The 57,671-nt window shown below is 61.6% G+C and carries 48 protein-coding genes (2 of these 48 only partly in view); 34 read left to right on the top strand and 14 right to left on the bottom strand.

The window, feature by feature from the left end:
* The 7 genes from L6418_RS09235 to grpE all read right to left on the bottom strand — a co-directional run.
* Positions 1-581: the start of an EAL domain-containing protein gene (locus tag L6418_RS09235; RefSeq protein ID WP_237246635.1), read on the bottom strand. 1,690 nt of this gene lie to the left of the window's left edge; 581 of the gene's 2,271 nt are visible here — the first part of the coding sequence; its start codon is at positions 579-581; the stop codon falls past the left edge of the window.
* A gap of 122 nt (positions 582-703) precedes the next feature.
* Positions 704-1,606, bottom strand: coding sequence for an E3 ubiquitin ligase family protein (locus tag L6418_RS09230; RefSeq protein ID WP_237246634.1), 903 nt, complete (start codon positions 1,604-1,606; stop codon positions 704-706).
* 39 nt (positions 1,607-1,645) lie between these two features.
* Complete coding sequence (locus L6418_RS09225; protein ID WP_237246633.1) at positions 1,646-2,371, bottom strand: DUF6588 family protein; 726 nt, start codon at positions 2,369-2,371, stop codon at positions 1,646-1,648.
* A 117-nt stretch (positions 2,372-2,488) separates the two neighbouring features.
* The gene (locus tag L6418_RS09220) at positions 2,489-3,058 is read right to left on the bottom strand and encodes a LemA family protein (RefSeq protein WP_237246632.1); all 570 of its coding nucleotides are present in this window, start codon (positions 3,056-3,058) and stop codon (positions 2,489-2,491) included.
* 194 nt (positions 3,059-3,252) lie between these two features.
* Complete coding sequence (gene dnaJ, locus L6418_RS09215; RefSeq protein WP_237246631.1) at positions 3,253-4,377, bottom strand: molecular chaperone DnaJ; 1,125 nt, start codon at positions 4,375-4,377, stop codon at positions 3,253-3,255.
* Positions 4,378-4,441: 64 nt separating this feature from the next.
* Entirely contained in the window at positions 4,442-6,370 is a 1,929-nt protein-coding gene (gene dnaK, locus L6418_RS09210) for a molecular chaperone DnaK (protein WP_237246630.1), read from the bottom strand.
* 286 nt (positions 6,371-6,656) lie between these two features.
* The gene (grpE, locus tag L6418_RS09205) at positions 6,657-7,253 is read right to left on the bottom strand and encodes a nucleotide exchange factor GrpE (RefSeq protein ID WP_269807804.1); all 597 of its coding nucleotides are present in this window, start codon (positions 7,251-7,253) and stop codon (positions 6,657-6,659) included.
* A gap of 53 nt (positions 7,254-7,306) precedes the next feature.
* On the opposite strand from grpE, the gene L6418_RS09200 reads away from it, so the two are divergent.
* On the top strand, positions 7,307-8,476 hold the full coding sequence (locus tag L6418_RS09200; protein WP_237246628.1) for an MFS transporter: 1,170 nt from the start codon (positions 7,307-7,309) through the stop codon (positions 8,474-8,476).
* A gap of 2 nt (positions 8,477-8,478) precedes the next feature.
* Here the strand turns inward: L6418_RS09200 and L6418_RS09195 are convergent, their stop codons facing one another.
* Positions 8,479-8,940: an Lrp/AsnC family transcriptional regulator gene (locus tag L6418_RS09195; protein ID WP_237246627.1), complete on the bottom strand. Its 462-nt coding sequence runs from the start codon at positions 8,938-8,940 to the stop codon at positions 8,479-8,481.
* Positions 8,941-9,115: 175 nt separating this feature from the next.
* Between L6418_RS09195 and leuA the strand changes: the two genes are divergently transcribed.
* The 25 genes from leuA (at position 9,116) to L6418_RS09070 (ending at position 35,184) form a co-directional block, all read left to right on the top strand.
* Positions 9,116-10,825, top strand: coding sequence for a 2-isopropylmalate synthase (leuA, locus tag L6418_RS09190; RefSeq protein ID WP_237246626.1), 1,710 nt, complete (start codon positions 9,116-9,118; stop codon positions 10,823-10,825).
* Between the two features lie 142 nt (positions 10,826-10,967).
* On the top strand, positions 10,968-12,371 hold the full coding sequence (leuC, locus tag L6418_RS09185) for a 3-isopropylmalate dehydratase large subunit (RefSeq protein ID WP_237246625.1): 1,404 nt from the start codon (positions 10,968-10,970) through the stop codon (positions 12,369-12,371).
* Between the two features lie 3 nt (positions 12,372-12,374).
* Entirely contained in the window at positions 12,375-12,611 is a 237-nt protein-coding gene (locus L6418_RS09180; RefSeq protein WP_237246624.1) for a hypothetical protein, read from the top strand.
* Positions 12,611-13,249 (top strand): 3-isopropylmalate dehydratase small subunit, encoded by a 639-nt coding sequence (gene leuD / locus L6418_RS09175; protein WP_237248719.1) that lies wholly within the window; start codon positions 12,611-12,613, stop codon positions 13,247-13,249. The genes L6418_RS09180 and leuD overlap by 1 nt, the downstream gene beginning before the upstream one ends.
* 25 nt (positions 13,250-13,274) lie before the next feature.
* A complete protein-coding gene (gene leuB, locus L6418_RS09170) occupies positions 13,275-14,339 on the top strand; it encodes a 3-isopropylmalate dehydrogenase (protein ID WP_237246623.1) in 1,065 nt (354 codons plus the stop codon).
* A 22-nt stretch (positions 14,340-14,361) separates the two neighbouring features.
* A complete protein-coding gene (asd, locus tag L6418_RS09165; protein ID WP_237246622.1) occupies positions 14,362-15,465 on the top strand; it encodes an aspartate-semialdehyde dehydrogenase in 1,104 nt (367 codons plus the stop codon).
* 167 nt (positions 15,466-15,632) lie between these two features.
* Positions 15,633-18,275 carry a FimV/HubP family polar landmark protein gene (locus L6418_RS09160; protein ID WP_237246621.1) on the top strand — a complete coding sequence of 881 codons (2,643 nt, stop codon included), beginning with the start codon at positions 15,633-15,635 and terminating at the stop codon, positions 18,273-18,275.
* A gap of 56 nt (positions 18,276-18,331) precedes the next feature.
* Positions 18,332-18,958, top strand: a complete 627-nt coding sequence (locus L6418_RS09155) for an energy-coupling factor transporter transmembrane protein EcfT (RefSeq protein WP_237246620.1) — start codon at positions 18,332-18,334, stop codon at positions 18,956-18,958.
* Positions 18,955-19,722, top strand: a complete 768-nt coding sequence (truA, locus tag L6418_RS09150) for a tRNA pseudouridine(38-40) synthase TruA (RefSeq protein ID WP_237246619.1) — start codon at positions 18,955-18,957, stop codon at positions 19,720-19,722. Before L6418_RS09155 ends, truA begins: the two co-directional genes overlap by 4 nt.
* A 16-nt stretch (positions 19,723-19,738) precedes the next feature.
* The gene (locus L6418_RS09145) at positions 19,739-20,371 is read left to right on the top strand and encodes a phosphoribosylanthranilate isomerase (protein ID WP_237246618.1); all 633 of its coding nucleotides are present in this window, start codon (positions 19,739-19,741) and stop codon (positions 20,369-20,371) included.
* The gene (trpB, locus tag L6418_RS09140) at positions 20,349-21,548 is read left to right on the top strand and encodes a tryptophan synthase subunit beta (protein WP_269807803.1); all 1,200 of its coding nucleotides are present in this window, start codon (positions 20,349-20,351) and stop codon (positions 21,546-21,548) included. The genes L6418_RS09145 and trpB overlap by 23 nt, the downstream gene beginning before the upstream one ends.
* Positions 21,549-21,690: 142 nt before the next feature.
* Entirely contained in the window at positions 21,691-22,488 is a 798-nt protein-coding gene (gene trpA / locus L6418_RS09135) for a tryptophan synthase subunit alpha (RefSeq protein ID WP_237246617.1), read from the top strand.
* Positions 22,489-22,501: 13 nt separating this feature from the next.
* Positions 22,502-23,386 carry an acetyl-CoA carboxylase, carboxyltransferase subunit beta gene (gene accD, locus L6418_RS09130; RefSeq protein ID WP_237246616.1) on the top strand — a complete coding sequence of 295 codons (885 nt, stop codon included), beginning with the start codon at positions 22,502-22,504 and terminating at the stop codon, positions 23,384-23,386.
* A gap of 5 nt (positions 23,387-23,391) precedes the next feature.
* Positions 23,392-23,742 (top strand): hypothetical protein, encoded by a 351-nt coding sequence (locus tag L6418_RS09125; protein WP_237246615.1) that lies wholly within the window; start codon positions 23,392-23,394, stop codon positions 23,740-23,742.
* 16 nt (positions 23,743-23,758) lie between these two features.
* The gene (gene folC, locus L6418_RS09120; protein ID WP_237246614.1) at positions 23,759-25,024 is read left to right on the top strand and encodes a bifunctional tetrahydrofolate synthase/dihydrofolate synthase; all 1,266 of its coding nucleotides are present in this window, start codon (positions 23,759-23,761) and stop codon (positions 25,022-25,024) included.
* Between the two features lie 18 nt (positions 25,025-25,042).
* On the top strand, positions 25,043-25,729 hold the full coding sequence (locus L6418_RS09115) for an SPOR domain-containing protein (protein ID WP_237246613.1): 687 nt from the start codon (positions 25,043-25,045) through the stop codon (positions 25,727-25,729).
* 9 nt (positions 25,730-25,738) lie between these two features.
* On the top strand, positions 25,739-26,218 hold the full coding sequence (locus L6418_RS09110; RefSeq protein ID WP_237246612.1) for a CvpA family protein: 480 nt from the start codon (positions 25,739-25,741) through the stop codon (positions 26,216-26,218).
* Between the two features lie 34 nt (positions 26,219-26,252).
* Complete coding sequence (gene purF, locus L6418_RS09105) at positions 26,253-27,779, top strand: amidophosphoribosyltransferase (protein WP_237246611.1); 1,527 nt, start codon at positions 26,253-26,255, stop codon at positions 27,777-27,779.
* A gap of 236 nt (positions 27,780-28,015) precedes the next feature.
* Entirely contained in the window at positions 28,016-28,636 is a 621-nt protein-coding gene (locus L6418_RS09100) for an FMN-binding negative transcriptional regulator (RefSeq protein ID WP_237246610.1), read from the top strand.
* Between the two features lie 2 nt (positions 28,637-28,638).
* Positions 28,639-29,808 carry an O-succinylhomoserine sulfhydrylase gene (locus L6418_RS09095; RefSeq protein WP_237246609.1) on the top strand — a complete coding sequence of 390 codons (1,170 nt, stop codon included), beginning with the start codon at positions 28,639-28,641 and terminating at the stop codon, positions 29,806-29,808.
* Between the two features lie 2 nt (positions 29,809-29,810).
* Positions 29,811-30,302 carry a CinA family protein gene (locus L6418_RS09090; RefSeq protein WP_237246608.1) on the top strand — a complete coding sequence of 164 codons (492 nt, stop codon included), beginning with the start codon at positions 29,811-29,813 and terminating at the stop codon, positions 30,300-30,302.
* A gap of 84 nt (positions 30,303-30,386) precedes the next feature.
* Positions 30,387-31,412, top strand: a complete 1,026-nt coding sequence (gene recA / locus L6418_RS09085; protein ID WP_237246607.1) for a recombinase RecA — start codon at positions 30,387-30,389, stop codon at positions 31,410-31,412.
* Positions 31,390-31,863, top strand: coding sequence for a recombination regulator RecX (gene recX / locus L6418_RS09080; protein WP_237246606.1), 474 nt, complete (start codon positions 31,390-31,392; stop codon positions 31,861-31,863). The genes recA and recX overlap by 23 nt, the downstream gene beginning before the upstream one ends.
* Before the next feature lie 86 nt (positions 31,864-31,949).
* The gene (gene alaS / locus L6418_RS09075; RefSeq protein WP_237246605.1) at positions 31,950-34,571 is read left to right on the top strand and encodes an alanine--tRNA ligase; all 2,622 of its coding nucleotides are present in this window, start codon (positions 31,950-31,952) and stop codon (positions 34,569-34,571) included.
* Between the two features lie 154 nt (positions 34,572-34,725).
* Positions 34,726-35,184: a response regulator gene (locus L6418_RS09070; protein ID WP_237246604.1), complete on the top strand. Its 459-nt coding sequence runs from the start codon at positions 34,726-34,728 to the stop codon at positions 35,182-35,184.
* Positions 35,185-35,250: 66 nt separating this feature from the next.
* Here the strand turns inward: L6418_RS09070 and L6418_RS09065 are convergent, their stop codons facing one another.
* Genes L6418_RS09065 through L6418_RS09050 form a run of 4 tightly spaced genes read right to left on the bottom strand, consistent with a single transcriptional unit; the run spans position 35,251 to position 38,829 of the window.
* Complete coding sequence (locus L6418_RS09065) at positions 35,251-36,627, bottom strand: phosphomannomutase/phosphoglucomutase (RefSeq protein WP_237246603.1); 1,377 nt, start codon at positions 36,625-36,627, stop codon at positions 35,251-35,253.
* Positions 36,628-36,633: 6 nt separating this feature from the next.
* On the bottom strand, positions 36,634-37,647 hold the full coding sequence (gene waaF / locus L6418_RS09060) for a lipopolysaccharide heptosyltransferase II (RefSeq protein ID WP_237246602.1): 1,014 nt from the start codon (positions 37,645-37,647) through the stop codon (positions 36,634-36,636).
* 37 nt (positions 37,648-37,684) lie between these two features.
* Entirely contained in the window at positions 37,685-37,885 is a 201-nt protein-coding gene (locus L6418_RS09055) for a zinc-finger domain-containing protein (protein WP_237246601.1), read from the bottom strand.
* Between the two features lie 23 nt (positions 37,886-37,908).
* Complete coding sequence (locus L6418_RS09050) at positions 37,909-38,829, bottom strand: branched-chain amino acid transaminase (protein ID WP_237246600.1); 921 nt, start codon at positions 38,827-38,829, stop codon at positions 37,909-37,911.
* Positions 38,830-39,011: 182 nt separating this feature from the next.
* Between L6418_RS09050 and L6418_RS09045 the strand changes: the two genes are divergently transcribed.
* Positions 39,012-40,331 (top strand): adenylate/guanylate cyclase domain-containing protein, encoded by a 1,320-nt coding sequence (locus tag L6418_RS09045; RefSeq protein WP_237246599.1) that lies wholly within the window; start codon positions 39,012-39,014, stop codon positions 40,329-40,331.
* On the opposite strand, the gene glnE is transcribed toward L6418_RS09045, so the two are convergent.
* Positions 40,332-43,034: a bifunctional [glutamate--ammonia ligase]-adenylyl-L-tyrosine phosphorylase/[glutamate--ammonia-ligase] adenylyltransferase gene (glnE, locus tag L6418_RS09040; RefSeq protein ID WP_237246598.1), complete on the bottom strand. Its 2,703-nt coding sequence runs from the start codon at positions 43,032-43,034 to the stop codon at positions 40,332-40,334.
* 146 nt (positions 43,035-43,180) lie between these two features.
* Between glnE and L6418_RS09035 the strand changes: the two genes are divergently transcribed.
* From L6418_RS09035 to ispH, 7 genes are all read left to right on the top strand, one after another.
* Positions 43,181-47,026, top strand: coding sequence for a YhdP family protein (locus L6418_RS09035; protein WP_237246597.1), 3,846 nt, complete (start codon positions 43,181-43,183; stop codon positions 47,024-47,026).
* A gap of 61 nt (positions 47,027-47,087) precedes the next feature.
* Complete coding sequence (locus tag L6418_RS09030) at positions 47,088-47,957, top strand: carbon-nitrogen hydrolase family protein (protein WP_237246596.1); 870 nt, start codon at positions 47,088-47,090, stop codon at positions 47,955-47,957.
* Entirely contained in the window at positions 47,954-49,396 is a 1,443-nt protein-coding gene (gene tldD, locus L6418_RS09025) for a metalloprotease TldD (RefSeq protein ID WP_237246595.1), read from the top strand. Before L6418_RS09030 ends, tldD begins: the two co-directional genes overlap by 4 nt.
* A 162-nt stretch (positions 49,397-49,558) precedes the next feature.
* A complete protein-coding gene (locus L6418_RS09020; RefSeq protein ID WP_237246594.1) occupies positions 49,559-50,485 on the top strand; it encodes a bifunctional riboflavin kinase/FAD synthetase in 927 nt (308 codons plus the stop codon).
* Positions 50,478-53,285: an isoleucine--tRNA ligase gene (gene ileS, locus L6418_RS09015; RefSeq protein WP_237246593.1), complete on the top strand. Its 2,808-nt coding sequence runs from the start codon at positions 50,478-50,480 to the stop codon at positions 53,283-53,285. Before L6418_RS09020 ends, ileS begins: the two co-directional genes overlap by 8 nt.
* Positions 53,278-53,736, top strand: a complete 459-nt coding sequence (gene lspA, locus L6418_RS09010) for a signal peptidase II (protein ID WP_237246592.1) — start codon at positions 53,278-53,280, stop codon at positions 53,734-53,736. The genes ileS and lspA overlap by 8 nt, the downstream gene beginning before the upstream one ends.
* Before the next feature lie 74 nt (positions 53,737-53,810).
* Positions 53,811-54,746 carry a 4-hydroxy-3-methylbut-2-enyl diphosphate reductase gene (gene ispH / locus L6418_RS09005; protein ID WP_237246591.1) on the top strand — a complete coding sequence of 312 codons (936 nt, stop codon included), beginning with the start codon at positions 53,811-53,813 and terminating at the stop codon, positions 54,744-54,746.
* A gap of 112 nt (positions 54,747-54,858) precedes the next feature.
* Here ispH and L6418_RS09000 read toward each other — a convergent pair whose 3' ends face one another.
* Positions 54,859-57,671 carry the 3' portion of a pilus assembly protein gene (locus tag L6418_RS09000; protein WP_237246590.1) on the bottom strand. 1,042 nt of this gene lie beyond the right edge of the window, so 2,813 of the gene's 3,855 nt are visible here — the last part of the coding sequence; its start codon lies off the right edge, out of view; its stop codon occupies positions 54,859-54,861.

The raw sequence follows: 57,671 nt of genomic DNA, 5'->3' as shown, positions 1-57,671 counted from the left end.
TTGCTGCGCTCGAGAGCGATCCCGACGATGGAGGCACCGATCTCGAGCAGCTTGCGGTGGAAATCGCTGGGCAGCCGGTGCTCGAAGCTGGAGAGTGCAAAGGAGCCGATCACTGCGCCCTGCGCCGAAAAGATCGGCATCGACCAGCATGCGCAGAGATTGAAGTCGTAGGCGAGTTGGCGCAGGTTCTGCCAGCGCGGGTCGGTGAACGTGTTTTCGACGAACTGCGGCTCCTTGCGGAATACGGCATTGCCGCACGAGCCGCCGCCGGGTCCGGGGCGGAGGCCGTTCAGCTGGCTGATCCCTTCGGGCGGCACGCTCGGCGCAGCGTAGACGTTCAGCAGTTCGCGCGACTCGTCGAGCAGCATGACCGAAGCGACCGAGTTCGGCAGTAACTGTTCCACCAGTTTGCACAACTGGTTTATCAAGGCAGTGATTTCCCCGCCCCGCGCTATCGATTCGAGGATGGCCTGCTGCAGGTGCAGGATTTTTTCCTGCTCCGTGGCGGATAGCGTGCTGTATTCAACGGTCGTGAGGCCGGTTGAGCAACTTGGGGAGGGGATTTCGGTGGAGCTGTTCATAACTGGGGGCGATTCTTTCATGAATCCTCCGGAGTTACAACAAACTCTATGGGGTTATTCGCCCGGGGTAACCATTGGGGCACGGGCGCAGATGGGCGGCGTTCCGGACCGGCGCAGGGCATTCAGGATGAGGGCAGCTGCAACACCCAGGCCAGACCGCTCAGTGCGCCAAACAGGATGACGATATGTGCCCACGCCCAAAGCTTGTAACGGGCGGCCAGTTTGTCCTGATCGAGATTGCTGATGAGGAACAGCCTGCCGTCGCGCGGCTGCAGCATGAAATTGATGTCCGGAGCGGCAAGTGCTTCATCCAGGCGTTTTTCGGCCTCGCGTTTCGCGGCCGAGCGTGCCAGCATCCATTCCCGCATGTCGAGTACGCCGTTGTTGTCCAGATCGAAGCGCTTGAGCAGGTCGGCGTTGTCCATCTTCCATTCCGACAGGACCTGCTTCACCAGTTCATCCTGCGTGAGCGTGGTGCTGCTTCCGCCCACCGTCTTGAATTCGCCCAGGACGTAGATGTCGTCGATATCGAGGAGTCGCCATTCGGTATAGCGATAATCGCCCGAGGTCCAGCTGTCCTTGTGCCGGGTGACCACTTCCGCGCCTTGCGGGTCTATCACGCATTTGCCGCTGCCGTCGTCGATGAGGAACGGCGCGCTGTTTACGCCTTGTTCTTCGGTGTGCCAGCCCTTGTTGTCGCTGCGCTTGCGTTCCATCTTGTAGCGGCACCACAGGCAGGGCAGGTTGGAATACCTCGAAAGGATCGGCGTGCCGTGCACCGCGCCGCGCCCGGTCAGTTCGACGTAACCTTGCGCAGCCGAGCCGATGCGGGAGGTGGGTGTGCCGCTGATGGTGCGCAGCCGATACAGGGTGGAATACCAGGCGAGCAGGCTGACGACGGCCATGATGCCCAGGCACCACAGCCATCCGGTACGCGATTCCAGTTTGAGGCCGACGAGCAGGAGCAATAGTTGCCCGCCGGAGGTGATGAGCTGCGCGTACTCGCGGCGGAGGGTGGTCAGCATCGACGTCCTCTTGGTGTCACGCGCAGCGGGGGCGTCGGGTTAGAAACGGAAACCCAGTTTCATGCTGATCGACTGGATGCCGCCGGTCTTGTCCACTTCGGCTGCCAGGTTGCTGAAGCCGAGATTCAGGTTGGCGCCGACGAACACCTTGCCTTGGGTGAAGGATTGAGACAATGCTGCGCCGCCAGCACCTGTGACATTTGCTGAACTATTGACCCAGACCTGGCCGATGCCGGCATAGGGCGTGAACATGGCAAACCCCTTGGAGATGGAGAGATCGATGCCCTTGGTGTCCAGCGACAATTGGTCTACGCCGCTCAGCTTGGTGAAGGAACCGCGGATGGCCACTGCGGGCTGTGTGACTCCCCCCTCAAGGATGGCGTAACGCAGTTCGCCGCCATAGAGCGCGATGTTGGTGGTAGGCACTTTGGAGTAGAACGCGGCGACATCGATGCCGAAGGGCAGGCCCTTGTCGATGTGCAGCTTGGGTATGTACAGGTTGTTGATCGGGCTGCCGCCGGTGGCCTTGCTCCATATCTGCGAACTCTTGGACATGTCGGTCTGCGTGACTTCGACCCCCATGTCGAATCCGGTCGTGCCCAGCGGGGCTGCCGGCGTGACGGGTTTGTAGCTCAGGGCAGCACCGAGATCTTCGGAAAGCGTGCGGAATTCGGGTTGCGACAAGGCCCCCAAGTTCGAAATATTGGCTGCCGAGGCAGTCTGGGCGATTCCCAGGGTGCAGAGCAAAGCGAGCAGTTTCTTCATGATGCGTATTCCTTTCGGTTTTAAAGAGTGGCCCATTCAGGCTGCGCCCGAACAGGCTGAGTTGAGAGCAGCCTGTTCCATTTAAGTTTCCTTTGCCGCATAGGGGAATCCCTTAATTTAGCTGAACAGGGATTTCATATCCACATCCGCTTTCTCGGCAGTTGAGAACTCCAGCAATGGTTTTGCGCTATAAGCGAACATGTTGGCGATGAGCACGGCGGGGAATTGTTCGATACCCACGTTGTAGATGTTCACCGAGTCGTTATACAGCTCGCGACGATCGGCGATGCCGTTCTCCAGGCCGGTGATGCGGGTCTGCAGCTGCATGAAGTTCTGGTTGGTCTTCAGTTCGGGATAGGCCTCGGCCACCGCGAACAGTCCGCCGAGGCTGGCGCGCATGGCGCCTTCCGCCTTGCCCAGCGCCTCGATGTCCTGGCCCTCGCGGGCGGTCTGCACCTGCGAGCGCGCGGCGATCACCCGCCGCAGGGTCTCCTGTTCGAACTGCTTGTATTGCTTGCATACCTCGACCAGCTTGGGCAGTTCGTCGTGCCGCTGCTTCAGCAGTACATCGATGTTGGCCCACGCCTTGCTGACGCCGTGCTTGAGACTGACCAGATTGTTGTAAAGGCTGACGGCATAGATCAGCACGACGATGCAGATGCCGAGCAAGATAAGCGTGGTACCCATGGCGATGCTCCTTGTGCGAGTTGGGAGGCGGCGCGGCGCATCATAAACAATTCGCCGCATCGTTGCACAGGATTAGGATGCCGCAGCAAAGTCAGATTTGTCATTCCGGCGCAGGCCGGAATCCAGTATTTAAACCAACTGGGCACCGGCCTGCGCCGGTGCGACGAGTTATCGAGATTTATGCAGCTTTGCGATTACTGCCCGAAAAATTCCTTCACCTTGCCCATCCACGACTTGGCACGCGGGCTGTGGCGGGCGCTGTCCTGCTGGCTGATGGCGTCGAACTCGCGCAGCAGTTCCTTTTGCCGATCGGTCAGGTTGGACGGGGTTTCCACCACGACATGGCAATGCAGGTCGCCATGCGTGTGGGTACGCATGCCCTTGATGCCCTTGCCGCGCAGGCGGAACTGCTTGCCGCTCTGTGTCTCGGCCGGAATCTTGATGCGTGCCGCGCCGTCCAGCGTGGGGATCTCGATCTCGCCGCCGAGCGCTGCGGTGGCGAAGCTGATCGGCATTTCGCAATGCAGGTCGTCGCCGTCGCGCTGGAACACGCTGTGCGGTTTGATGTGGATTTCCACATACAGGTCTCCGTGCGGTGCGCCGTGCGAACCCGCTTCGCCGTGGCCGCTGTGACGCAGGCGCATGCCGCTGTCGATGCCGGCCGGTATCTTGATCTCCAGCGTCTTCTGCTTCTTCACGCGGCCGGTGCCGTGGCAATCCTTGCACGGCGAGCTGATCTGCTTGCCGCTGCCCTGGCAGCGCGGACAGGTCTGCTGGATGGAGAAGAAACCCTGCTGCATGCGCACCTGGCCGTGGCCGCCGCAGGTGGAACAGGTGGTTGCGCTGGTGCCGGGTTTGGCGCCCGAACCGTTGCAGGTCTCGCATTCTTCCATGACCGGGATGCGGATCTGCTTTTCCGCACCGCGCGCAGCTTCTTCCAGCGTGATCTCCATGTTGTAGCGCAGGTCGGCGCCGCGATGCGCCTGGCTGCGGCCGCCGCGGCCACCGCCGAAGATGTCGCCGAAGATGTCGCCGAAATCGAAGCCGGCTGCGCCGCCGGCGCCGAACGGATTGCCGCCGCCCATACCGCCGGCTTCGAAGGCGGAATGGCCGTACTGGTCGTAAGCCGCACGCTTCTGTCCGTCGGACAGGGTCTCGTAGGCTTCCTTCGCCTCCTTGAACTGTTCCTCCGCTTTCGGGTTATCCGGGTTGCGGTCGGGGTGGTGCTTCATCGCCAGCTTGCGATAAGCCTTCTTGATCTCTTCCTCGGAGGCGTCGCGATTGACGCCGAGGACTTCGTAATAGTCGCGCTTGCTCATGTTTTTTCCACGTGACGATGGGGCGCATGCGCCCCACCGGTTGCTCCATCAAGAAAGATACGACTTACTTCTTGTCTTTGACTTCGGTGAATTCGGCATCCACCACGTCAGCGTCATCGTGCTTGGCCTCGCTGCCGGGCGCTGCGCCGCCCTGGGCTGCCTGCGCCTTGGCCTGTTCGGCGGCATACATCTTCTCGCCCAGCTTCTGCGCGGCCGTGGCCAATGCTTCGGCCTTGGCGTCGATGGCAGCCTTGTCGTCGCCCTTCACCACGCTCTCGGCATCCTTCAAAGCGGCTTCGATGGCGGCTTTTTCGTCAGCCGACAGCTGCTCACCGTAATCCTTCATCGACTTGTTGGTGGAATGGATCAGCGCATCCAGCTGGTTGCGCGAGGTCACCAGCTCCATCGCTTTCTTGTCTTCATCGGCGTGTGCCTCGGCATCGGCCACCATGCGCTGGATCTCTTCTTCACTCAAGCCTGAGCTGGCCTTGATGGTGATGTTGGCTTCCTTGTTGGTGGCCTTGTCCTTGGCGCTGACGTGCAGGATGCCGTTGGCGTCGATGTTGAAGGTCACTTCAATCTGCGGCATGCCGCGCGGTGCCGGCGGGATGTCGGACAGGTTGAACTGGCCCAGGCTCTTGTTGCCGGAAGCCATCTCGCGCTCGCCCTGCAGCACGTGGATGGTCACCGCGTTCTGGTTGTCTTCGGCCGTGGAGAACACTTGCGACGCCTTGGTCGGGATGGTGGTGTTCTTCTTGATCAGCTTGGTCATCACGCCGCCCATGGTCTCGATGCCCAGGCTGAGCGGGGTAACGTCCAGCAGGAGAACATCTTTAACCTCGCCTTGCAGCACGCCGCCCTGGATGGCTGCGCCAACCGCCACGGCCTCGTCCGGGTTCACGTCCTTGCGCGCTTCCTTGCCGAAGAATTCCTTGACCTTCTCCTGTACCTTGGGCATACGGGTCTGGCCGCCAACCAGGATCACGTCGGCGATGTCGGCGTTGGTCACGCCTGCATCCTTCATCGCGATCTTGCACGGCTCGATGGTGCGGGCGATCAGGTCTTCCACCAGGCTTTCCAATTTCGCACGAGTAATCTTCACGGCCAGGTGTTTCGGACCGGTCGCATCGGCAGTGATGTAGGGCAGGTTCACTTCGGTCTGCTGCGCGGAAGACAGTTCGATCTTGGCCTTTTCTGCGGCATCCTTCAGGCGTTGCAGCGCCAGCATGTCCTTCTTCAGGTCGATGCCGTTCTCCTTCTTGAACTCTTCGATCAGGAAGTCGATCACGCGCATGTCGAAGTCTTCGCCGCCGAGGAAGGTGTCGCCGTTGGTGGACAGCACTTCGAACTGGTGTTCGCCGTCGATTTCGGCGATGTCGATGATGGAGATGTCGAAGGTGCCGCCGCCGAGGTCATATACCGCGATCTTGCGGTCGCCTTCCTGCTTGTCCAGGCCGAAGGCCAGCGCGGCCGCGGTCGGCTCGTTGATGATGCGCTTCACTTCCAGGCCGGCGATACGGCCCGCGTCCTTGGTGGCCTGGCGCTGCGAGTCGTTGAAGTAGGCCGGCACGGTGATGACGGCTTCGGTGACCGGTTCGCCCAGGTAGTCCTCGGCGGTCTTCTTCATCTTGGCCAGCACTTGCGCGGAGATCTCCGGTGCGGAGATCTCCTTGTCGCGTACCTTCACCCAGGCGTCGCCGTTCTTGGCCTTGACGATGGAGTAGGGCACCATGTTGATGTCCTTTTGCACCATCGGCTCTTCAAAACGACGGCCGATCAGGCGCTTCACGCCGTACAGGGTGTTCTTGGGATTGGTCACGGCCTGACGCTTGGCAGGCGCGCCCACCAGCACTTCGCCGTCTTCCATGTAGGCGATGATGGACGGGGTGGTACGAGCGCCTTCAGCGTTCTCGATCACCTTGGTCTTGCCGTTTTCCATGATGGCCACGCAGGAGTTCGTCGTGCCCAGGTCGATACCGATGATTTTTCCCATGATGCTTTCCTTTCAGTTGAATGCCTAATTGTTTGAATGCTGTTGTTGCCTTGCCGCCTAACATCAGGGCGACATTGGATATTTCAAGTGTGTTGCAAACTTTATTCCGTCATTCCGGCGCATAACCAGCGACTTTGCTGGCGCTGTGTGCCAGCTTAGTCGAATGGCTAGTAGTTCTATCAGGCCGGAATCCAGTTTTATTTAACACCCCGTGTAGCGGGACAAAACCAAAGGCATATTGATTAACAGCGCTGGATTCCGGCCTGCGCCGGAATGACGTGGCGGGTTATTCCTTGGCCTTCGCCACCATCACCAGTGCCGGGCGCAATACGCGGTCGTTCAGGGAGTAGCCCTTCTGCATCACGCTGACCACGGTGTTGGCCGGCTGGTCGCTCTCCATCATGCCGATGGCCTGGTGCTTGTGCGGATCCAGTTTTTCGCCGACGGGGTTGATCTCCTTGATGTTGAACTTGTCGAATACGCTGGAAAGCTGTTTCAGCGTCAGTTCCATCCCGCTCTTGAAGCTTTCGATATTTTCGGTCTGTACGGCAAGCCCGGCTTGCAAGCTGTCCATGACCGCCAGCATTTCGTTGGAGAAGCGCTCCACAGCAAATTTCTGCGCCTTGCTCACGTCTTCGGCAGCACGGCGGCGGATGTTCTCGCCCTCGGCCTTGGCATACATCCAGGCGTCGTAGTGCTCCTGTGCCTTGCGTTCGGCTTCCTTCAGCATGTCCGCCAGGCTCGGTGTGGTGTCGGTTGCTGCCGCATCCGGACTGGCTTGCGATTGCTCGTTTTGCTGGGTGTTCTCTTGCTGTTCCATGTGACCTCCTGATTTCGACTGCTGCCTAATTGGGGCGCCATTCCGGATTTCAAGAGCGATCATGAAAATAATTGTCGGCGTGAGATAATGCCCGCCGCTCCTGCTGCTTGATGGTTATGTCCGCTTCCAAGAACTACCGCTGGCGCATCGCCGGCTTCTATTTCTTCTATTACGCCTTCGTGGGGATGTTCTCGCCCTACTGGAGCCTGTACCTCAAGTCCATCCATTTCGACGCCATCGAGATATCCGTCCTGATGTCGATACAGCCGGTCATGCGCATGGTGGCGACCAATGTATGGGGCTGGCTGGCCGACCATACCGGAAAGAGATTGTTGGTGGTGCAGGTGGCGGCGAGTCTGAGTGCGCTGTTTTATCTGGGAATGTTCGTTGCGACCGGTTTCTGGGCGGTGTTTTTGGTGATGGCGCTGATGAATTTCTTCTGGAGTGCATCGATGCCCTTGGTCGAGGCGACCACGCTGACTTATCTCGGCAAGAACACGGCGCATTACGGGCGCATCCGCTCATGGGGGTCGATCGGTTTTATCGTTTCAGTCGTGGGGCTGGGCTATGCCTTCGATTACGTCGCTATTGCCTGGCTATTGTGGGCTGGGCTGGTGTGCGAAGTCGGCATCCTGATCTTTGCGCGCCAGATACCAAAGACCGAGGTGCTGGCGCATCACACCGATCATCAGCCGATCAAGCAGATCGTGTTGCAGCCGCGCGTGCTGGCCTTGTTCGGCGCGAGTTTCCTGATGGCGGTCGCACACGGCCCTTATTACACCTTTTATTCCATCTATCTGGTGGAACACGGCTACGCCAAAAGCGTAGTGGGAGCGCTATGGGCGCTGGGAGTGATCTGCGAGATCGGTGTGTTCTTCCTGATGCCTGCGCTGGTGCGGCGTTTTGGCTTCCCGCGCATCCTGCTGGCCAGCTTTGCGGCGGCGGTGCTGCGCTTCCTGCTCATAGGCTGGGCGGTGGACTGGATGGTGCTGGTATTGTTTGCGCAGATGCTGCATGCCATGACCTTCGGCTCTTTTCATGCCGCTTCTCTCGGCATGGTGCACGAGTTCTTCCAGGGGCGGCACCAATCCAGGGGGCAGGCATTGTTCGGCAGCCTCACCTACGGCGCGGGCGGCATGCTGGGCGGTCTGGCGAGCGGCCCGATCTGGAAGAACTGGGGGGCGTCGGCACTGTACTCTTTCAGTGCAGCAGCTGCGCTGCTGGGCCTTGTTTTGATGTGGTGGAAGTTGCGTCACATGGCGAGGGGGCAAGCGGCTGCAGCATGAGTTCAGAGCGGCAACGCCGTTTTGTCTATCACTCTGCGCAATACAAAACTGGAATGTACGCCGGTGACTCCCTCGATGCGGGTGATGCGGTTGAGCAGCAGTTCCTGGTAGGCATCCATGTCCTTCACCACCACCTTGAGCTGGTAGTCGGCATCCTGGCCCGTAATGAGCAGGCATTCCAGCACATCCGGGATCTCCAGAACCCTGGCCTCGAAGTTGCCCAGTCGTTCGGGCGTATGCTGGTCCAGCGAGATCAGGATCAGCGCCATCAATGACAAGCCCAGTTTTTTCGCATCCAGCATCGCGCGGTATCCGGTGATCAGTCCGGATTCTTCCAGTGCGTGCAATCGGCGCAGGCAAGGGGACGGCGTGAGGCTGATGCGGTCGGCCAGATCCTGGTTGCTGATGCGGCCATCCTGCTGCAGGATTTCCAGAATCTGCAGATCGTAGCGATCAAGTTGCATAAGATTCCTTAAAAATTCATATTGAAGGAATATTATTTTATACATATTCGTAAATTGCACAATAAAATTGCTTAAAACTATAAATTGTGGGTGAAATACGCAAGCGCCTGCCGCTGGTTTATCCCTAAGATTCGGTTCTGTGAATTCTTGATCGATTGCCAAAGGAGGCCCTGCCATGTTGCGACATCCCGAAACCAAATACCGGCCGTTTCCGCCCGTCGATCTTGCGGATCGTCAATGGCCAAACCGCACGATCACCCGGCCGCCGATCTGGATGAGTACCGATCTGCGCGACGGCAACCAGTCGCTGTTCGAGCCGATGAACGGCGAACGCAAGATGCGCATGTTCCGCATGCTCTGCGATATCGGCTTCAAGGAGATCGAAGTGGCGTTCCCATCGGCTTCAGCCACCGATTTCAATTTCGTGCGCGAACTGATCGAGGGCGGCCACATTCCCGATGATGTCACGATTGAAGTGCTGACCCAGGCGCGCGAGCACCTGATCCGGCGCACGATGGAGTCGCTCAAGGGCGCGCGGCGAGCCATTGTGCACGTCTATAACCCGGTCTCGAAAACCTTCCGCGACATCGTCTTCGGCATGAGCAAGGCGGAGGTCGTCGACATGGCCGTTTCAGCGGTGGAACTGGTCAGGCAGTTGGCCGCGGAACAGCCGGAAACGGAGTGGATATTGGAGTACAGCCCGGAAACGTTCACGGCCGCCGAACTCGATTTTTCGCTCGAGATCTGCGATGCCGTAACTGCGGCCTGGGGCGCGACGCCATCCAACAGGGTGATCATCAATCTTCCCACCACCGTCGAGGTGGCCACGCCCAACGTCTATGCAGACCAGATCGAATGGATGCACCGCCATCTTGCGCGGCGCGACAGCATCGTTCTCAGCCTGCACACACATAACGACCGGGGTACGGCCGTGGCGTCCGCCGAACTCGGCTTGATGGCAGGTGCCGACCGCGTCGAGGGCTGCCTTTTCGGCAACGGGGAACGCACCGGCAACGTGGATATCGTGACGCTGGCCTTGAACCTGTATACGCAGGGCGTCGCCCCCGGGCTGGATTTTTCGGATATCAACGCAGTCGCGCGCACGGTCGAGCATTGCAACCAGTTGCCCATCCATCCGCGCCATCCTTATGTCGGCGACCTGGTTTTCACCGCCTTCTCCGGCTCGCACCAGGACGCGATCAAGAAGGGCTTTGCCGTCCAGCAGCCGGGCGCGTTCTGGAATGTGCCTTATCTTCCCGTCGATCCGAAAGATGTCGGACGGAACTACGATTCGGTGATCCGGGTGAACAGCCAGTCCGGCAAGGGCGGCATCGCCTACTTGCTGGAAACGGAATATGGGGTCGTCATGCCGCGCCGGCTGCAGGTCGAGTTTTCCGGTGTTGTGCAAAAGCATGCCGACAGTTATGGCGGAGAGATCAGTGCCGCGGAGATATGGCAGCTGTTCTCGGCGACCTATCTGGAAATCTGTGCGCCTGTGCGCTACAGGCAACATCATCTTTTCGAGCATGGTGCGGCACAGGGCATACGGCTGAATGTGGAAATTGACGGGGTGCCACATGTACTTGTGGGTGCAGGCAATGGCCCCATCGACGCGGCGGTTCATGCCTTGCAGAACGCCGGGATCGGCGTCCAGGTGCGCAGTTACGAGGAACGGGCCATGAGCGAGAGCAGGGAGGCGGGCGATGCGCGCGCCTGTGCTTTCATCGAGATAGCGAACCCGGAGGGGGGCGCCGGGTGCTACGGCGTGGGGCTGGATTCCAACATCGTCACTGCTTCGATCAGGGCGCTGGTGAGCGGCATTAATCGGGCCGGGCCGTCAGTGCAGGGAAGCGGCAGAGAGCGGCTGGCATCGCTTGCTGGATGACGGTCCGACTTCAGGGGCGGCGAAGCCGTGATGCTGCAGGTTGGCCCCCGTGTTTCAAGCGGTTGCCGCCCCGAAAGTGTCGGCGCAATTTGGGGAGGCGCGGCGGCTGTGGCATAATTGCCCGCTAAATCGAGGTGTGGAAATGAACGCAAAAACGTTGTACGACAAACTCTGGGATTCTCACGTGGTACGGCAGGAGGCCGACGGCACGGCATTGATCTATATCGACCGTCATCTGGTGCATGAAGTGACCAGCCCGCAAGCTTTCGAGGGGTTGAAACTGGCGCAGCGCAAGCCTTGGCGCACCGGATCCATGCTGGCCGTGCCGGACCACAACGTGCCGACCACCAATCGCGCGGCGGGTATCGCCGACCCGATCTCGCGTATCCAGGTGGAAACGCTGGACGCGAATTGCGCCGAATTCGGCGTGGTCGAATTCAAGATGAACGACATCCGGCAGGGCATCGTGCATGTGATCGGCCCGGAGCAGGGGGCGACCTTGCCGGGCATGACGGTGGTGTGCGGCGACTCGCATACCAGCACGCACGGCGCATTCGCCGCCTTGGCGCACGGCATCGGCACTTCCGAGGTCGAGCATGTGATGGCAACGCAGTGCCTGGTGGCGAAGAAGTCCAGGTCCATGCTGGTGAAGGTCGAAGGCATGCTGGGGCGCGGCGTGACGGCGAAGGACGTTGCGCTGGCGGTGATCGGCAGGATCGGCACGGCCGGAGGAACGGGCTATGCCATCGAATTCGCGGGCAGCGCCATTCGCACCCTGAGCATGGAAGGGCGCATGACCCTGTGCAACATGGCCATCGAAGCCGGGGCGCGTGCCGGCATGGTGGCCGTGGATGATACGACCCTGGCTTATGTCAAAGGGCGCCCGTTCGCGCCGCAAGGCGAACAATGGGACAAGGCCGTCGCATACTGGCGTACCCTGCATAGCGATGCAGGAGCCAGGTTCGATGCGACAGTGGAGCTGGATGCCGCGCAGATCAAGCCGCAGGTTACCTGGGGCACCTCGCCGGAGATGGTTACCGATATCAACGGTCGCGTGCCCGATCCGGCATCTGCGCCGGATGCGGTAAAGCGCGGCGACTGGGAGCGTGCCTTGCAGTACATGGGGCTGAAGGCAAACACGCCGATCAGCGAGATCAAGGTCGACAAGGTGTTCATCGGTTCCTGCACCAATGGGCGCATCGAGGATATGCGTGCGGCCGCGGCGGTGGCCAAGGGCAAGAAAGTGGCCGCAGGCGTGAAGCTGGCGATGGTGGTGCCCGGCTCCGGCCTGGTGAAACAGCAGGCGGAACAGGAAGGCCTGGACAGGATATTCGTGGCGGCGGGGTTCGAGTGGCGCGATCCGGGCTGTTCGATGTGCCTGGCGATGAACGACGACCGGCTCGAACCGGGCGAGCGCTGCGCGGCGACATCCAATCGCAATTTCGAAGGTCGCCAGGGGCAGGGCGGGCGTACCCACCTGGTCAGCCCGGCGATGGCTGCGGCAGCTGCGATCGCAGGACATTTTGTCGATGTGAGCAAGGAGTGAGCGATGAAAAGAGCATTCATGTTGCTGGCGTTGCTGTTGATGGTGCAGGGCTCAATGGCTGAAGAAGAGAAGAGCTTGCCGAAGAAGATCGGCGATGGCGTGAAAAAAGGCGGCGAAGCCGCTGGGCGCGGCATCGAGAAGGGCGCTGACGCTACCGTTAAAGGGCTCAAGAAAGCCGGCGAATGGGTCGGCAAGAAGATGCAAAAAGGCGGCGAGAAATTAGAGAAAGAGAGCAAGTGATGCGCAAATTCGAGTTGCTCGACGGGTTGGTCGCGCCGTTGGATCGTGCCAACGTGGATACCGACGCGATCATCCCCAAGCAGTTCCTGAAATCGATCAAGCGCAGCGGTTTTGGGCCGAATGCGTTCGACGAGTGGCGTTATCTCGACCACGGCGAGCCGGGCATGGATAACAGCAAGCGGCCATTGAACAAGGAGTTCGTGCTGAACCAGCCGCGCTACCAGGGTGCGCAGATCCTGCTGGCACGCGAGAATTTCGGCTGCGGCTCCTCGCGCGAACATGCGCCGTGGGCGCTGGAGGACTACGGCTTCCGCGTCATCATCGCGCCGAGTTTTGCCGACATATTCTTCAACAACTGCTTCAAGAACGGCCTGTTGCCGATCAAACTCGACGCGGCCAAGGTGGATGCACTGTTCAAGGACGTGGAGGCGAATGTCGGCTACAAACTGAAAGTGGATCTGCAGCAGCAGACCATCGCCGCACCCGGCGGCAGCGTATACAAGTTCGAGGTGGATGCTTTCCGCAAGCATTGCCTGCTGAATGGCCTCGACGATATCGGCCTGACCTTGCAGCATGTGGCAGAGATCAAGGCGTTCGAAGCGAAGCACCGTGCGGCGCAGCCGTGGCTGTTTGCATAAACTTTAATTTTGACTGGAAGAGAGTATGAAGATCGCAGTTCTGCCGGGTGACGGCATCGGCCCAGAGATCGTTGCGCAGGCCGTGAAGGTGCTGGAAGCATTGCGTAGCGACGGCCTGAAGATCGAGATGGAGCACGCGCATATCGGCGGTGCCGGTTACGACGCAGCGAAGGATCCGCTGCCGGAGGCGACGCTGAAACTGTCCAAGGAATCCGATGCCGTGCTGCTCGGCGCCGTAGGCGGCTACCAGTATGACAACCTGCCGCGCCCGATGCGTCCTGAGCAAGGCCTGCTGCGCATACGCAAGGGCTTGGGCTTGTTCGCGAACCTGCGTCCGGCGATGGTCTATCCGGAACTGGTGAACGCCTCGACGCTGCGCCCGGATATCGTATCGGGCCTGGATATCATGATCCTGCGCGAACTGACCGGCGATATTTATTTCGGCCAGCCACGCGGCATCCGCACGCTGGAAAACGGCGAGCGCCAAGGCTTCGACACCATGCATTACAGCGAATCGGAAGTGCGCCGCGTGGCGCATGTCGGCTTCCAGATCGCGATGAAACGCAACAAGAAGCTGTGCTCGGTGGACAAGGCCAACGTGCTGGATACCAGCATGTTCTGGCGCGAGATCGTCACCGAAGTGGCGAAGGAATACCCGGCAGTCGCGCTGTCGCACATGTACGTGGATAATGCGGCGATGCAGCTGGTGCGCGCGCCCAAGCAGTTCGATGTGATCCTGACCGGCAACATCTTCGGCGACATCCTGTCGGACGAGGCATCGATGCTGACCGGTTCCATCGGCATGCTGCCCTCGGCTTCGCTGGACGAGAACAACAAGGGCTTGTACGAGCCTTGCCACGGTTCCGCGCCGGATATCGCCGGCAAGGACATCGCCAATCCGCTGGCGACCATCCTGTCAGTGGCGATGATGATGCAATACACCTTCGGTCGCCCCGACATCGCGCAGCGCATCGAGACGGCGGTGCGCAAGGTGTTGCAGCAGGGGTTGCGCACCGGCGATATCTACGAAGAAGGCAAACAGAAGGTCGGCTGCGCCGCAATGAGCGATGCAGTGGTCGCTGCGCTTTAATTTGGAAGGCTAAGGAAGAGTCATGAAAGTAGGTTTGATCGGCTGGCGCGGTATGGTGGGCTCGGTGCTCATGCAGCGCATGCGTGAAGAAAAGGATTTCGACCTGATCGAGGCGGTGTTCTTTACCACTTCGAACGTCGGCGGCGAGGCGCCTGCCGAGGGGCGCGGCGTACGCCTGAAAGACGCGCACGACCTGAACGAGCTGAAGGCGATGGATGCCATCATCTCCTGCCAGGGTGGTGACTACACTACCGAGATATTCCCCAAGCTGCGCGGGGCTGGCTGGAATGGTTACTGGATCGATGCGGCTTCCACGCTGCGCATGGAAAAGGATGCGGTGATCATCCTCGATCCGGTGAACCACGATCTCATCAAGAAATCGCTGGCGAACGGCGGCAAGAACTTTATCGGCGGCAACTGCACCAACAGCATCCTGCTGATGGGCTTGGGCGGCCTGTTCCATGCGGGGCTGGTGGAGTGGGTCTCGTCCATGACCTACCAGGCCGCTTCCGGCGCTGGTGCCCAAAACATGCGCGAGTTGCTGAACCAGATGGGCGTGGCCTATGCGTCGGTAGCCGACCTGCTGGCCGATCCGAAATCGGCGATCCTGGAAATCGACCGTCGCCTAGCCGAGAAACTCCGTTCCGCCGACATGCCAACGGAGAATTTCGGCGCACCGCTGGCCGGCAGCCTGATTCCCTGGATCGACAAGCAGCTCGATAATGGCCAATCCAAGGAAGAATGGAAGGGGCAGGCCGAGGTCAACAAGATCCTCGGTACCAGCCAGCGCATTCCGGTGGATGGCTTGTGCGTACGCATCGGCGCGATGCGTTGCCACAGCTTGGCGTTGACGGTCAAGCTGAAGAAGGACGTGCCGTTGAGCGAGATCGAGGCGCTCATCAAAGGCGGCAACCCATGGGTCAAGTTCGTGCCTAACCAGCGCGAGATCTCGGTGCGCGAGCTGACCCCGGTGGCCGTGACCGGCAAGCTGGATGTGGCGGTCGGGCGCGTGCGCAAGATGGAGTTGGGGCCGGAATACCTGAGTGCTTTCGTTTGCGGCGACCAATTGCTGTGGGGAGCTGCCGAGCCGTTGCGCCGCATGTTGCGCATCTTGCTGGGAAAGTAGTTTGACAAGGTAAATCCGGTTTTTTACTGGCGGTTAACGCATGAACTTAAGGGAAAAGTGAGCTTGCATCACTAACCCTATGATGTTAATCTGAATAACGTCTGGGAAAATAAAAGGGTGGCGGCGTGCTGAAATCAATTCTTAAAGCCTTAATTTACATTGCCTGCTTGGCGGGTTCTACCATCGCCAGTGCGGCCGGGTTGGGTGGCATCAATGTCACTTCCTCATTGGGTCAGCCGCTCAAAGCTGAGATCGAATTGGTTTCTGTCGGCAAGGAAGATAAGACCACCCTCAGGGCGAAACTGGCTTCCGTCGACGCATACAAGAATGCCGGCATTGATTTCCCGTATAACCTTCCCAAGCCGAGATTCCAGATCGAAGAGCGCAGCGGCGGCGAGCAGTACGTGAAGGTGACGACGCTGCAACCGGTAAACGAGCCATTCGTCACTCTGCTGGTCGAACTGAGTTGGTCTTCCGGCAAGCTCCTGCGGGAATACACTTTCCTGCTTGATCCGGTTGACTACAAACCCGAGCAACCCAAACCCGAAGAATTGAAGCCGATCTTGGCGGTGCCGGCCGTTGCACCAGCGCCTGCCCCTGTGGCGGTTTCCGAACCTGTCGCGGCGGAACCGCTGGCTGAGAAACCGGTTGCCACGGAAGCTGCTTCAGCCCCGGCTGCCGCAGCGGTTGCCGAAAGCGCAGTGACTGCAGCACCTGTCGCGGAAGCGGCTCCGGTCGAGCAGGTGCCGGCCGAGCAGGCCTTGGCACCGGCGAGCGCACCTGCCGCGGCTTCGGCAATCGAAGTCACTCCGGTGACGCAGGATGCACTGAGCAAAGAAGAGGCGCTGGCCGAAGCGGCGCCGGTTTCCGCCCCCGAACATATCACTGTGGTGCGTGGGGACACGCTGGCCAAGATTGCGGCGCAGATCAAACCGGCGAATGTCAGCCTGGAGCGCATGCTGGTCGCGTTGTATCGCGAGAATGCCGGCGAATTCGATGGGCATAACATGAACCGGATCCGGGCTGGCAAGATACTGACCATCCCGCAGAGCGATGCGGTGAAGATGCTGCCGCAAGCCGATGCTGAAGAAGAGGTTCGTGCGCAAGCGGCGGACTGGAACGTCTACCGGCAGAAGCTGGCGGCGGCCCGCACCGCGAGAGCCGAGCGCGAAGGCAAGCAGGAAGCCGCAGGCAAGATCAGCACGGCGGTGACTGACAAGGCCACTGCAAGCAAGGAGCCGGCCAAAGAGGTGCTCAAGCTGTCCAAGGGCGAAGCGCCGAATGACAAGGCGGTAGGCGGCGGCAAGTCTTCCGCGCAAGACAAGGTCATGGCCAAGGAAGAGGATGCGATCGCCAAGGGCAAGGCATTGAAGGAAGCGCAGGAGCGAACCGCGATTCTGGAAAAGAACGTCCAGGATATGAAGCGTCTGGCCGAATTGAAGAAAGAGACTGCACCTGTTTCCGCTCCGGCTGCGGCAGTCGCGCTGAATGCGGCTTCCACAGTGCAAGCGGCGAGTGCGCCGGCTCCGGCGAAGCCCAAACCCAAGGTCGTCGCCCCCAAGGTTGTCGAACAGCCATCCATCATCGACCAGTTGCTGGACGAGCCGCTCTATATGGCAGGTGCCGCAGCGCTGGTACTGGCGTTGGGCGGATTGGGCTTCGTAGTTGCGCGCCGAGGCAAGCAGGGCGGCAGCAAGAAACCGGCATCGAAGAAGGACAACAAGCAGGACCAGCAGGAAAACGATGGCAGCGCGACGGGGCGCATGGCCGCTCCGGTCGTCCCCTCGCCGGAGACGGGCGACTTCACCAGTACGTCGACGCCGACAGCGACGCCAGTTGCCAGCACGGAGTCCGAGGAAGTCGATCCTATCGGCGAAGCCGACCTGTTCCTGACATTCGGGCGCGATGCGCAGGCCGAGGAAGTGCTGAAAGAAGCACTGAAGAAGAATCCGAACAACATCCCGGTCAAGCTCAAACTGTTGTCGATCTATGCCAGCCGCAAGGATACCAACTCCTTTTATAGCTACGCCCGCGAGATCAAGGAATCCGGCGACATGACCGCCTGGGAGCAGGCTGCCGCGATGGGACGTGAGCTGGATCCGTCCAATCCGTTCTACGGCGGCGATGCGAGCGCCGTGCAGGCGCGCGAGAGCAAGGTCGAGGCCGCACCAGCCGCTACGCCGGCGGTAGACTTTGATCTCGGTTTTGGTTCACCGGCAGCACCAGCGGCGCCGTCTTTCGGCCAAAGCACGGTCGTGATCGAGGCGCCGGCGCAGGAAAAGACCGCCATCATGTCGTCGGAAGAGCTGCAGAACGCCCTTCAGGCCACACCGATGGATTTCGACATCACCGGAACCAATCCAGGCGTCCCATCCATGAACACCACGGGAACTGGTCCGGATGCGACCGTGGCAATGAACATGGATGACCTGGTGTTCGACGTGACGGCGACCCATCCCAAGATACCCGCAGCCACGGCATCTGCACCGGCAGCGCCGGCCGACGATGGCGGCTTGACGTTCACGCTCGATTTCCCGACCGAGAGCATGCCGAAAGCCGTCACACCGGTCCGTGACCTGGGTCTGGACGAGATCACCCTGAATCTGGACAAGCCGGCAGCCTCCGGCGGAGCGGCCAGCCCCGAACTGAAGGACGAGCATTGGCAGGAAGTTGCTACCAAGCTCGATTTGGCCAAGGCGTATCAGGAGATGGGCGATGCTGCCGGCGCGCGCGAAATACTGGAAGAGGTGTTGCGCGATGGAGACGAGCAGCAGCGTGGCGCTGCCCAGACCTTGATGCAGCAGTTGTAACTGGCTTGATCGAACCGAACGGCAGCCTGCATGGCTGCCGTTTTCATTTGGACCGTATGAAACTGATTCCGCATTCTGCCGTGCAGATCGTCATCTGGCTGTTGCTTGCCCTGCTGGCGCAACACCTGCAGCCATTGCCGTTGCTGGCGATGAGCATGGCCCTGTCCGCACTGGCGTTGCGGCTGTGCCCGCAGCAATTGCTGAGTCTGCTGCGGCGTACGCGCTGGATCATGTTTTCCCTGCTGCTGATCTATGCTTACACCACTTCGGGCACTGCGCTGTGGCAGCCGCTCGGAGTCATGGCGCCTACACGCGAAGGTCTGCAGGACGGATTGCTGCAGCTGGGGCGATTGTTGAGCGTGCTGGCTGGCCTGGCCATCCTGCTCGAACTGCTGCCGCAGTCGCAGCTTATCAGCGGGCTGTATACCCTGGCATATCCGCTGCGCTGGTTCGGTTTTTCGAGAGAGCGTATCGCGGTGCGCCTGGCGTTGACGCTGGAATATGCGGAATCCGCCATGCGCGATACGGCGACGGACTGGAAATCGACCATCGGCAGCGCCCTGCAGCCTGCAGGTGCCGGCGGCACGCACATCGAGATACGGTTGCAGCCGTTCGGGATGGTCGATCTGCTGTTGCTGGCGGCGGCGGCGGCAGCGCTGCTGCTGATCGGGGTCTGGCGATGAGGATCGCGCTCGGGGTGGAATACGACGGCGGCAGCTACAACGGCTGGCAGAGCCAGCCCGATGTGCCGAACGTGCAGGATGCGTTGCAGGCGGCATTGAGCGGCATTGCCGGCGAGGGTGTCGCCGTCCTGGCTGCCGGGCGTACCGACACCGGTGTGCATGCGCTGGAGCAGGTGGTGCATTTCGATACCGGCTGCAGCCGGCCGCTCAGCGCGTGGGTGCGTGGCACGAACGCGCTGCTGCCCAGGGACATTGCGGTACTGTGGGCGATTCCCGTTGCGGAAGAATTCCACGCCCGTTTTTCGGCGCAGGCGCGCAGCTATCAGTATGTGCTCGTCAACCGCCCGTCGCGGGTCGGCGTACATCACGGCAAGGTTGGCTGGTTCCATACGCCGCTGGATGTCGGAGCCATGCGCGAGGCAGCCGGGCATCTGCTGGGCAGGCACGACTTCAGTTCGTTCCGCTCCGCCGAATGCCAGGCCAAGACGCCAGTCAAGCATCTGCAGCGGCTCGATATCCGCCGGCAGGGGGATACCATCATCTTCGATCTCACCGCCGATGCTTTCCTGCATCACATGGTGCGGAACATCCTCGGCTGCCTGGTCTATGTCGGCAAGGGCAAGCATCCGCCACAATGGATGAAAGAGGTGCTGGAGCATCGCAACCGCACTCATGCCGCACCGACCTTCGCGCCGGACGGACTCTACCTCAAACGTATCCACTACGATCCGAAATGGAACCTGCCGCAGTTGAAGTTCGAATAGCAGGTAAAATGGCGCCATGACCCGAATCAAGATCTGCGGCATCACCCGCGAGCAGGATATCCATGCCGTTGCGCAGAACGGTGCGGACGCGCTTGGGCTGGTGTTCTACGAGAAAAGCCCGCGCCATGTCGGCGTGCAGCAGGCGGCGACACTGGCGCGTGCCGTCCCCCCGTTCCTGACGGTGGTGGGCTTGTTCGTGAACCCGACTGCCGATTACGTGCGCGAATTGCTGGCGAAAGTGCCCCTGGACGTATTGCAGTTCCACGGCGAGGAATCGCCGGAATTCTGTGCCCAATTCGACAAACCTTACCTGAAGGCGATACGGGTCAAGGCAGGGGTGGATTTGGTAGAATGCGCGACTCGCTATGCCGACGCGCAGGGGCTGCTGCTGGATGCCTATGTCGAGGGTACGCAGGGCGGCACGGGCGAATCGTTCGACTGGGCGCTGATCCCGCACAATCTGCCGTTGCCGGTGATCCTGTCGGGCGGGCTGCATGCGGGCAATGTGGCGGCGGCGATCAGGCGGGTGCGGCCTTACGCGGTGGATGTGTCCAGCGGCGTGGAGGCGGCAAAAGGAATCAAGGATGCGGCGAAGGTCGCCGCGTTCATCAAAGAGGTTAAAGACGTTGACTTACAATTATCCAGATAGCAGCGGCCACTTCGGCCAGTTCGGCGGCATCTACATGGCCGAGACGCTGATCCCGGCGGTGGAAGAGTTGCGCCAGCAGTACCTGCGCTTCCGCGACGATCCGGAATTCAAGGCCGAATTCGCCTACGAACTCAAGCATTACGTCGGGCGCCCCAGCCCGATTTATCACGCCAAACGCCTGTCGGAGAGCTTGGGCGGCGCGCAGATATACCTGAAACGCGAAGACCTCAACCACACCGGTGCGCACAAGATCAACAATGCCATCGGCCAGGCCTTGCTGGCCAAGCGCATGGGCAAGAAGCGCGTGATCGCCGAGACCGGTGCGGGCATGCACGGCGTGGCTACAGCGACAGTGGCGGCACGCTTCGGCATGGAATGCATCGTCTACATGGGCGCGGAAGACATCCAGCGCCAGGCGCCGAACGTGTTCCGCATGAAGCTGCTGGGCGCGACAGTGGTGCCGGTGGAGAGCGGCTCGAAGACGCTCAAGGATGCGTGTAACGAAGCCATCCGCGACTGGGTCACCAATGTCGAGAGCACGTTCTACATCTTCGGCACCGCTGCCGGCCCGCACCCGTACCCGATGATGGTGCGCGATTTCCAGTGCGTGATCGGCAACGAAGCCAAGGTGCAGATGCCCGAAATGATCGGGCGCCAGCCAGATGCGGTGATCGCCTGCGTCGGCGGCGGTTCCAACGCCATCGGCATGTTCTATCCCTACATCGAGGAAAAAGGCGTGCAGATCATCGGCGTGGAAGCCGGCGGGCACGGTATCGCCAACGGCCAGCATGCCGCACCGCTCACCGCGAATGCCAAGGTCGGCGTGCTGCACGGCAACAAGGTCTACCTGATGCAGGACGAGAACGGCCAGATCATCGAGACGCATTCCATTTCCGCCGGCCTGGATTATCCTGGCGTCGGCCCCGAGCACTGCCTGCTGAAGGACCAGGGGCGTGCGCAATATGTTGCGATTAACGACGACGAGGCGCTGGCCGCGTTCGATGCGCTGTGCCGTTTCGAAGGCATCATCCCCGCGCTGGAATCCAGCCATGCCCTGGCGTATGCGATGAAGCTGGCGCCGACATTGGCCAAAGACAAAGTGTTGCTGGTGAATCTCTCCGGCCGCGGCGACAAGGATATGAACACCGTGGCGCGCATCAAGGGGATCACGCTATGAGCCGCATAAACTCATTTTGCGGGCGAACTGCGGCGTCGCGTCCTCACTCATTCCTCGCCTACCAAATGCGGTATGTCTCGTCATTCGTTGCGCGGCTCCTTGCATTTCATCCCGCAAAAGTGAGTTTCTGGGGAGTGCAGTCATGAGTCGCATACAAACCGCTTTTGAAAAGCTCAAGCAGCAGAAGCGCAAGGCGCTGATCCCGTTCATCACGGCCGGCGACCCGTCGCAGCAGCTGACCGTGCCGTTGCTGCATGGGCTGGTGGCTGCAGGGGCGGACGTGCTCGAACTGGGCGTGCCTTTTTCCGACCCGATGGCGGACGGTCCCACCATCCAGCGCGCTTCCGAGCGGGCGCTCAGGAACGGCATGTCGCTGCGCGGCGTGCTGGGCATGGTGGCGGAGTTCCGCAAGCAGGACGCAGTCACACCGGTGGTGCTGATGGGTTACGGCAACCCGATCGAAGCGATGGGCTGGGAAACATTTGCTCAGCGTTGCGCCGAAGTCGGCGTCGACGGCGTGCTGACGGTGGACTTTCCGCCGGAAGAGAGCCACGAAGCATTCGAGCACCTGCAACGCCACAATATTTCCCCCATCTTCCTGCTGGCACCGACCACCAACGAGGCTCGCATCGAGCAAGTCGCCAAACTGGCACGCGGCTATGTGTACTACGTCTCGCTCAAGGGCGTGACCGGCGCGGGCAACCTCGACCTGTCGGCCATCGAGCAGAAGCTGCCGCAGCTGCGCAAGCACATCAAGCTGCCCATCGGCGTCGGCTTCGGCATCCGCGATGCCGCAACGGCCAGGGCTGTCGCCAGGTTATGTGACGGCGTGGTGGTGGGTAGCCGCATCGTGCAGGAAGTCGAGGATTCGACCGAGCAAAATGTAGTCGCCAATGTGGGTAAATTGGTGAAAGAATTGCGCCAGGCGATCGATCAATGAAGAGGAGAGCACCATGAGCTGGTTCCAAAAACTGTTACCGCCCAAGATCAAGCGCAGGGGCGAGGCCGAGGCCAAAAAGAGCGTGCCGGACGGCTTGTGGCACAAATGCCCGTCGTGCCAGGCTGTGCTGTATCACGCCGACCTGGAAAAGAACCACAGCGTCTGTCCCAAGTGCAACCACCATCATCGCATCAGCGCCCGCACCCGTCTCGACTGGCTATTGGACAACGAAGGCCGTTTCGAGATCGGTTCGGAGGTGCTGTCGGTCGATACGCTGAAATTCAAGGACCAGAAGAAATACAGCGACCGTCTGGTCGATGCGAAGAAGAAAACCGGCGAGGACGATGCCTTGATCGTGCTGCAGGGCAGCATCCATGCATTGCCGGTCGTCGCGGCTGCCTTCGAATTCGATTTCATGGGCGGCTCCATGGGTTCTGTCGTGGGTGAGCGTTTCGTGCGCGGCGTGCAGGTTGCGCTGGAGCAGCAATGTCCCTATATCTGTTTTTCCGCCAGCGGCGGTGCGCGCATGCAGGAAGGCCTGCTGTCGCTGATGCAGATGGCCAAGACCAGCGCCGCGCTTACCCAGCTTTCCGAAGCCAGGCTGCCTTTCATCTCGGTGCTGACCGACCCGACCATGGGCGGCGTCTCGGCCAGCTTTGCCTTCCTCGGCGATGTGGTCATCGCCGAGCCGGGGGCATTGATCGGTTTCGCCGGTGCGCGCGTGATCCAGCAGACCGTACGCGAGACCCTGCCGGAGGGCTTTCAGCGTGCAGAGTTCCTGCTGGAACACGGTGCCATCGACATGATCGTGGACCGGCGCCAGATGCGTGACCAGCTGGCTACGCTGATCACGCTGCTGACCAAGCAGGACGCGGTTGCGCGGCTGGAGGCGGCCTGACGCGGATGCTGTATTACGCGCTCAAGGTCGGGATCTCCGCACTCGTCATCGTGACGATCGCCGAGATTGCCAAGCGCAACACAGCGGCGGCAGCGCTGCTGGCAGCGGTTCCGCTGACGTCCTTGCTGGCTTTCGTCTGGATGCGCATCGAGGGGGCTGAGCCTGCCCGCATCGCTGAGCTTTCCGGGCAGATCTTCTGGCTGGTGCTGCCTTCGCTGGTGTTGTTCCTGCTGCTGCCATTGCTGATCAGGCTGGGACTGGATTTCTGGCTGAGCCTTGCGGCCGCCATCTTGGCCACCGCCGCCTGTTACCTGGCAATGTTGCCGCTGCTGCGCAAGTTCGGGGTACAGCTGTAATTTGCGAAGCACTGAAATGCCCGACACCCTGGCCGACTGGCTGACCTATCTCGAATCCCTGCATCCCAAGACCATCGCGCTCGGCCTGGATCGCGTGGCGCAGGTCAAGCAGCGATTGAATCTGCAGCCGGCCTTCCCCGTCATCGTGGTCGGCGGCACCAACGGCAAGGGCTCGGTGTGCGCCATGCTGGAAGCCATCCTGCATGCGGCCGGATACCGAGTCGGCTGCTATACCTCGCCGCACCTGCTGGCGTACAACGAGCGCGTGCGTATAGCCAAACAACAGGCGAGCGATGCCGAGTTGTGCGCATCGTTCGCGCAGATCGAACAGGTGCGCGGCGATATCCCGCTGACCTATTTCGAATTCGGCACGCTGGCTGCCATGCAGTGTTTCATTTCCCATCAAGTGGATGTTGCCGTGCTCGAAGTCGGCCTGGGCGGGCGGCTGGACGCGGTGAACGTGTTCGATGCGGATTGTGCGGTGGTGGCCAGCGTGGATATCGACCATACCGACTACCTGGGCGATACGCGCGAACAGATCGCGTTCGAGAAGGCGGGCATCTTCCGCCGGGATCGCGTGGCGATATGCGCAGACAGCGATGTGCCGCAGACGCTGCGTACCCGGGCCCGGGAGATCGGCGCGCAGCTGTGGAGCATCGGCAGCGAGTTCGGGTTCGTGCCGCACCAGGGGCAGTGGGATTACCGCAGCCGATCGGCTGCACGCAACGCATTGCCATATCCGGCCTTGCGCGGCGCGTTCCAGCTGCATAACGCCAGCGCCGTGCTGGCGGCGCTGGATGCGCTGAAGGACCGTTTACCGGTGAGCATGGAGGCGGTACGCCGGGGGCTGGTCGAGGTGCAGCTTGCCGGCCGCTTCCAGTTCGTGCCCGGCAGGCCGCAATTGATCCTCGATGTGGCGCATAACCCGCATGCAGCGCGGTCGCTGGCGCAGAACCTGGGCGATCTGCCGCCCGCCAGGACCTTTGCGGTATTCGCCATGCTCAAGGACAAGGATATGGCCGGGGTGGTGCGTGCGCTGGATGCGCAGATCGATGTCTGGCTGGTCGCCGGGATCGATGCGCCACGCGGGGCGACAGCTGCCGAACTGGCGCAGGTGCTGCAAAATGCACAGGTTCGTGGCGAGGTTAAAGCCTGCCTGACCATTGCCGATGCGCTGCATGAGGCCAGCAACCGGGCATCCGAAAATGATAGAATCGCGGCCTTCGGATCATTTTATACGGTAGCGGAAGTGATGCGGGTGCGTGGCTTGCGCTGCGCCTGATCTTCCGGGTAGAGCGGAATGGCAAAACAGACGACAGAAGAAGAATCCAGTTTGATGCGGCAGACCAGGCGCCGCTTGATCGGCGCAGTGGCGCTGGTCTTGCTGGTCGTGATCCTGCTGCCCGTGGTGTTCGATAAGGAGCCGGCGCCATCTGCGGGCAACGACATCGAGTTGCGCATCCCGAACAAGGACAGTGCCGGCGAGTTCCAGCCCAAGATCGACTTGCCGGAACTGGACAAGATGGCCTCTGCCGCAGCGGCCGCTCCCGTAGCGACCAGTGCGACGGCGGCGACCAGCGCTCCGGCGGTGCTGACCCCCGCAGTCACCGAGAAGCCAGCTGTCGAAAAACCGGTTGTTCCGGCACCGGTGGCGAGCAAACCCAAGGCGGAAGTGAAGGCCGAACCCAAGGCCGAACCCAAGGCCAGGCCTGCAGCCAAGCCGAAGCCGGAAAGCAAGCCGGCTGCCAAGGCCGCGGCAGTGCCGAAGTCGGGCTGGGCGGTGCAGGTGGGCGCATTCTCCAATGCCGATACGGCCAGGGGCCTGCAGGCCAGGCTGAGCAAGCAGGGATATCACGCCTATACCGAAAAGGCGGGCAGCGTGGTGCGCGTGCGTGTCGGTAGTTATCCGACGCGAGAAGCCGCGGAAAAGGTACAGCACAGGCTGGAAACGCAGGGAACGCACTCCAACGTGGTCAACCTCGAATAAGGTTCGCTCGTGACGTCGTTCGATTATGCGGTCATTGCGATCATCGTGCTTTCCGCAGTGGTGGGCTGGTGGCGCGGCTTCATGTACGAACTGTTCTCGCTGATCGGCTGGCTGGCGGCGTACATCGTGGCCCATACCTATTCGGCACAGGCGCTGCCGTATGTGCCGCCGGCAGTCGGTGCGGATAACATCCGTTCGGCTGCGGCGTTCGCGGCATTGTTCATCGTGACGCTGATCATCGGCGCCCTGTTTGCCTGGTTCCTGGCAAGATTGGCGAAGTTCGCGGGCCTGGCGGGGATGGACGGCAAGTTTGGCGCGATCTTCGGCATGCTCCGGGGCGGGCTGGTGGTGATCGCGCTGGTGTGGCTTGGTGGGTTGACCGACCTGCCGCAGTTGCCGTTCTGGCGCAATGCGCTGACCAGCAAGCCGTTGCAGGAGATGGCGCTATACGCCAAGGACTACTTGCCGGAAAACGCGGCACGGAAATAGACAGATCAACCTCAACTGGGAAGCAGAAAAGAATATGTGTGGGATTCTAGGTGTCGTCGCGCAAAGCCCCGTCAATCAGTTGCTGTATGACGGATTGCAAGTGTTGCAGCATCGCGGCCAGGATGCGGCCGGCATTGCCACGCTGGAACGCAATACCTTTCACCTGCACAAGGGCAACGGCCTAGCGCATGACGTGTTCCGTACCCGCAACATGCGCGCACTCAAGGGGAATGCCGGCATCGCCCATGTGCGCTATCCAACTGCGGGTTCGGCGGTCGACCACAACGAGGCACAGCCGTTCTACGTGAATTCCCCGTTCGGGCTGGTGCTGGGGCACAACGGCAACCTCACCAATACCGCGCAATTGCAGAAGGAATTGTTCCTCGAGGACATGCGCCATGTGAACACCAACTCCGACTCGGAAGTGTTGCTCAACGTGCTGGCGCACGAACTGCAAGCCAAGGCGACCAACTATCGCCTCGACCCCAAGACCATCTTCGCTGCGGTCTCTGCCGTGCATCGCCGCTGCCGCGGCGCCTATGCCGTGGTGGCGATGATCTCGGGGTACGGCCTGCTGGCCTTCCGCGATACGCACGGCATCCGCCCCTTGGTGGTGGGCAGCAACCAGGCCGACAAGGGCGTGGAATACCTGGTCGCTTCCGAGAGTGTGGCGCTGGATACGCTGGGCTTCAAGTTCCTGCGCGACATCGCACCGGGTGAGGCGGTGTTCATCGACCTCGATGGCAACTTCCACAGCCAGCAATGCGCCGAGCAGCACGAGTTGAACCCCTGCATCTTCGAATACGTCTATTTCGCCCGCCCGGACTCGGTGATCGATGGCATCTCGGTGTACGAGACGCGCCTCAACATGGGTGAGTATCTGGCCGACAAGCTGCAGCGCGTGTGGCCAGATCACGATATCGACGTGGTGATCCCGATCCCTGATTCCAGCCGCCCCAGCGCACTGCAGATGGCCAACCGCCTCGGCATCCCGTTCCGCGAAGGCTTTGTGAAGAACCGCTACATCGGCCGTACCTTCATCATGCCAGGGCAGGCCATGCGCAAGAAATCGGTGCGCCAGAAGCTCAACGCGATCGGCCTCGAGTTCAAGGGCAAGAATGTGCTGCTGGTGGACGACTCCATCGTGCGCGGCACCACCAGCCGCGAGATCGTGCAGATGGCGCGCGACGCCGGCGCGCGCAAGGTGTATTTCGCTTCCGCCGCCCCTCCCGTCAAGTTCCCCAACGTTTACGGCATCGACATGCCCAGCCGCAAGGAACTCATCGCCACCGGCCGCAGCGATGAGGAGATCTGCCGCGAGATCAGCGCCGACCGCATCATCTACCAGGACCTTGATGACCTGAAAGCGGCGGTGCATAAGTGCAACCCGAAGATCGCGAAATTCGACTGTTCCTGTTTCGATGGCGAATACATCACGGGCGATATCACAGACGAATACCTGGATCGTGTCGAAGCGGCGCGCGCCGGCGGCAAGGCCAACAAGCCGGTGGATGACGACCAGATGGAGCTCGATCTGGCGATGTCCGTCAGTTCGATGTGATTTCGCATCCAGCGCCTCGGTCAATCTCGTTCCCCGCCGTGCCGGCGTCGTTTACTCGTTGCCGTCCTGGCATTGAAGCCGGAATGTTGCCCTGCGATTGACGGCTTCATGGATGGGTGTTAATTTCCGTCTGCGCCGATTTGAGGAACAGCTTGCGGGCGCGTTACAAATTCAGCTAAAGCGAGGGAAACCCGGTTTAGCGCTAAGCTTTCCGGGTTTTTTCTTGGGGGTGCGGTATGTATGTTCCTGAGCACTTTGCCGAAGCCGACTTGACCACGCTGCATGCGTTCATGCGCCAGCACAGTTTTGCCACACTGGTCACCCAGCATGACGGCGCACCGTTCGCCAGCCATCTGCCGATGTTCCTGGATGCCGCCATCGGACCGTATGGCGCAGTGTTCGGGCATCTGGCGCGCGGCAATCCGCAATGGCAGGACCTGGCGGCAGGGGCTGAGGCGCTGGTGATGTTCCAGGGACCGCATGCCTATGTCTCGCCGGCATGGTATGTCCCCAACCCGATGGTGGTGCCGACCTGGAATTTCATGGCCGTTCACGCCTATGGTTCGGCGCGCATCCTGCCGCAGGACGAATTGGCGGGCGCCCTGCACCAATTGGTGGATGAACATGAGCAGGCGTTCGATCCGCCCTGGAAACTGCAGCTGTCCGAGTCGATGCGGGAGCGTACGCTGGGCGCCATTGTCGGCTTCGAGATCAGGCTGGGGCGCATCGAAGGCAAATTCAAGCTGAGCCAGAATCGATCGGAGCAGGACAGGCGCAATGTGATCGCGCAGCTGTCGCAAAGCACGCATGGCAGGGAAATCGCTCAGCGGATGAGTCTTGATCTAGAAAGGAAATGAAAATGTCGGAAGAAAACTACCAACCGGAAACGCTGGCGTTGCGCGCCGGCGGCGTACAAAGCCAGTTCCACGAACACAGCGAAGCCTTGTTCCTCACTTCCAGTTTCACCTTCGACAGCGCGGAGCAGGCGGCCAAGCGCTTCATCGGCGAAGAGCCGGGCAACATCTATTCGCGTTTCACCAATCCCACCGTCACCATGTTCGAGCAGCGCCTGGCCGCGCTGGAAGGCGCCGAGCAATGCGTGGCGACGGCATCCGGCATGTCCGCCATCTTGGCGTGCTGCATGGGCCTGCTGAAAGCGGGCGATCACGTCATCGCATCGCAGAGCATCTTCGGTTCAACGGTGAACCTGTTCAATACCGTGCTGAAAAAATTCGGCGTGGAGACGACCTTCGTTTCCGCCACCGATGTGCGTGAATGGCAAGCGGCAGTGCGTCCGAACACGAAACTGTTGTTCCTGGAGACGCCCTCCAATCCGCTCACCGAAGTGTCCGACATCGCGGCCATTGCTGCCGTGGCAAAAGCATGCGGGGCACCGCTGGCGGTCGACAACTGCTTTTGCACGCCCATCCTGCAGCGTCCGCTGGAACTGGGGGCGGACATCGTGATCCATTCCGCCACCAAGTACATCGACGGCCAGGGCCGCGTGCTGGGCGGCGCGGTGCTGGGCAGCAGGAAGTTGATGGAGCCGGTGTATGGTTTCCTGCGCACCACCGGCCCAACCATGAGCGCGTTCAATGCATGGGTGTTCCTGAAGGGCATCGAGACGCTCAAGCTGCGCATGGAAGCGCACAGTGCCAATGCATTGCAACTGGCGCAATGGCTGGAGCGACAGCCCAATGTGGCGCGCGTGTTCTATCCCGGCTTGGCGTCGCATCCGCAGCATGCATTGGCGATGAAGCAGCAGAAGACTGGCGGCGGCATCGTCGCGTTCGAGGTGAAGGGCGGCAAGGCGGCAGCCTGGCGCGTGATCGACAGCACCCGGCTGCTCTCCATCACCGCGAACCTGGGCGATACCAAATCCACCATCACGCATCCGGCCACCACCACCCATGCGCGCATCACGCCGGAAGCACGTGCGGCAGCGGGCATCGGCGATGGCCTGATCCGCATCGCGGTCGGTCTGGAAGCGGTCGTCGATATCCAGAACGATCTGGCGCGCGGGCTGTAAACGTGACCAGCCTGGCAGAACAGGTCGGCGCGGCGCTCAAGCTGCACGGCATGATGCTGGCGACGGCGGAGTCCTGCACCGGCGGCGGCATCGCCGAGGCGGTCACCGCCATCTCTGGCAGTTCGTCGTGGTTCGAGCGAGGCTTCGTCACCTATGCCAATGCTGCCAAGGTCGAGATGCTGGGCGTGCGACAGTCCACACTGGATGCGCATGGCGCAGTGTCCGAAGCCACGGTGCGCGAGATGGCGGCGGGCGCATTGCAGCATAGCCATGCGCATATCGCAGTAGCGGTGAGCGGAGTTGCCGGACCTGCCGGCGGCACACCGGAGAAGCCCGTCGGCACCGTGTGGTTCGGCTGGGCCTTGCGCGACGGCGAGGTGCATGCACGCCTGCATAATTTGAAGGGCGACCGTGCTGCGATACGCGAGCAATCAGTTGAGATCGCCTTGCGCGGTGTGCTTAACATTTTGAATAACCATGTAAAAACAGCCTAGCTCACAAAGAGAACGAACGTTCTGTACAACTCCGAATTGTTGTGCCACAATCCGCCCCATCGAATTTTTGAAAGGGCACACAAAATGGACGACAACAAAAGCAAGGCACTCGCCGCGGCACTGAGCCAGATCGAAAAACAGTTCGGCAAGGGCTCCATCATGCGCCTGGGCGAGAGCGAAGTCGGCAAGGACATCCAGGTCGTTTCGACCGGCTCGCTGGGGCTGGACATCGCACTGGGCGTCGGCGGCCTGCCGCGCGGCCGCGTGATCGAAATCTACGGCCCGGAATCCTCCGGCAAAACCACGCTTACTCTGCAAGTCATCGCCGAGATGCAAAAGATGGGCGGCACTGCCGCCTTCATCGACGCGGAACATGCGCTCGATCCGCAATACGCCAGGAAGCTGGGCGTGAAGGTCGAAGACCTGCTGATTTCGCAGCCTGACAACGGCGAACAGGCGCTGGAGATCGTCGACATGCTGGTGCGTTCCGGTTCCGTGGACGTGGTGGTGGTCGACTCCGTTGCCGCGCTGACGCCCAAGGCCGAGATCGAAGGCGAGATGGGCGATGCCCAGATGGGCCTGCACGCCCGCCTGATGTCGCAGGCGTTGCGCAAGCTCACCGCAAACATCAACCGCTCCAACACCATGGTCATCTTCATCAACCAGATCCGCATGAAGATCGGCGTGATGTTCGGCAACCCCGAGACCACCACCGGCGGCAACGCGCTCAAATTTTACGCCTCCGTGCGCATGGACATCCGCCGTACCGGCGCGATCAAGAAAGGCGATGAGGTCATCGGCAACGAGACCCGCGTCAAGGTGGTCAAGAACAAGGTCGCCCCCCCGTTCAAGGAAGCCAACTTCGATATCCTCTACGGCGAAGGCATCTCGCGCGAGGGCGAGATCATCGAACTGGGCGTGCTGCACAAGATCGTCGAGAAATCGGGCGCTTGGTATGCCTATAACGGCGAGAAGATCGGCCAGGGCAAGGATAATGCGCGCGAGTTCCTCAAGGGCAACCCGGACATCGCTGCGGAGATCGAGAACAAGGTGCGTGCGGCGGTCGGTGTCGCCGCCCTGGGCACAAGTGAAGTCGCAGAAGAAGCCTGAACTCAGCCTGCGCGTGCGCGCCATGCGGTATCTGGCGCGGCGCGAACATAGCCGTGCCGAGCTGCACGGCAAGCTGTTGCCGTATGTGCAGGAAGGCGAGGACCTGGGAGCCGTGCTGGACGAGCTGGAGAAAAAGAACTGGCTCTCCGACGCACGCGCGGCCACCTTGCTGGTAGATAGCAAACGCGGCCGTTTCGGCACCCAGCGCATCGCGCATGAGCTGCGTCAGAAAGGCATCGCCGAGAACCTCATCGCCGATGCCATCCCCCAGCTGAAGGAAACCGAACTGGAGGCCGCCCGCGAAGTCTGGCAGCGAAAGTTCGGTACCCTGCCGCAGGACGCCAGGGAAAAGGCACGGCAGATACGTTTTCTGCAATCGCGCGGGTTTTCCATCGATGTGACGCTGAAGGTGCTCAAGCAAGCTCCCGGGATGGAGGCTGGCGAGGACTGACGATGCCCGAACGGCGGCGCCAGATGGTATGATGCGCGCCTTGTCCAGCCAGTCTGGAACGTGACTTCAGAGTTCAAGGTGCATCGATGAAAAGCAGTGAAATCCGCCAGAAATTCCTGGAATATTTTGCCTCCAAAGGCCATACCATCGTTTCTTCCAGCTCGCTGGTTCCGCATGACGACCCGACGCTGCTGTTCACCAATGCCGGGATGAACCAGTTCAAGGATGTGTTCCTCGGTTTCGACAAGCGCCCGTATACCCGGGCGACGACGTCGCAGAAATGCGTGCGCGCCGGCGGCAAGCACAACGACCTGGAGAACGTCGGCTACACTGCCCGCCACCATACCTTCTTCGAGATGCTGGGCAACTTCAGTTTCGGCGACTATTTCAAGCGCGATGCCATCAACTATGCGTGGGAACTGCTCACGGTGGTGTTCAAGCTGCCCAAGGACAAGCTCACCGTCACCGTGTATGCCGAGGACGACGAGGCCTACGACATCTGGACCAAGGAGGTCGGTGTGCCCGCCGAGCGCGTGATCCGCATCGGCGACAACAAGGGTGCGCGTTATGCCTCCGACAACTTCTGGATGATGGGGGACACCGGCCCCTGTGGTCCCTGTACCGAGATTTTCTACGACCACGGCGAGCACATCCCCGGCGGTCCTCCCGGCAGCCCGGGTGAAGACGGCGACCGCTTCATCGAGATCTGGAACAACGTGTTCATGCAGTTCAACCGCGACGAAGCCGGCGTGATGCATCCGCTGCCCAAGCCTTCAGTCGATACCGGCATGGGGCTGGAACGCATCTCAGCCGTGCTGCAAGGCGTGCATGCCAACTACGAGATCGACCTGTTCCAGGCGCTGATCAAGGCTGCGGCGCGCGAGACCAACCAGAGCAACCTCGACCAGCCCAGCCTGCGCGTGCTGGCCGACCATATCCGCGCCTGTTCCTTCCTCATCGCCGACGGCGTGATCCCCGGCAACGAGGGACGCGGCTACGTACTGCGCCGCATCATCCGCCGTGCCATCCGCCACGGCTACAAGCTGGGTGCTCGCGAGGCGTTCTTCCACAAGATGGTGCCCGACCTGGTGGAGCAGATGGGGGCGGCCTATCCCGAACTGACCGCCGGCCAGGTGCGCGTGATGGACATCCTCAAACAGGAAGAGGAACGCTTCTTCGCCACCATCGAGCACGGCATGGCGATCCTCGAAGCCGATCTGGCCGAGATGGAAAAAACCGGCAGCAAGACTTTCAATGGCGAAACCGCGTTCAAGCTGCACGACACCTACGGTTTTCCGCTTGACCTGACTGCCGATGTCTGCCGCGAGCGCGGGGTGTCTGTAGATGATGTGGCCTTCAACGTCGCGATGGTTCGGCAGAAAGAGCAGGCGCGCGCTGCAGGCAAGTTCAAGATGGCGGCAAACCTCGATTATGCGGGCGCGGCGACGACTTTTCACGGCTACGACACGCTGGAACACAAGGGCAACATCCTCGCCTTGTACAAGGACGGCGTGGCGGTGAACGAACTGGGCGAAGGCGAGATGGGCGTGGTGGTGCTGGACGACACACCGTTTTATGCCGAGTCCGGCGGCCAGGTGGGCGACCGCGGCGAATTGCGCTCCACGCACGGCATCTTCACGGTGGAAGACACGCAGAAGATCCAGGCTGCCGTGTTCGGGCATCACGGCGTGGTAACGACCGGCAAACTCACTGTGGGTAACGGCGTCACCGCCAGGGTGGATGTCGTCGCGCGCAGCCGTACTGTGCGCAACCACTCTGCCACCCACCTGATGCACAAGGCGCTGCGCGAGGTACTGGGGGCGCATGTACAGCAGAAAGGTTCGCAGGTCGACCCGGACAAGACCCGCTTCGACTTTGCGCATACGCAGCCGATGACCGACGCCGAGATCCGCAAGGTGGAGGCCATCGTCAATGCCGAGATCCTCGCCAACGCAGATGCGACGGCGCAGGTGATGAAGATCGAGGACGCGCAGAAAACCGGCGCGATGATGCTGTTCGGCGAGAAGTATGGTGACGAAGTGCGGGTGCTGACCATCGGCAGCTCCAAGGAACTATGTGGCGGTACGCACGTGAAACGCACCGGCGACATCGGCCTGTTCAAGATCGTGGCCGAGAGCGGCGTGGCCGCCGGCGTGCGCCGCGTCGAGGCAGTGACTGGCGAAGGTGCACTGGCGTTGGTGCAACAGCAGCAGGACCAGCTGCTGCTGGTGGCTGATATGGTGAAGGCGCAACCGCAGGAAGCGGCAGCGCGCGTGGCGCAGGTCATGGATAACGTGAAGGTGCTGGAAAAGGAACTGTCTGCCTTGAAATCGAAGCTCGCCTCCGCCCAGGGCGACGAACTGGTCACACAGGCTCAGGATATCAACGGCGTGAAAGTGCTGGCTGCCAAGCTGGATGGTGCGGATGTCGCCACCCTGCGCGAGACCATGGACAAGCTGCGCGACAAGCTTAAGAGCGCAGCCATCGTGCTGGCTTCGGTGACCGAGGGCAAGGTCAGCCTGATCGCAGGCGTGACCGCAGACCAGACCACGAAGGTGAAAGCCGGCGAACTGGTGAACTTCGTCGCCCAGCAGGTCGGCGGCAAGGGCGGCGGCAGGCCGGACATGGCACAGGCTGGCGGCACCCAGCCTGAACACCTGGCCGCAGCGCTTTCATCCGTTCCGGGCTGGGTGAAGGCGAAGCTGTAGCTTCCGCGGTTGCATCGAAAGCTGCCGAATTACACCCCGGTTCGGTTGCCAAGGCTTGCGTTGCTGGTGTAGTGTTCGTGCAGAGATGGAGATGGCTGTAGGGTAGGTTGTATGCGCTGCATCGTTTCCAATTATTTTGAGAGTGAAGCGGACGATGCTCAGACAAGCGAACGAGACGATACTACTGGTCGAAGACGGGGAAGCCGAAGTTCTCTTGATTCAGCAGGCGGTGGCAGGCTGCCAGGACGAGTTGCACCTCGCAGTGGCGCGCGATGCGACCGAAGCGCTGGAATGGCTGACCGATACCGTCGAACGCGGTTATGCGATGCCCCGCCTGATCCTGCTCGACCTGAAACTGCCCAAGCTTGCCGGTCTTGCCGTATTGCGGACATTGCGCATGGAATCGCGGCTGCAGGATGTCCCTATCGTCGTATTCTCCGAACTGCACGATCCCGCCGACGTGGTGTTGAGCTACCAGATCGGAGCCAACAGCTTCGTGAAAAAACCGGAGAACCTGGCCGAGTTCACCCAGCTCTTGCGCGAGCTGTCCGAGCTGGGCTGGTTGAGCGGCAAGGGGCTGCAGCAATACCACCCCCAATCCATACGCGTGTGAGCCGATAGCGCAACTGCTTTCCCGGCGTCCGCCGACCCGACCATCCCATGCCTTGCGGCAGGAAGCCTAGAACGGCAGCTGCAGATCCGGTGCTGCGGCCAGCAGCACGCGGCGGAAGTCGTCCTGGATGCGCTGCAGGGCGGCAGCGTCGTCCGCTTCGAAGCGCAGCACGATCACCGGCGTGGTGTTGGACGGACGCATCAGGCCAAAACCGTCGGCATATTCCACCCGCAATCCGTCGATGGTGATGATGTCGCGCGCATCGGTGAAGCGCGCTTCTTTCTGCAGCCGGGCGATCAGCGTGTGGTTCAAGCCTTCCGCAGTATGGATGTGCAATTCCGGAGTGCATACCGCATCCGGCAGTCCGTTCAGCGTGGCGTTCGGGTCGGCGACCTTGCTCAGGATTTCCAGCAGCCGCGCGCCGGCATACAGGCCGTCGTCGAAACCGTACCAGCGCTCCTTGAAGAACACATGTCCGCTCATCTCGCCGGCCAGCAGGGCGCCGGTCTCCTTCATCTTGGCCTTCACCAGCGAATGGCCGGTCTTCCACAGCGTCGGTTTGCCGCCGCGTTCGTGTATCCAGGCGAACAGGTTGCGCGTGGATTTCACGTCGAAGATGACCTCCGCACCCGGATTGCGCGAGAGCACGTCGGCGGCGAACAGCATCAACTGGCGGTCGGGGAAGATGATCTTGCCGTCCTTGGTGACCACGCCGAGGCGGTCGCCGTCGCCGTCGAAAGCCAGGCCCAGCTCGCTGTCGTTGTTGTGCAGGGCGCCAATCAGGTCTTCCAGGTTGTGCGGATCGGAAGGGTCGGGATGGTGGTTGGGGAAGTTGCCGTCCACTTCGCAGAACATTTCGGTGACGGTGCAGCCGATGCCTCGGTACAGTTTGGCGGCGAAGTCGCCTGCCACGCCGTTGCCGCAGTCCACCGTGATGTTGAGCGGCCGAGCCAGCCTGATGTCGCCGACGATGCGCGCGATGTATTCCGGAGCGATGTCGTATTGCGAGTAGCTGCCGCTGCCGTGCGCGAGGTCGCCCTGCTCGATGCGCTGGCGCAGTTTCTGGATGGTCTCGCCGGACAGGGTTTCTCCGGCCAGCACCATCTTCAGGCCGTTGTAATCGGGCGGGTTGTGGCTGCCGGTGATCATCACTGCGCAGTCGGTCTTGAGCTGGAAGGCGGCGAAGTAGGTCATCGGCGTGGCGACCATGCCGACGTCGATCACGTCGATGCCGCTCTTCTGGATGCCGCGCGCCAGCGCCTTGGCGAAGGCTGGGCCGGACAGGCGTCCGTCGCGGCCGATGGCGATGCTGTGCTGCTTGCGCGCAAGCGCCTCGGTACCGAGGGCGTGGCCGATGGCTTCGACGATCTCATCCGTCAACGATTTGCCGACGATGCCGCGTATGTCGTATGCCTTGAATATCTCTTTCGGGATGTGAGCCATGGGTGACTATCTCTTGGGGTGGATATGGATGTGGCGCGCAACTTCCTTGGGCGTCAGCTTGAGCATGCAGTTGAAATGGCCGAGCGGGCATTCGCGTTTGAAGCAGGGGCTGCACGGCAGGTCCAGCTTCAGCACCTGCGCCTGGTCCGACAGCGGCGGGGTGAACTGCGGGCTGCTGGAGCCGAAGATCGCGAGCAGCGGACGGTCGAGTGCGGCGGCGATATGCATCAATCCGGAATCGTTGCTGACCACCAGATCGGCGCAGGATAACAGCGCGATGGCCTCGGCTAGGTCGGTCACCCCGCACAGGTTGAGGCATGGCTCGTTGCCTAGCGCAACGATCTTGTCGGCGACCTCCTTGTCTTTGGCTGAGCCGATCAGCCAGACGGCATAGCCCCGGGTGCGCAGGTTCTGCGCCAGTTCGGCGTAGTATTGAGGGGGCCAGCGTTTGGCCGGACCGTATTCCGCGCCCGGGCAGAATACTGCGATCGGCTGATCCAGCGTCAGCCCGAACTTGGCCAGCGCCTGTGCGCGCTGGATGTCATCTACCTTCAATTCCGGTGCCGCCAGCGGATGCGCGACCATTTCGCCCGGCGTTTCGGCCAGTTGCGCGAAGCGCTCCACCATCAAGGGGAGTTTGTTCTTGTCCAGCTTGCGCGCATCGTTGAGCAGGCCGTAGCGCTGCTCGCCGATGAAGCCGGTGCGCAGGGGGATATCGGCGAAATAGGGGACCAGCGCGGATTTCCACGAGTTGGGCAGCACGATGGCCTGGTCGTAGCGGGCCTGGCGCAATTGCATCCCGAAGCGGCGGCGGGCGAACAGGTCGAGCGCGCCATGCGGGAAAGGGTTGATGACCACATCATGGACCTCGGGCATCTGCCGCAGCAGTTTTTCCGTCCACGGCGGTGCCAGCACATCGATGCTGGCGCCGTGGTGGCGCTGCTGCAGGCGGTGCAGCATGGGCTGCATCAGCATGCAGTCGCCTACCCAGCTCGGGGCGATGATGAGGAGTTTGTTCACGTGTGGTGGCGGCCGCAGGCGGGGAGGGCGCTACGCGTCAATGATGGCCGTGCGGGAGTTCGCCCTTGAACTTGTACAGCGTGCCGCAATAGGGGCAGCGCGCCTCGCCCAGTTTTTCCACCGGGATGGCGATCCTGGGGTGCGCGCTCCACAGATTGACCGCCGGGGTCGGACAGAACAGGGGCAGCGCTTCGGCCGTGATTTCGACGTAACGCTGCGTGGTGTTTTCGTTGGACATGCTTCCCCCTGGGTATTGCGTCGTTATACGTGTGCCAGCCAATCGGCGTACTTGGCATTCTTGCCTGCGACGATGTCGAAGAACGAGGCCTGCAGCTTGGTGGTGATCGGGCCGCGCGAGCCGATGCCGATGGTGCGGGTGTCCAGTTCGCGGATCGGCGTGACTTCCGCGGCCGTGCCGGTGAAGAACGCCTCATCGGAACAATACACTTCGTCGCGCGTGATGCGCTTCTCGATCAGTTCCAGCCCCATGTCCTTGGCCAGCGTGATGATGGAATCGCGCGTGATGCCTTCCAGGCAGGAAGTCAGGTCTGGCGTGTAGAGCTTGCCCTTCTTGACGATGAACAGGTTTTCGCCGGCGCCTTCGGCCACGTAGCCTTCGGGGTCGAGCAGCAGGGCTTCGTCGTAGCCGTCGTGCGCCACTTCCTGGTGGGCCAGGATGGAGTTGCTGTAGGAACCGACCGATTTGGCACGGCACATGTTGATGTTCACATGATGGCGGGTGAAGCTGGAAGTCTTCACGCGGATGCCCTTGGCCATCCCTTCTTCGCCCAGATAGGCGCCCCACGGCCAGGCCGCGATGGCGACATGCACCGACAGCGTGGTCGCGGCGATACCCATCGCTTCGGAACCGAAGAACACGATTGGGCGAATGTAACAGGATTCCAGCTTGTTGGCGCGGACCACTTCCTTCTGGGCTGCCATCAATGTGGCCTTGTCGTACGGCATCTTCATCTTGAAGATGGAGGCCGAGTTGAACAGGCGGTCGGTATGCTCCTGCAGGCGGAATATCGCGGTTCCCTGCGTGGTTTTGTATGCCCGCACGCCCTCGAACACCCCCATGCCGTAATGCAGGGTATGGGTGAGCACGTGGGTGGTGGCTTCGCGCCAGGGAACGAGCTTGCCGTCGTACCAGATGAAGCCGTCGCGGTCGGACATGGACATGGTGATTTCCTTAGTTTCGTATGATTGTTGCGAAAGCGCGATTCTAGCCGTTTCTGCGCAGATTATGAAGGGCGGGCTATGGGGTGGCGGCCGGGCGGAACCCTGCGGGTGTATTCCTTTTGTCGCCGTATCATGTAATCATCGCTTATGCGGGGCAAGGAGCAATTAGGGGAGGAGCGGGGGTGCAGCACATCGGTTCGAAGGAAATCAAGCCGGAAATAATGGATACGCAGGAAGAGAAGCTGCGCAAAAGCCTGCTTATCTTTGCGGCGGCATTCATGACGCTCGGGGTCATGCTGTGGCTGGCCATTTACTGGCTGATGGGACTCAATTTCTCCAGCAATGTGCCGCTGGGCTACCAGGCCATTTCCGTCACCTCGCTGGTCTATTACATGCGGACGCGGAATTTCGAGGTCCTGCGTTTCGTCCAGTTGACGCTGTTCCTGTTCGCCCCCTTCGTGATGCAATGGAGCATCGGCAGTTCAATCACCTCAAGCGGCGTGGCGCTGTGGGCCCTGCTCGCGCCGATCGGGGCGCTGGTGGTGTCGGGCTGGCGCGATTCCATCCCCTGGTTCGTCGCCTACATGGTGCTTACCGCGGTGTCCGGCTTCTTCGATTTTTACCTGGGCACGGGCGCAACGACCGGGATACCGATGAATACCATCGGCGTGTTCTTCGCGCTCAACTTTGCTGCGATGTCCTCCATTTTGTATTTCCTGGTACGCTATTTCGTCATCGAGACGGAGAAGATCAAGACCCAGCTCGACCAGCAGCATGCCCTGCTGGCGGAAGAGCAGAAGAAGTCGGAACGGGTGTTGTTCAACGTGCTGCCTTCCAATATCGCTGAACGCCTGAAGAACAACCAGGGATTGATCGCTGACGGGTACGCGGACGTCACGGTGATGTTCGCCGACCTGGTGAATTTCACCCAGCTGACCGAACAGATGTCGCCGGAGCAGATGGTCGGCCTGCTCAATACCGTGTTTTCCGGTTTCGACGAGCTCTCCGAGAAATACGGGCTGGAGAAGATCAAGACCATAGGCGATGCCTACATGGTGGTGGGCGGGCTGTCGCGCGAACGGCCGGACTATGTGGAGGATATGGCGAACATGGCGATCGAGATGCTGGAGTTCGTCGCCAGGCATCCGGCGCTGGTCAAGCGCAATCTGGGCATCCATATCGGCATCGCCACCGGCCCGGTGGTGGCCGGGGTGATCGGTACCAAGCGCTTCATCTACGACCTGTGGGGCGATACGGTGAATATCGCCAGCCGCCTGACCGACGATGCGAAAGCGGGGCACATCCTCACCGACAAGCTCACCTACAACCGCCTGCGCTTCGGCTACCTGTTCGAGCCGCCTAACATACTCAACGTCAAGGGCAAGGGCGAGATGACGTCGTACCGGATGCTCGGCCGCGTCACCCATGCGGTAGAACCGGTGGTCGGCAGCAACGTCTACCGCCTGCCCGCCGCAGACGGCACCAGCCCCGCCTCGGCCTGATCAGTCGTTCCCGAACTGTGCTGCCCACAGCGCCGTGACGGCGGCGGTGTCCATCTGGGCAGGCGGGACGCGACAGGGCGTCTGGTTGTTCAGGCGCATCTGATGTTGCAGCCGGCGCAATTCCCGGTACAGTTCGCGCACCTTCTGGCTGAGTCCGGCATCGATCAACCCCAGTTTTGCGGCGGTTTCCAGCAATGCCAGGTTGCCGCGGTTAGCGGTGAGTTCGGGATGGGTGGCGGAATGGGCGAGTACGATGAACTGCACAATGAACTCGACATCCACCATGCCGCCGCTGTCCTGCTTGATGTCGAACAGTCCGCTGGTGTTCGGATGGCCGTCATGCATCTTCTCGCGCATTTCCACCACTTCCTGTTTGAGTTTGGCGATATCGCGGGGCAGCCGCAGCACATCGATGCGGATGCGCTCGAACTGCGCGCCGACCGACTGGTCTCCGGCGCAAAAGCGGGCGCGCGTCAGCGCCTGGTGTTCCCAGGCCCAGGCATGCTGCCGCTGGTATTCGTCGAACGCGGCGATCGAACTGACCAGCAGCCCGCTTTCGCCGTTCGGGCGCAGGCGCAGGTCGACTTCGTACAGGCGGCCGGATGAGGTATAGCTGGAGAGCATGGTATTGATGCGTTGCGCCAAGCGGGCGTAGATCTCGCCCGCATCGGGATGTTCGTCGTCGTAGAGGAAGACCAGGTCGAGGTCCGAGGCATAGCCCAGTTCGCGACCGCCCAGCTTGCCGTAGGCGATGATGGCGAAGCGCGCGTCGTCGCGATGCCTCTTGCGCGCATCGCGCCAGCACAGCTGCAATACATGTTTCAGAATGAGGTCGGCCAGGTCGCTCAGATGGTCGCTCAGCTTTTCCAGCGGCAGCAGGCCCTGTAGGTCCATCGCCAGCAGCTGGAAGGTCTGGGCCTGCTGGAACTGGCGTAGTGCATCCATCTCGCGTTCGGTATCGCCGTCATGTGCGGCAAGTTGCGCGGCGAGCTTCGCATCCAGTGCCATCCAGTCGGGGGCAACATACAGTTCGCGCGTATCCAGCAGTTCATCGAGCAGGATGGGGTGCTGGGTCAGGTAATCGCCGGCCCAGGCGCTGGCGGCGAGCAGCCGTACCAGACGCGGCAGCACCTGCGGATATTCGGCGAGGAAGGCGAGATAGGCCGCGCGGCGGGCGATGGCTTCCAGCAGCGCCAGTGTACGGTGCAAGGCCGCATCGCGGTTGGTCGTCCCCGCGCACAGTTCGGCCAGGCGCGGTACCAGCGTGTCGAGACGTTGACGGCTGGCTTCGGGCAATTGCTGGTAGCGGCTGCCGTTGCGGAACTGCAGCAGGCTTGCAGCGAGGGAGTTGCCCTCCGTGTAGCCGAGTTTGGCGAGCGCGGTTTCCAGCTCGGACGCGGCGGCATCGCTGCGCCACCATGTGCTTTCGCCGATTTCCTGTTTTGCGCCAAACACGGCCTCGAATTGCTGACTGACGAATTCCCTTGCCGGGGACAGCACGGCCAGCAGCGCATCGTAATCGGCATAGCCCATCGCCTCGGCAATGGTGGCCTGGAGCCTGGCGTCCTGCGGCAATTCCTGGGTCTGCTGATCGTCGAGATATTGCAGGCGATGTTCGAGGTTGCGCAGCAATACATAGCTGCTGTCCAGCCGCGCGACCACTTGTGCGTCCAGCTTGCCGTCGAGCGCCAGCAGCTGCAGCACTTGCCGCGTCGGGCGGATGCGCAGGCGAGCATCGCGGCCGCCGCGTATCAGCTGGAACACCTGGGCGATGAATTCGATCTCGCGGATGCCGCCAGGCCCCAGTTTGATATTTTGGTAGCGGTCGCGGCGAGCGACTTCGGCGCGGATCTGCGCATGCAGCTTGCGCATCGAGTCGAAGGCGCCGAAATCCAGGTATTTGCGGAATACGAATGGTTGCGCGAGGCTTTCCAGTTCCTGTGTGCAGGCACAGTTCGCCGGCGAGATCACGCGCGCCTTGATCCAGGCATAGCGTTCCCATTCCCGGCCCTGCGCGACCAGGTATTCTTCCAGTGCGGCGAAGCTCATCGTCAGCGGTCCGCTGTCGCCATAGGGCCGCAATCGCATATCGACGCGGAACACATAGCCGTCTTCGGTGTGGTCGTTGATGAGCGCGATCACCTTGCGGCCAAGGCGGTTGAAGAACTCGTGGTTGGACAGGGTGCGAGGGCCGCCGGTTTCGCCATCCTCGGGATAGACGAAGATCAGGTCTATGTCGGAAGAAACGTTCAGTTCGCCACCGCCGAGCTTGCCCATGCCGATCACCAGCAGCTCCTGGGGCAGGCCGCTGCCGGCGCCGATGGGCTGTCCGAACTGCCCGGTCAGCGTGCGCATGGCGAATGCCTGGGCGCGGCGCACGGCCAGCTCGGCCAGGGCCGTCATGCTGCGCATCACTTCGTCGAGGCCGGAAAGCCCATTCAGGTCGCGCGTCAATACATGCAGCATCACGCGTTTGCGCAGCTGGCGCAGGGCCCGCGACAACTCTTCCTCGTCGGCGGCAGGGAGCGCGGCCGACCAGCCTTGCATGACATCCGCGTCGCAGGGCGTGAGGTACTGGCCGCGCAACCAATCCAGCAACTGCGGCTCGGCGTCCAGCAGGCGGGCGAGGTAATGGCTGCAACGCCTGGCATGCAGCACCAGTTGGTCGAAATCGGCTGGAGGGCGGGGGTTTTCAGTGTTCATGGCGAGGGCTTCGGGTTAAAATATGCGCACTGGTCTTCTTCTTCGCATTATAGGTTCTCCATGTTCCGCCGGTCTCATTTCTTCATGCTGTCATCCCGCGTCCGCGCACAATGCTGAAAAGCTCCTTTCTGCTGGCTTGGCGCGGCATGGGTAAACTGTCCCGTGCCGTATTCGAGGTCACTTTGCTGCTGGCCATCGCGGGCGCGCTGGTGCTGCTGACGCTGCGCTACCGCATCCTGCCGGACATCGAGCATTACCATGAGCAGATCACCGCTGCTGCCAGCGCTGCCGTCGGGCAGCCGCTGACCATCGGCCGGATCGAGGCCGACTGGGACGGCCTGCGCCCGCGCCTGTTGCTGTCCGATGTGCAGATCTTCGATAAGCAGGGCCACGTCGCATTGAGCCTGCCGCATCTGGAGAATACGGTGGCATGGACCAGCCTGTTCACCGCAGAACTGCGGTTCAAGCGGCTGGAGATCGACAGCCCGGACCTGTCGGTGCGCCGCGATGCGCAAGGCCACTGGTATGTGGCCGGGATCGTGCTGCAAGGTGGGGACGAAAGCGGAGAGGGCAATGCGGACTGGCTGCTGCACCAGTCCCAGATCGTCATCCGCCATGGCCGCATCACCTGGCAGGACGAGTTGCGGGCGGCGCCGCCACTGGTGCTGGAACAGGTCGACCTCGGCATCGAAAACCGGTTCGGCCGCCACCGTTTCGCATTGCTGGCTTCGGCGCCGGCCAGGCTGGCTTCGCGGCTGGATGTACGCGGCAACTTCTACGGCGACAGTTTTGCCGACATGGGCGACTGGCACGGGCAGCTCTTTAGCCAGCTCGATTACGCCGATGTGCAGGCATGGAAAACCTGGGTTACGTTGCCGACCGCGTTCAGGCGCGGCAAGGGTGCATTGCGCTTGTGGCTGGGATTCGAACAGGGGCAGCTGAACAGCGTCGATGCGGATGTCGCCCTGGCGGGCGTGCAAGCACGGCTGTCGGAGGAATTGCCGCAGCTTGACCTGCGCGAGCTGCGCGGGCGTGTCGGCTGGCATCAGCTGGAACACGGTTTCGAAGTGACCACGCAACGCCTGTCGTTGCAGATGCGCGACGGCTTCAGATTGAAACCGACCGATTTCTATTTGCGCCTGGCTGGCGGGGCGGAGGCGAAACTGGCCTCCGGCGAGATCAGGGCGAACCTGCTCGAGCTGGCCGATATCGGTGTGCTGTCATCCTACCTGCCATTGCGCGATGAGCTGAAAAAGCAGATCGCCGATACCGCGCCGCAAGGCCGTATCACCAACCTGCAGGCGCTGTGGCAAAGCAATGCCGGCGAGATCTCCCATTATGAGGTGAAGGCGAACTTCGATGGCTTATCCATGCATCGTGTCGGTACGCTGCCCGGTTTTTCCGGACTGAGCGGAAAGGTCGACGGCGCGGATAGCGGCGGTACGTTTGCGCTCGATAGCCGCAAGGTCAAGCTGGACGCGCCGCAATTGTTCGCCGAGCCGGTCGAGTTCGATACGCTGGCGGCGCGCCTGGGCTGGCAGCGCAACTCGCGCGGGGTGGAGATCAAGCTGAGCAATGTCGAGATAGCCAATGCCGATCTGGCCGGAACCATTTACGGCAGCTACCAGACGGAACAGGACGGCCCGGGTTCGATCGATGCCACGGCCAACATGACGCGTATCGCAGTGGGGCGCACCGGACATTACACGCCGATCCCGGCAGTGGGCAAGGCGACGCATGACTGGCTCCAGTCAGCCTTGCAGGACGGGCAGGCTGACCGCTTCAGGGTGCGCTTGCGCGGCGATCTGCGCGACTTCCCGTTTGTCGGCAATGAGCGCGGTCTGTTCCGGCTGGAAGCGCGAGCCAAGGGGGTGGCGCTGCAGTTCCTCAAAGACTGGCCGCGCATTGAGGATGCGCAGACCAGCCTGCTGATCGAGGGCAACAGGCTGGAGGCTAATGCCGCGACTGCGACTACGGCGGGGGCGCATCTGCAGAACGTGAAAGTCGTCATTCCCGACCTGCTGTCCAGCAACGTGTTGCTGCAGGTGCGGGGAGAAGCGGCGGATGCCACGCAGCGTTGTCTCGACTATATCGTCAAGAGTCCGGTCAACGGTTACCTGGGCGGTTTTGTCGGGGAGGTCAAGGCGAATGGCGACGGCAAGCTGGGCCTGCAGCTCGATATACCGCTCAGCGACGCGGCGCCGGTCAAAGTGCGCGGCGATTACCGTTTTGTGAACAACGAAATCGATTTCGGCGCGAATATCCCGCTGTTGCGCAAGGTGAACGGGGTGTTGCTGTTCACCGAATCGTCGGTGAATGCAGGCGACATTGGCGCGCAGATACTCGGCGGAGCCGCGCACCTGGAAGTGCTGAGCCAGGATGGCGGAGTGGTAACCAGGGCGCACGGTACGCTGGATCTGGATGCCCTGAACACGCTTTCGCCGCGCCCGTTGCTGCGTCGTGTGCGCGGCAATGCCGACTGGAATACCGAGATCCGCGTACGGAACAGCCTGCTCAATGTGTCGGTGGATTCGGATCTGCAAGGCATCGTGTCGGATTTGCCGGTCCCGTTCGCCAAACGGGCCGGCGAGCGCATCCCGTTGCATTTCGAGCTGAAAGGCATCGACCAGGGCAGGGAAACGCTAGGGCTGCGCTATGGCGCGCTGCTCGATGCAAAGCTGTCGCGCCAGCGAAATTCGGACGGCGTCTGGGATATCCGCCGCGGGCGCATCGCGCTCGGCGGGAGTGCCAATCCGGGCGGGAAAGAAGGCGTATGGATCGTTGGCGAGGTGCCGCTGGTCTCGCTCGAGGGGTGGAGCGGATTGGGGTTGGCTGCGGGGGGAGGATCGGGGCTCCCGAATATTGCCGGCATCGATGTGACCGTGGGGAAATTGACCGGGTACGGCAATGCGGTGAATAAGCTGGATATCAACGGCAGCGCGCGCAATGGCCTGCTCAGCCTGCGGCTGGCTTCCAGGGAACTTAATGGCGATGTGATCTGGCAGCCGCAGGGCAACGGCAAATTGCTGGGGCGTTTCAAGAGCGCGATGCTGGGCGAAGGGACGGCAGATACGCCCAAACCTGTGCAGCCTGCGGTGGCACATGGCGGGGCGCCCGACAATACCGCCTTCCCGGCGGTGGACGTGGCGGTGGAGAAGCTCTTCTACAAGGGGCGGCATCTGGGCAAGCTGGAACTGGAGTTGAGCGAATCTGCCGGCAGCGTGCTCCTGGACCGGTTGCAGCTCACCAATTCGGACGGTGTGTTGAACATGAGCGGCAAGTGGCAGGCGGCACCGGAGCAGACGCGGGTCAGCGTGCGGGTGGATATCAGCGACGCCGGCAAGATATTGTCGCGTTCCGGTTACCCCGGCAGCCTCAAGGATGGCAACGGTTCCTTGCAGAGCGACCTGTACTGGGCGGGAGGGCCGGACAGCTTCAGTTACGCGAAGCTGAACGGAGCGGTGCATCTGAACGTCGGCAAGGGCCGCTTCCTCAAGGTTGATCCCGGTGCAGCCAAATTGCTCGGGGTGCTCAGCTTGCAGTCGATTCCCAAGCGCATCTCGCTGGACTTTACCGATGTATTCAGTAGCGGATTCGAATTCGACAGCATCACCGGCAATGCGCAGATCGTGAATGGCTTGCTGCTGACCGAAGACATGAAGCTGAACGGCGCGGCTGCCAAGGTCACCATGTCTGGGAAGGTCGACATGATCAACGAAACGCAGGAGCTGAATGTCCGCATCTTCCCGGCCCTGGGGGATAACGTATCGCTGCTTTCGTTTGCCGCCGGTCCCGTGGTCGGGGTGGGCGTGTTGCTGGCAAACAAGTTATTGCGCGATCCGCTCGATAAGCTGGTGTCGTTTGACTACAATGTCAGCGGCAGCTGGGCCGATCCGAAGGTGGAGAAGGTGGGGCAGTCCCGCGCCGCGTCAGGGGGAGCGCCCGCCCAGAGCGGGGTGCCCGCTGTGGGCGGAACGGGCTCCGGAGATTAGTTGCCTGAAACTTTGCTGTGTCCGAATAACCCGTATCCAGAAAACTTGAAAGCCGCCGAATATGTCATCCTTAGATAGCACCCAATCCCGTATCGCCGCGCAACTCAACGCATTCAAGGTCGCTGCCATCCAGATGGCCTCCGGCCCCAAGGTCGAGGGCAACCTGAGCGAGGCGCGACGCCTGATCGCCAAGGCAGCCGAACAGGGCGCCAAGCTGGTGGTATTGCCCGAGTTCTTCGCCATCATGGGCATGAACGAACAGGACAAGGTGCGGGTGTGCGAGCAGCCCGGCCAGGGGCCGATCCAGGCTTTTCTCAGCGAAATGGCGCGCAAGCACAAGATCTGGCTGGTGGGCGGCTCGATCCCATTGGCGGCGAGTTCTCCCGAGAAGGTGCGCAACAGCCTGCTGGTGTTCGATGAAACCGGTGTGCAAGTGGCGCGCTACGACAAGATCCACCTGTTCAACCTGACGCTGGGCAACGAAAGCTACAACGAGGCCCAGACCATCGAGCCGGGAGACAAGATCGTGGTGGTCGACAGCCCGTTCGGACGCATCGGCCTGGCGATCTGCTACGACCTGCGCTTCCCCGAGCTGTTTCGTGCCATGAAGAACGTGGACATCATCGTGCTGCCTTCCGCTTTCACCGCGACCACCGGCAAGGTGCACTGGGAGCCGCTGGTGCGTGCCCGCGCCATCGAGAACCTGTCCTACGTCATCGCCGCAGCCCAAGGCGGCTACCATGTCAGCGGACGCGAGACGCATGGCCATAGCATGATCGTCGATCCGTGGGGCCGCATCGTGGACGAATTGCAGCGCGGTTCCGGCGTGGTCATCGCCGATGTGAATCCGAGCTATCAGGCCAGCCTGCGCAACAGCCTGCCGGCGCTGTCGCACCGCACGATCACCTGCTCATGCTGCGAGAAGGTATGAGCGGAAAATCTGCCATGGGTATCGCGCAGCAGGCGCTGCTTGCGGCGCACGGCCTGGAGGCGCGCCATCTGGAGCAGGTGTTCGGCAAGATGCTGGCGCATCGGGTGGATTATGCCGATCTCTATTTCCAGTACGGCCGTGCGGAGAGCTGGTCGCTGGAGGAGGGCATCGTCAAGTCGGGCAGTTTCAGCATTGACCAGGGGGTCGGGGTGCGTGCGGTGAGCGGGGAAAAGACCGCCTTTGCCTATTCCGACGACATCACGCTGCAGGCGCTGGAAGATGCTGCGCTGGCGACACGCGCCATCGCCCGCCAGGGCGGCAACCAGAGCGCGGCCCATATGCATGTCGGCAAGACTCGCGAACTTTACCTGCCGCACGATCCCATCGCCACCCTGAAAGCCGACGACAAGGTCGCGCTGCTGGAGAAACTGGAGCGCATGGCGCGTGCGCTCGATCCGCGCGTGACGCAGGTGATGGCCAATCTGGCCGGCGAATACGAAGTGATCCTGGTGGCGCGCAACGATGGCTTGATGAGTGCGGACATCCGCCCGCTGGTGCGCCTGTCGCTGCAAGTGATCGTCGAAAGCAACGGCCGTCGCGAACAGGGCTCGGCCGGCGGCGGCGGCCGTTTCGGTTATGACTATTTCGGCGACGAGATGCTGCAGCGCTATGCGAAGGAGGCAGTGCACCAGGCTGTCGTCAACCTTGGTGCGCGCCCCGCGCCGGCCGGCAACATGACCGTGGTGCTGGGCAGCGGCTGGCCCGGCATCCTGCTGCACGAAGCGGTGGGACATGGGCTGGAGGGCGACTTCAACCGCAAGGGCAGTTCCGCCTTCTCGGGGCGCATCGGGCAGCGCGTTGCCGCCAAGGGGGTGACCGTGGTCGACGACGGCACCATCGCCGACCGGCGCGGGTCGCTTAACGTGGACGACGAAGGCAACCTGACGCAGCGCACCGTGCTGATCGAAGACGGCATCCTGCGCGGCTACCTGCAGGACACCATGAATGCCCGCCTGATGGGCGTGCCGGTGACCGGCAACGCGCGGCGCGAATCGTTCGCCCACCTGCCGATCCCGCGCATGACCAATACCATGATGCTGAACGGCGACAAGACGCCGGAAGAGATCATCGCTTCGGTCAAGCACGGCCTGTATGCAGCCAACTTCGGCGGCGGCCAGGTGGACATCACCAGCGGCAAGTTCGTGTTCTCCACCACCGAGGCCTACATGATCGAGGACGGCAAGATCGCCTACCCGGTCAAGGGCGCGACGCTGATCGGCAACGGTCCCGAGGCGCTGACGCGCGTCAGCATGATAGGCAACGACCTGGCGCTCGATCCCGGTGTCGGCACCTGCGGCAAGGAAGGCCAGAGCGTGCCGGTCGGCGTGGGGCAGCCGACGGTGCGCATCGACGGCCTGACGGTGGGCGGGACGGCCTGATCTTTTAACGCTGTTTTTGCACGGCGGGCGTTCAGCCCGCCCTGTGTTTCATCTCGATGAATATGCCCTTGTCGCGGCGGCTGAAATCCCGGCGACAGACGGGTGGATTTCCGCATCTCCGGCGGGCATCCGAAGGGTATCTCACGGTATAATCCGCGCCCTATGCAGATTCTACGCGGACTCCATTCGACCGACACCCAGGCTGTGGCCGTGACCATCGGCAACTTCGATGGCGTGCATCTCGGCCACCAGGCGATGCTGAATGAGCTGCGCGCCGCCGCACAGCAGCGCGGGCTGCAGACGGCCGTGGTGATCTTCGAGCCGCATCCGCGCGAGTTCTTCACTCCGCAGCAGGCGCCGGCGCGCTTGACCAGTTTGCGCGAGAAGCTGGAGTTGTTCCGCACCATGAGCATCGACCGTGTGCATGTGTGCCGTTTCGATGCCCAGTTCGCACGCAGGACGGCAGCCGATTTCATCCACGCGATGCATGAGAATCTGCACGCCAGGTTTGTGCTGATCGGCGACGATTTCCGCTTCGGCAGCGGACGAGCCGGCGATTTCGCATTGATGGAGAAAATCGGTGTGCAGCGCGGCTTCGAGGTGCGGGCGGTGCACAGCGTGGTGCACGACGGCGTGCGCATCTCCAGCACCGCGATCCGCACGGCGCTGGCGGGAGGGCAGATCCGCATGGCGCGCGAATACCTGGGCCGTCCCTACAGCATCAGCGGGCGCGTGGTGCACGGCGACGGCATGGGACGCAAGCTGGGTTTCCCGACCGCGAATGTGCAGCTGAAGCATAATCTGCCGCCGCTCAAGGGCATCTATGTGGTGCTGGCGCATGCCGAGGGACTGGGCGTGCTGCAGGGAGTGGCCAGCCTGGGCGTGCGTCCGACGCTGAAACAGGATGCCAGGCATGTGCTGGAAGTGCATCTGTTCGAGTTCTCGCAACAGGTCTACGGCAAGCACCTGCGCGTGGAATTCCTGCAGAAGCTGCGCGACGAAGAGAAGTACCCGAATCTGGAAGCGTTGACCCGGCAGATTGCGCTGGATGTTGAGAAGGCAAAGAAATGGTTTATCGAACATGAGTGAAGACAAGAAGAAATACCCGCTGAATCTCCCCGACACGACATTCCCCATGCGCGGCGACCTGGCCAAACGCGAGCCGCTGATGCTGGCGCAATGGCAGGCGCAACAGCGCTACCAGCGCATCCGCAAGGCGGCTGCCGGGCGTCCCAAGTTCATCCTGCACGACGGTCCGCCCTATGCCAACGGCGACATCCACCTCGGCCATGCGGTGAACAAGATCCTCAAGGACATCATCGTCAAGTCGAAGACGCTGGCCGGTTTCGATGCGCCTTACGTGCCGGGCTGGGATTGCCACGGCTTGCCTATCGAACTGCATGTGGAGAAGAAACACGGCAAGAACATCCCGCCTGCGCAGTTCCGCGAGCTGTGCCGCGCTTATGCGGCAGAACAGGTCGCCAGGCAGAAGAAGGATTTCATCCGCCTCGGCGTGCTGGGCGATTGGGACAATCCCTATCTGACCATGGACTTCAGGACCGAGGCCGACATTATCCGGGCACTCGGCAAGATCCTCGAACGCGGTTACCTGTACCAAGGACGCAAGCCGGTTAACTGGTGCCTGGATTGCGGCTCCGCACTGGCCGAGGCCGAAGTGGAATACGAGGACAAGGTGTCGTCCGCCATCGACGTCGGCTTTGAAGTGAAAGACAAGCATGCGGTGGAGCGGGCGTTCGGCGTATCGCTGCCCGGCAGCGCCAAGGTGTATGCGGTCATCTGGACCACCACGCCGTGGACGCTGCCCGCCAACCAGGCGGTGAGCGTGCATCCCGAATTGCAGTACGACCTGATCCGCACCGAGAAGGGCTACCTGATCCTGGCATACGACCTTGCCGCCGATTGCCTGAAGCGTTACCAGCTGGCGGGCAGCAACGACCGCGGCGACGGGATCGCCGCCACCTGCTACGGCAGGGCGCTGGAAGGCCTGCCGCTGCAACACCCGTTCTATGAGCGCATCGTGCCGGTGATCTGCGGCGAACACGTCACGCTGGACGCGGGTACCGGACTGGTGCATACCGCGCCGGCGCACGGCGTCGACGACTATGTGGTGGGACAGAAGTACAGTCTGCCGAGTGACAATCCAGTGGGCGACGACGGCAAATTCATCTCCACCACGCCGGCAGTCGGAGGCACACCGCTGGCCGGGGTGTTCGTGTGGAAGGCCAACGACATCGTGCTGCAGGCGATCGAGGCGAGCGGGCACTTGCTGCACCAGGAAAAACTCAAGCACAGCTATCCGCACTGCTGGCGCCACAAGACGCCGATCATCTTCCGCGCCACGCCGCAGTGGTTCATCGGCATGGAGCAGGGAGAAGGCAAGCCGCTGCGCGAACTGGCAAACCAGGCCGTCGAGCAGACCGAGTTCTTCCCGGCATGGGGGCGTGCCCGCCTGGAGGCGATGATCAGGAACCGCCCGGACTGGTGCGTGTCGCGCCAGCGCAACTGGGGCGTGCCGATGCCCTTCTTCGTGCACAGGGAGACCATGGCGTTGCACCCGCGCACACCGGAGTTGCTGGAGCGGGTCGCCAGACTGGTCGAACAGTCCGGCATCGAGGCGTGGTTCTCGCTGAACAGCGCCGACCTGCTGGGCGAGGATGCGGTGCATTACCGCAAGCTTTCCGACACGCTGGACGTGTGGTTCGATTCCGGCTCGACGCATTTCGCCGTATTGCGCAACCGTGCCGACCTGGCCTATCCCGCCGACCTGTACCTGGAAGGTTCGGACCAGCATCGCGGCTGGTTCCAGTCCTCGCTGCTCACCGGCTGCGCCATCGACGGCCGCGCGCCGTACAGGCAGTTGCTCACGCACGGTTTCACCGTGGACGAGAAGGGCTACAAGATGTCCAAGTCCAAGGGCAACGGCATCGAGCCGCAGGACATCTGCAACAAGCTCGGCGCGGATATCCTGCGCCTGTGGATCGCCTCGACCGACTATTCGGGCGAGATGTCGCTGTCGGAAGAGATTCTCAAGCGCGTGACCGACGGCTACCGCCGCATCCGCAACACCTTGCGCTTCCTGCTGGCGAATATCGCCGACTTCGACATGGCGCGCGATGCACTGCCGGTGGGGGAGTGGCTGGAGATCGATCGATATGCACTGGCTCTGATTCAACAGTTGCAGGATGCAGTACGCGGTGATTACGATCGCTACGAGTTTCACTTGGCGGTGCAGAAGCTGCAAGGCTTCTGCTCGGAAGATTTGGGCGGCTTCTACCTCGATATCCTCAAGGACAGGCTTTACACCGCTGGCGAGAATTCAAAGGCACGCCGCTCGGCGCAAAATGCGCTGTACCACATCACCCATGCGCTGGCACGGTTGATTTCGCCGATCCTGAGCTTCACCGGTGAAGAGGTGTGGGCGACGCTGAATGCCAAGGATGATGTCAGCGTATTTGAACAAGTATGGTACGAGTCGCCGAATTCCGGCTTGGATGGTGCCACAGTGAGCGCTTGGGAAGACATTCGTGCATTGCGGGAACAAGTGAACAAGAAGCTCGAAGAGCAACGTGCAGCTGGTGCCATCGGTTCGGCATTGCAAGCCGAGGTTGATGTTTATGCGCCGAAAGCAACTTACGAATTGCTGACGCGTTTGGGCGACGATCTGCGGCTGGTGTTCATCACTTCGCGCGCCAATGTGCATCTGCGAGAGGGAGAGCTGGAGATCAAGGTTGTACCGAGTGCCCACCAGAAATGCGAGCGCTGCTGGCACTACCGCTCCGATGTGGGCAGCGATGCCAGCCATCCGACGCTGTGCAAGCGTTGCGTAAGCAACCTGTTCGGCGAGGGCGAGGCACGCCGCTATGCTTAACCGCTGGCTGTTGGTTGCCGCGGTCGTCATCGTGCTCGATCAGTTGAGCAAGGCGGCCATTGGCAGTCATTTTGTCTATGGCGAGAGCTTCGCGGTGATGCCGTTCTTCAACCTGGTGCTGGCCCACAACACCGGCGCTGCCTTCAGTTTCCTGAATGACGCCGGCGGGATGCAGCGCTGGCTGTTCAGCGCCATTGCCATTGCCGCATCGGCGTGGATCGTCTGGCTGCTGCGCAAACATCCGGCGCAGACACTCTTCTGTTTCGCGCTGGCCTTCATACTGGGTGGCGCGCTGGGCAACCTGATCGACCGTATCGCCTACGGCTATGTGGTGGACTTCCTCGATTTCCACTGGGAGGGCTATCATTTCGCAGCCTTCAACCTGGCCGATTCCGCGATCACCTGCGGTGCAGGACTGCTGATCTTGGATAGCTTCACGAAGAAAACGTAACCTGGGCAGCGGTGGCATCTGCGCATGGACACCTTGCTTCATCCGCAGTCGATTTGAATTTTGAGAGGTATGGAATGGAACTGTTACTGGCTAATCCGCGCGGTTTCTGCGCGGGCGTGGATCGCGCCATCGAGATCGTGGAAAAGGCGTTGGCCCTGCACGGTGCGCCGATCTATGTGCGTCACGAAGTGGTGCATAACACATTCGTGGTGGATGGCTTGAAGGCAAAAGGGGCGATCTTCATCGAAGACCTGGCCGATGTGCCGCCGGGCAGCATCCTGATCTTCAGCGCACACGGGGTGCCGCAAGCGGTGCGCCGCGAGGCGGAAGCGCGCAACCTGACCGTGTTCGACGCGACTTGCCCGCTGGTGACCAAGGTGCATCTGGAAGTATCGCGCATGCGCAGCCAGGGCAAGGAGATCGTGATGATCGGCCACAAGGGACACCCGGAAGTGGAAGGCACCATGGGGCAGAGCAACGGCGGCATGTACCTGGTTGAAACACCCGCCGACGTGCAGACTCTGCAGGTGAAGGATGAACAGAACCTGGCCTATGTGACGCAGACCACCCTGTCGGTGGACGATGCCAGCAGCATCATCGCTGCGCTCAAGACACGCTTCCCCTTCATCACGGGGCCGAAGAAGGACGACATCTGTTATGCCACGCAGAACCGCCAGGATTCGGTGAAGCTGTTGGCGAAACAATCTGATCTGGTCATCGTGGTCGGCTCGCCGAACAGCTCGAACTCCAACCGCCTGCGCGAAGTGGCGCGCAACCTGAATGTACCTGCCTACCTGGTCGACAACGCGGGCGAACTGAAACCGGAATGGCTGCAGGGCAAACAACGTGTCGGGATCACCGCCGGTGCTTCGGCCCCGGAGGTATTGGTGCAGGAGGTGATAGCACGCCTGAAGGAACTCGGGGCAAGCGACGTGCGCGAAGTGGCAGGGATTCAGGAGAACGTAGTGTTTCCGTTGCCGAAATCCTTGAGCACGGATAGCCAGCGTTAACCGGATTCGATCGCCAGCAGGTATCAGTCGGACTTTCTGCCTGCATCGCCACGAAGGATCAGGCAAAACAAAAGCGGCCACAGGCCGCTTTTGTTTTATTCGCCGTTCCCGTTCAGGGGATCAGTTCTCGCCAGATGGTGCGCTTGCTCGAGAAAACCGGCGCTGAGGGCAGAAACGCGGGCGGCGGTTGCGGCGTCGGTGTCGGGTTGGTGGAGGTGACCGTCTCAACCACGGCATGCCCTTGCACGTAGATGATGTTGACACCCACGATCGTGGAGTCCGATTTCACCGAGGTAGCGCCGCAGGTCGTGTAATTGAAGTAGTTGAGCCAGCCGTACCCGCCCGGAGAACAGGCCGTATTGGAAGGCACAATGCTGGGTGCGATCACGATGCCCTGTATCAACTGGCTGTCGATGTTGGCGCGTTCGCCGGTATCCGGATAATCGGCATAACAGCCGGCACCGCCGGTCGGGACCGGATTGCTGGTGGAGAGGCGCGTGGCGGTTCCGTCCGGGTTGGGATACAGGGTCTGGCTCGGCAGGACCGTGCGCGGATTGACAAAGGTGGTGGTCGCATTGTCATCCTTGATCGAATACAGGGACTGCACATTCGTGGTGGTGAGGTCGCTGATCTCCAGGTATTTGCCGGTCGTGATGAATACGTAGCGCTTGCCATAAGCCATTCCCAGCACCGGGCTGGTGGTGATGGGCTGGGGCAGCGTGCCTGCAGCATCCGAATACAAGGCAGCGAATTTCATCACGTCACCAGTACCGATGGCGGCGGTGGCGGTGCTGTTGATGTCGAAACGCCAGACGTTGCCCAGCAGGTCGCCGCCATAGACATAGCCGGCCTTGTTGCCTACCGGCTGTTCGTTGTTCCAGGCGGCGATCTTGGCCAATCCGTTCGGGGTGGTGACACTGCCTGTCGGCGTCATCACGCCTGCCACTGGGGCGTTCGTCGCGATCTTGCTGATGATCGCGCCTGTGCCGGCATTCAGCACATAGAGATAGCCGTTTCCTGAACCCGGGTTGACATTGTTGTAACCCGAAGTGACGAGCACGACCCATGTGCCATCCGCCTTGGTGGTGACGATAGGCACGCCGAACGAATAGCCGAGATCGTCGTCCTTGGTACTGCCGATGCCGGCAGTGGTGGTGAATTCCCAAAGCAGGGCGGGCGCCGTTGGATTGGTGATGTCCAGTGCATAGTAGCCGCGCCCGCCGCCGTTCAGTCCGGCGACCAGGATGGTCTTCCATACTGCAGTGGCCGCATTGGTGCAGTTGGCAGTGCAGATATCGGCGATGTTCGGGCTGCCATTAATGAAGTTCTGGTGCAGGGTGGCATAGTTCTTGTCGGCCAGTATCCACATATTGGGTATCACCATGCTGGGCACGTAAGCCCAGCGTTCAACCCCGGTGTCGGCCGCGAACGCATGCATCATGCCGTCGTTGGCGCCCATGAATACCGTGCCGGCACGGCTGGCCTGCGCCGTCACGTAAGCGCTATAGCCGGGATAGGGGTAGCTGAATACCGGGGCGGCGATGAATGCGGGCTGCGATTCCAGCGCATCGCCCAGCACCGCGGTGCGGCCGCGGTACAGCCGGTTGGTGAGTACATTGCTGCTGCGATCCTCGTATCCCCACTGACCGCGGAGGAAGTTGACCAGATTGGTACCCGTAGCGGCGGTTTGCTGCGCCGCAGTCAGCAATGGCCACTGGCTGAGTCCGCTGATATGGGTCGCGGAAAAATTCGCCGGATTGGCGGCCGCATAGGTGGCATCGAAATTGGTAAGCACGGTACCGGTATTGTTGGCGGTGTAGATCGACCGTGTGTCGGTGGTGTCGGTGACCAGCGCAGCCATGGTGCCGGTGCAGGCGGTGGCCACCGGGACGTAGCAGTCCGTGCCGACCATGGTGCCGCCGGTGCAGATCACCGCGTTGGGCGTGACGCAGTTATAGGCGGTCGTGGAACCGCTGGTGTCGGCGACGATCGTGCCGGGCGACGCGCAAGTGTCGGCGGCCACGTTCTCCGCACACCAGGTGGAATTAGTGTTCACCACTCCAGTGTTCACATTGATGCCGCGTGCCTCCAGGTTGCCGGTCCAGGACACCGTGGTGTAGCTGGCGACATAGGCGAAGTTGTTGCCGGCAACCGGGTTCAGGGTGCTGGTTGCGGCAGCGGCGGCTGAGCCCCGGCGGGCATTGATGCCGGCCAGCGCAGTGGTCAGGCTGCTCGACAGCGAAGCCGGGTTGGTGGCGTTGAAATAGGCACCGTGCCCATCCACTGCGGCATGCCACAGGTCGTCGATGTTTTCCGGCGTGCCGGCAACATTGGGGATCGGCCAGTTGCAGACCGTGCCGGCAGTTTGCCAGGTGCACACGGTCGAACTGGCGGTCAATCCGAGCTTGACCGAGGGGAAATCGCCCGTGGTGTCGTTCATGTAGCTGGGCGAATAGATCATCCTGCCGCGTGCGCCGAGCCCCAGCGTGAAGGTGGTCATGTGCTGCTGGGTATTGTTGTCCAGGGTGCTCATGAACACGTTGTTGGTGCAGACGTTCTCCCCAACCACGGCGCCGGAACAGTTACCCAGCGCGGAGGTGCGCAGGTCGGTCTGGTAGTAATACATGGCGACGTCGGCCAGGGTGTTACTGGTGCCACCGATGGTGCCGGCAGTTTGCACCGGACTGCCCTGTTGCACGGGCGTGGTTGTGTATGCTCGGGTCGAAACGCAGGAAGTGCCGGGTGTCAGCGTGCCGGTATTGGTCCAGTTGGTCGGCGAACAGCCGCTGGTGGAACTGGTGGATGAGCAGGTGCCGGTTTGCGGTTGCAGATCCAGATACCACGTTCTTCTCGGGCAGTTGCCGCTGCGCTGGATATAGCTGTTCCGGTTATAGGTATAGGTATAGGTGGTAGCGGCCTGCGCAC

Source organism: Sideroxyarcus emersonii, assembly GCF_021654335.1.
Classification (GTDB): Bacteria; Pseudomonadota; Gammaproteobacteria; order Burkholderiales; family Gallionellaceae; genus Sideroxyarcus; species Sideroxyarcus emersonii.
Note: the sequence above shows the minus strand (reverse complement) of the source record. Positions and strands in the feature narration are given on the sequence as shown.

Excerpts from the sequence above, each read along its gene's own strand:
- L6418_RS09230 (WP_237246634.1), bottom strand. The coding sequence starts at position 1,606 with ATGCTGACCACCCTCCGCCGCGAGTACGCGCAGCTCATCACCTCCGGC.
- L6418_RS09225 (WP_237246633.1), bottom strand. The coding sequence starts at position 2,371 with ATGAAGAAACTGCTCGCTTTGCTCTGCACCCTGGGAATCGCCCAGACT.
- L6418_RS09220 (WP_237246632.1), bottom strand. The coding sequence starts at position 3,058 with ATGGGTACCACGCTTATCTTGCTCGGCATCTGCATCGTCGTGCTGATC.
- dnaJ (WP_237246631.1), bottom strand. The coding sequence starts at position 4,377 with ATGAGCAAGCGCGACTATTACGAAGTCCTCGGCGTCAATCGCGACGCC.
- dnaK (WP_237246630.1), bottom strand. The coding sequence starts at position 6,370 with ATGGGAAAAATCATCGGTATCGACCTGGGCACGACGAACTCCTGCGTG.
- grpE (WP_269807804.1), bottom strand. The coding sequence starts at position 7,253 with ATGATCGCTCTTGAAATCCGGAATGGCGCCCCAATTAGGCAGCAGTCG.
- L6418_RS09200 (WP_237246628.1), top strand. The coding sequence starts at position 7,307 with ATGTCCGCTTCCAAGAACTACCGCTGGCGCATCGCCGGCTTCTATTTC.
- L6418_RS09195 (WP_237246627.1), bottom strand. The coding sequence starts at position 8,940 with ATGCAACTTGATCGCTACGATCTGCAGATTCTGGAAATCCTGCAGCAG.
- leuA (WP_237246626.1), top strand. The coding sequence starts at position 9,116 with ATGTTGCGACATCCCGAAACCAAATACCGGCCGTTTCCGCCCGTCGAT.
- leuC (WP_237246625.1), top strand. The coding sequence starts at position 10,968 with ATGAACGCAAAAACGTTGTACGACAAACTCTGGGATTCTCACGTGGTA.
- L6418_RS09180 (WP_237246624.1), top strand. The coding sequence starts at position 12,375 with ATGAAAAGAGCATTCATGTTGCTGGCGTTGCTGTTGATGGTGCAGGGC.
- leuD (WP_237248719.1), top strand. The coding sequence starts at position 12,611 with ATGCGCAAATTCGAGTTGCTCGACGGGTTGGTCGCGCCGTTGGATCGT.
- leuB (WP_237246623.1), top strand. The coding sequence starts at position 13,275 with ATGAAGATCGCAGTTCTGCCGGGTGACGGCATCGGCCCAGAGATCGTT.
- asd (WP_237246622.1), top strand. The coding sequence starts at position 14,362 with ATGAAAGTAGGTTTGATCGGCTGGCGCGGTATGGTGGGCTCGGTGCTC.
- L6418_RS09155 (WP_237246620.1), top strand. The coding sequence starts at position 18,332 with ATGAAACTGATTCCGCATTCTGCCGTGCAGATCGTCATCTGGCTGTTG.
- truA (WP_237246619.1), top strand. The coding sequence starts at position 18,955 with ATGAGGATCGCGCTCGGGGTGGAATACGACGGCGGCAGCTACAACGGC.
- L6418_RS09145 (WP_237246618.1), top strand. The coding sequence starts at position 19,739 with ATGACCCGAATCAAGATCTGCGGCATCACCCGCGAGCAGGATATCCAT.
- trpA (WP_237246617.1), top strand. The coding sequence starts at position 21,691 with ATGAGTCGCATACAAACCGCTTTTGAAAAGCTCAAGCAGCAGAAGCGC.
- accD (WP_237246616.1), top strand. The coding sequence starts at position 22,502 with ATGAGCTGGTTCCAAAAACTGTTACCGCCCAAGATCAAGCGCAGGGGC.
- L6418_RS09125 (WP_237246615.1), top strand. The coding sequence starts at position 23,392 with ATGCTGTATTACGCGCTCAAGGTCGGGATCTCCGCACTCGTCATCGTG.
- folC (WP_237246614.1), top strand. The coding sequence starts at position 23,759 with ATGCCCGACACCCTGGCCGACTGGCTGACCTATCTCGAATCCCTGCAT.
- L6418_RS09115 (WP_237246613.1), top strand. The coding sequence starts at position 25,043 with ATGGCAAAACAGACGACAGAAGAAGAATCCAGTTTGATGCGGCAGACC.
- purF (WP_237246611.1), top strand. The coding sequence starts at position 26,253 with ATGTGTGGGATTCTAGGTGTCGTCGCGCAAAGCCCCGTCAATCAGTTG.
- L6418_RS09100 (WP_237246610.1), top strand. The coding sequence starts at position 28,016 with ATGTATGTTCCTGAGCACTTTGCCGAAGCCGACTTGACCACGCTGCAT.
- L6418_RS09095 (WP_237246609.1), top strand. The coding sequence starts at position 28,639 with ATGTCGGAAGAAAACTACCAACCGGAAACGCTGGCGTTGCGCGCCGGC.
- recA (WP_237246607.1), top strand. The coding sequence starts at position 30,387 with ATGGACGACAACAAAAGCAAGGCACTCGCCGCGGCACTGAGCCAGATC.
- alaS (WP_237246605.1), top strand. The coding sequence starts at position 31,950 with ATGAAAAGCAGTGAAATCCGCCAGAAATTCCTGGAATATTTTGCCTCC.
- L6418_RS09070 (WP_237246604.1), top strand. The coding sequence starts at position 34,726 with ATGCTCAGACAAGCGAACGAGACGATACTACTGGTCGAAGACGGGGAA.
- L6418_RS09065 (WP_237246603.1), bottom strand. The coding sequence starts at position 36,627 with ATGGCTCACATCCCGAAAGAGATATTCAAGGCATACGACATACGCGGC.
- L6418_RS09055 (WP_237246601.1), bottom strand. The coding sequence starts at position 37,885 with ATGTCCAACGAAAACACCACGCAGCGTTACGTCGAAATCACGGCCGAA.
- L6418_RS09050 (WP_237246600.1), bottom strand. The coding sequence starts at position 38,829 with ATGTCCATGTCCGACCGCGACGGCTTCATCTGGTACGACGGCAAGCTC.
- glnE (WP_237246598.1), bottom strand. The coding sequence starts at position 43,034 with ATGAACACTGAAAACCCCCGCCCTCCAGCCGATTTCGACCAACTGGTG.
- L6418_RS09035 (WP_237246597.1), top strand. The coding sequence starts at position 43,181 with ATGGGTAAACTGTCCCGTGCCGTATTCGAGGTCACTTTGCTGCTGGCC.
- L6418_RS09030 (WP_237246596.1), top strand. The coding sequence starts at position 47,088 with ATGTCATCCTTAGATAGCACCCAATCCCGTATCGCCGCGCAACTCAAC.
- tldD (WP_237246595.1), top strand. The coding sequence starts at position 47,954 with ATGAGCGGAAAATCTGCCATGGGTATCGCGCAGCAGGCGCTGCTTGCG.
- L6418_RS09020 (WP_237246594.1), top strand. The coding sequence starts at position 49,559 with ATGCAGATTCTACGCGGACTCCATTCGACCGACACCCAGGCTGTGGCC.
- ileS (WP_237246593.1), top strand. The coding sequence starts at position 50,478 with ATGAGTGAAGACAAGAAGAAATACCCGCTGAATCTCCCCGACACGACA.
- lspA (WP_237246592.1), top strand. The coding sequence starts at position 53,278 with ATGCTTAACCGCTGGCTGTTGGTTGCCGCGGTCGTCATCGTGCTCGAT.
- ispH (WP_237246591.1), top strand. The coding sequence starts at position 53,811 with ATGGAACTGTTACTGGCTAATCCGCGCGGTTTCTGCGCGGGCGTGGAT.